We start from the raw sequence: 57,671 nt of genomic DNA, 5'->3' as shown, positions 1-57,671 counted from the left end.
TTTGAAAGTAGCTTAATAAGACCGCACAGCAATACGTCCCACAGTAATTTCCTTGGGTATTTTCTAAATCAATGAGTTGCTCAAAAGTTTGTTTATCTAAAATTTTTGCTTTCATTTAAACAATTGTCGCCCCTAATGTATTTTTGAAATGGTTAAGCGCCCATTGATGACCCACTTGATCAAAGCTTTGCACAGCATCTTTCACAATAAAAATTTTATAGCCAAAATTATAGGCATCTACAGCGGTATGCAATACACAAATATCGGTACATACCCCAGTTAAATAGATTTCAGTAATTTGACGTTCTCTCAAGCGTAAATCTAAATCCGTCCCACAAAAAGCAGAATAATGACGTTTATCAAGCCAATAAAGTGTATCTTTGCTTTTATTTTGCTCATACAAGTCAGCCAATTTACCATATAAGTCGCGACCATGTGTGCCTATCAGATTATGTGGTGGGAATAGTTTGTTTTCTGGATGATAGTGATCTTTTTTATCATGACCATCAATGGCGAAAACCACAAAATCATCATTTTCAATAAAATCTTTCGTAACCTTTACCAACGCTTCTTCAATTTGTTGACCATATTCACCGGTAGTTAATTTACCATCCGTTGCGACAAAATCATACGTATAATCAATCGAAATTAAAGCCTTCATATTTTTCACCTTTTTTCATTTATTTGATTGTATTTAAAAACTCAATTACCATTTCTGCAGAGCGTTTTCCAGCTTCATCAATAAATTCATCAAAACTCATCGTTGCTTGATGGTCTGCTGTATCGCTAATTGCTCGTACAACTAAAAATGGAATATTAAATTGACGAGCAGTTTGGGCAATGGCTGCACCCTCCATCTCACAAGCAAGCGCCTCTGGAAAATGCGATTTAATTTCCGCAATTTTTTCCGGACTATTGACAAAGCTATCTCCAGTTACAATTAAGCCACTACGCACTTGTTGTCCAGTTTTTTCCGCGGCTTTTTTCATTTCATTTATAATATATTTGCTTGCTTCAAAATATAATGGCATGCCGGCTGGTAATTGACCATACTCATAGCCAAATCCTGTGACATCAACATCAAAATACGCTAATTTTTCAGAAAAGACCACATCACCGACTTGCAAGCCTTCACCAATTCCTCCAGCAGAACCAGTATTAATCACCATATTGACGCCATATTGTTGAATCAGTAAACTCGTTGTGACACTGGCAGCCACTTTCCCAATGCCTGAGCGTACCACAATGACATCATGTTTGCCTAAAGTACCCGAAACAAACAAAACTCCTGCGCGTTCCCAGGACATGGGTGCTTCCATTTTTTCCTTTAATATTTTGACTTCTTGGTCCATTGCACCGATAATTCCGATTTTCATTTTCTACCAACTTTCTGAACAAATTATATAAAAAAGATAAAAATAAAAATTAAAACCAACATTAACCCAACGATAATAATTGCTTTCCATAAAAAAGAATTTAAGGCACGAGAAGTTTCTTTTTCTTCTACCCGTGATTTATGAATTTCCTTATTCTTTTTTGCTTCTTTGCGATAATGGCGAGCGATGCGTTGTTCTTCTTGTTCAAATTCTTTTTGTGCTTGTTTGGAAACAATTTTTTGATTACGTTCTAACGCCTGTTGCTCTTGTTCACGCCGTCTTCTTAATTCTGCACGTGTGAGTAAGGGCTTATCTGACATTTCATCGACCTTCCTTAAATTTTAAGTTTTCCCAATATTGGATGGCAAAAATCGTCTTTGCATCACATATTTCTCGATTAAGAATCGCTTGTTTGGCCTCTTCTAATGTTAATTCATACACTTCTAAGACTTCATCTTCATCCATGGCTTTCGGATTTTCTACCTTACTTAAATGTTTGGCATGATAAATATACAACTGTTCATTAGCAAATCCCGGTGAAAGATACATTTGCGCCACTAACTCCCAATCTTTCGCCTGAAGTTGTACCTCTTCTTCTAGTTCACGTTGTCCAGTGGTCAAGGGATGAATATTTTCACCTGGATCTATTTTACCGGCCGGGATCTCTAAAATGACAGATTCAAGCGGTTTTCTAAATTGTTTCACAAAAACCATCTTATCTTCATCAGTTATCGCAATGATTGCTACCCCGCCTGGATGAAAGACAAGTTCTCTTTGTGAATGGGATCCATCAGGTAATTGGACTTCATCGACACATACATCAATAATATTTCCATGAAAAATTTCTTTACGGTGGATTGTTTTTTCTTCAAAATCTTGAAATTCCAGCATTATATACTTCATCCTTTGCTTTTATTTGTTTCTAGTTTACCATAGGACGCAAAAGATTTCTTATATTTTTCATAAATCCATAAAATACTTCCTCAGTTGGATACTTTTCTGGTCAAAAAAATGCTAAAATATAAAAGAAGTGAACGCTTGCCCAATTTTGAAGCAAGCACAGTATATAATCTACACCTTTAAGGGGAGGGTTCTAATGAAAAAAAATCTATTTATATTCGGCGTACTGATTGTGATTGCTTTTTTAGTACTAGGTTATTTTGAGACTTTCTTTTTACTTGCAGCAGCCATTGCCTTTATTATTTTTATGGCTTATTTAGCAATCCAAGCGCTAGAAAATCGGCATAAAGCGAAACCACTATATAAGAGTCTGATTTATGCTATTGCCATTATCGCCTGTGCTACAATTGCTTTTGATCATGAATTCTATTATGATTTACGCTATGATTTTGTAGAAACCGGCATCGAAACAACGATGAAGATTTTTGCACTATTCATTCCCATTTATTTGTATATAGCTTGGCGTAAATATTTTCAAAATAAAGTCGTGCGTCCGAATACTTTGCCACCATTATCCAAAGCCAAAGAACAATATTACCATGAATTAGGCTTAAGTGATAGCGAAATTGAGTTATTCCGTGACACGATGAATCAAGCCAAAATTCAAATTGAGCAATTACAAAAAAATGTGAGAAGCAATTCAAAATTAAAAGCCTTAGATTTGCGTCACGACTATCTTAAAATTTCTAAAGCATTGTTTAAAGAAATCGTCAAAAATCCAACACGCTTATCCGATGCAAGTCTATTTTTATACACACATCTTCCTAACTTGGTCGATTTAACCAATAAATATGTTGAAATCAATAATCATGAAATCAAAAGTCGAGAAGCTTATGATCGTCTAGAAGAAGGAATTCAAGTCATCGAACAATTAACTGAATTGATTCAACGTGATTATCAAGACTTTGTAGCGGATGATTTTGAAGATATGGACATTGAAATCAATATGGCAAAAAAACAAATAGAAAAAGATTCAGATCATCAAACCCTACAATTTTAGCATTGAAAGGCAGGAAACATGATGGACAATTTAACACCAGATACTAATAAAAGTTTGGATGACTTATTAGCCAATCCTTTTTCCGTTGATACCAATGAATTAACTAGTAGTCAACAAAACGAAATCAAACAATTTCAAGAAAAACAAACAGCGCCTCGTTTAATTGATCGTTTAGATGCCAATTATCAAGAGCAAGCCAAACAACTCGCTTCCCAAATTGATGTCAATGATGCTCAGGCGGTCATCATCTACGGTGCTAATGCCCAAAGTAAGTTAAGTGAATTCTCGCAAAGTATGCTAAGTCACGTCCAAGCTAACGACATTGGGCCAATAGGGGATTCTTTAAACGAGTTAATGTATCGCCTACAAGAAGCCAACCCTGATGAATTACGAGCAGGTGAAGGCAATTTCTTCCAAAGAATGTTTGGCAAAGTGAAACAATCAATTTATGAAATTACCGCTAAATACCAAAAAATCGGTGCCCAAATCGATAAAGTCGCTGTCAAATTAGAACACGAAAAAGATGGGCTAATCAAGGATAATCAAATGCTTGAACAAATGTATCAAAAAAATAAAGATTATTTTGATGCTTTAAATATTTACATTGCCGCAGGTGAATTGAAAATCGATGAATTACAAAATCAAATCATTCCTCAAGCAGTGGCTAAAGCTCAAGACTCAGGTGATCAGATGGATGTCCAAATTGTCAATGATTACACCCAATTTTTAGACCGACTTGAAAAACGTACCCATGATTTAAGATTAACGCGCCAAGTCACCATCCAACAAGCGCCACAAATTCGCTTAATTCAAAATACCAATCAAGTCTTGGCTGAAAAGATTCAATCGTCTATCCATACAGCCATTCCGCTTTGGAAAAATCAAGTCGTCATTGCCTTGACCTTATTACGCCAAAAAGATGCTGTGACTGCACAACGTCAAGTATCAGAAACGACCAATGATTTACTGAAGAAAAATGCAGAATTATTAAAAGTATCCGCAATTGAAACCGCCAAAGAAAATGAGCGCGGTATTATTGATATCGAAACCTTACAAAAAACGCAAGATGATTTGATTGAAACTATTCAAGAAACATTGCGTATCCAAAAAGAAGGAAAAGAAAAACGTCAAGCAGCTGAAATTGAACTTGGCGTCATGGAAGAAAATCTCAAACAAAAACTATTGGAAATTACCCATTCTTAGTAGAAAAGGTTCAACACAAAATTTTGCGTTGAACCTTTTTTTATTTATTTAATGTTGAATGTTTATAACCATAACCGAAGTATATGCCTAAACCAATTACCAAACTAATGAAAAAGACAATCCAAGTGGTTAAAGATAGTTGCACCATTAAAAAGATACAAAAGCCCACGGTAATGAGTGGTAAAATAGGCACAAACGGTACTTTAAATTCACCGGGTTTCGGATCACCCGCTACTTGACGTAAGCGAATAATGCCCAATGCCATCATAATCAGATAGCCCAAAGCAACAATATTGGTTAATTCGGCTAAGATTTGTAGTGGAAACATCGTCGCAAAGACAAAGACTACCGCACCTGAAACTAAAGTCGCGCGCACAGGCGTATGGGTTTTGGTATCTACTTTATTCAAAGAGATTGGTAGTAAGCCATCTTTACTAATCGCATAAACCAAACGTGCTAAAGAATACATCATTGAAATCGTCACAGTTAGTAAAGTTAAAATCGCCCCAATAGAAATAATGGAACCAACTAAATCCAAATGTAAAAAGCGCATCGCAAACGCTACTGGATCATTGACACCTAATTTTGTATAAGGGACTAAACCTGTTAAAATAGCTGTGACAATGATATAAAGGACTGTTGAAATGGCAATAGCGCCAATCATCCCTCGTGGCACAGTCTTTTGTGGTTCCACGACTTCTTCTGCAGCCATTGCGATGGCATCAAAACCTAAAAAGGCAAAGAAAACCAAAGCTGCCCCATCAATCACACCTTCCGCTCCAAAAGGTAAATAAGGTTGCCAATTGCTAGGTTTCACAAAAAAGACACCAACTACAATAAACAAAGCGATGATACCAAACTTGATCCATACCATAAAATTATTGAGGGCTAAGGCTTTTTTCGCTTCTTGTAGCACCCAAAAGACGACCAAAATCACGACAAGGCCTGCAATCAAATCGAAATAGGTTCCCTTTTCAAGATTCAAACCAGCAGTCAAGGCTTGTGGTAATTGAAGATGTAGGTAACTTAAAAAGCCTTGAAAATACGCAGACCATCCCGAGGCTACTGAAGCCACAGCCAACATATATTCACATAATAAAAACCATCCCGTAAGCCATGCGATAAACTCTCCAAAAACCACATACATATAGCTATATGCCCCACCGATGACCGGAATACGTGAGGCAAACTCAGCGAAACTAAAACCAGTTAATATCACGATAAAAGCGGCTAATACAAAGGATAAGGTCAAGCCTGGTCCTGCTAAATTCGCCGCAGCTTGTCCTGGCACGACAAATATTCCCGTACCAATGACCGCCCCAATCCCTAGTAAAATTAAATCTTTTAACTTTAACGTCTTGCTTAAATGACTGGATTGCTGAGTATTGATTTGTTTTTTTCTAAATAAATTCATTTTATTTCCTTTACATTCAAAAATTTAACCAACAATACCATTCATTATACACATCATGACATTTCTTTTCATGAGATTTTTATCATTTTTCATTATTTTATTTACGAATTTAGCAATTTTTTCAGAAAAGCCATTTGGGAAAATTAAGTTTTCATTAAGAACAATACGTATATCTTATCATTTTTCCTAAGCATTATTTGAAATTTTCAGAAAATGTAATAAAATGATAGTATTCACAAAAAAGAAAGTTAAAGGAAGTTATTCATGAAAAAAGAAAAACAGGATTTACAACGTGGGCTGAAAAACCGCCATGTCCAACTCATTTCAATCGGAGGCGCCATTGGGACAGGTTTATTCTTAGGCTCAGGTAAATCGATTCAGTTGGCTGGTCCATCGATACTTTTAGCCTACGCCATTATGGGAGGCGTGTGCTTTTTAATTATGCGTGCATTAGGTGAGTTGCTTTTATCTAATACTAGCCACCATTCATTTATTGATTTTATCGCTGAATATCTCGGGGTTAAGGCAGCTTTTGTCACTGGCTGGACATATTGGTTTTGCTGGATTGCGATTGCTATGGCTGACTTAACGGCAATTGGTACATATATGAAATATTGGTTGCCTCATTTACCCAATTGGTTGCCCGAACTGATTGCCTTAACACTGCTCATTGCATTTAACTTAATTGCTGTTTCTTTATTTGGTGAGTTAGAGTTTTGGTTTGCTTTAATCAAAGTCGTTGCTATTTTAGCGCTCATTATCGTCGGGATTTTTATGATTATCACACATTTTCACACCAATCAAGGCGTAGTGAGCATCAGTAATCTTTGGTCACACGGTGGCTTTTTTGCCTCAGGTCCTAAAGGGTTTATCCTCTCTTTTCAAATGGTTGCTTTTGCCTTTGCCGGAGTTGAACTAGTTGGCCTAGTTGCCGGTGAAACCAAAGACCCTGAAAGTGTATTACCAAAGGCGATTAATAATATTCCGGTACGTATCATTTTATTTTATATCGGTGCTTTAGCGGTAATTATGTCGATTTACCCATGGAATTCAATGAATGGTAGCCAGAGTCCATTTGTCCAAGTTTTTTCAGAAATCGGCATTGTCTCCGCAGCTACCATTATTAATATCGTTGTCTTGAGCTCAGCCGCATCCGCTTGTAACTCAGCCATTTATTCAACCGGTCGCATGTTGCGTTCATTATCGGCTGAAGGAAATGCACCACAAGCTTTCCATAAATTAACCAGTCATAAAGTACCAGCTAGAGCGATTTTCTTCTCAGCTGGAGTGATTTTACTCGCAGTTATTCTAAACTACGTGATGCCAAGCGGTGTTTTTGTATTAGTTACAAGTGTCGCAACAACTTGTTTCTTATTTATTTGGAGTATGATTGTTTTAGCCCATTTACGCTACAAGAAAACCATTCAAGGACGAAGTGAGCATCCTTTTAAAATGCCACTATATCCTTTAAGTGACTATTTTGTGCTAGCTTTTATGGCATTTATTGCAGTCGTCTTACTCTTCCAACCTGATACACGACAAGCATTACTTTTTGCGCCAGTCTGGTTTATCTTTTTATTGCTTGTCTATCGTTTCAAATTCGCCAAAAGCATGGTTCATGTCAAACAAACCGAAGAATAAAATACAAGTCAAAGAGGCCGTCTTTAAATCTGAGACGACCTCTTTTATAATTATCCTAAATGAAGATTGGCACTTTCTAAGGCTTGATCAACTACTTGCATCACTGTGAGACTATGGTTTAATTGTTCCAAAGCAAAGGCCAAATCTTTTTGATCAATTACCTCAGTAAATTTCTCAAACTCTTGATACATCCGATGCTTATCCAAATTCGCATTTACGGCTTCTATCTCAGTTTTGCTTCGCCGTTCATAGCGTGGCATTTCATTGGTTGCGCCCAACACTTCAATTGAACCATCTGTCCCTTGAATAACAGAACGAATTTGAGCCGTCGAATCCTTTGCACCAATACAAACCGCTTTAAATGCCCCATAATCTAAAACTAAAATTCCTGAAGTATCGATATCACGTTCAATATTTGCTAAATACTGTACCTTTTCTGGCTTTCCAAACAGACCAACTACAAAATGGATATTATAAATATTAATATCCATCAATGCCCCACCACCTTTTTGTGGATCAAAGGCTGGGAGAATCTTGCCTTCTTTAAAAGCATCATAACGAGAAGAATATTGTGAATAATTACATTCGACAATCTTGATTTTTCCTAATTGAGCTAGGTCCTTTTTAATCTGTAAGAAATTGTTTAAGTACTGGTTGGTAATCGCCTCAAGTAATATCACCCGTTTTTCTGTAGCTATTTGGATTAATTCTTGTAATTGTTGGGCATTGAGTGTAAAGGGTTTTTCGCAGATTACATTTTTGCCCTGTAATAAAGCGGCTTTGGTATATTGATAGTGCAAATGATTGGGTAAAGCAACATATACTGTATCGATTGTTGCATTACCTAAGAGTGTCTCATAATCTGTATATACTTCTTGAACCTGATACTGTGCTTGCATCTCTTTGGCTTTATCTAAACTACGTGGGGTACTTAATAAAGCGACTAATTCCACATCTGTGACTTGTTGAATCATCGGCAAGAATTCTTGAACGATTTTTCCTGTTCCTAAAACGGCTAACTTCATCTCTCTTCATCCTCTCAAACGTTTTCATGTATATTATGGCTCAAATAATTTAAAAAAGCCAACTAGATAAATGAAACGAAACAATTTATTCAAATATTGAACAAAAAACATAGAATCATTGAAAATCAAGTTCAAAAAAGCTGTGAGAAAAATCCCACAGCCTGAAACTTTTTTATTAAGCTAAATCTGCACCATTTGTAGCAATCACTTGTTTATACCAGTCAAATGATTTTTTCTTCATACGTTTGCCGCTACCTTCAATCTTGTCATCTAAATCTACATAGATAAAGCCATAGCGTTTACTCATTTCACCGGTAGACGCTGAGACTAAGTCGATACAGCCCCATGGTGTGTAACCCATCAAGTCGACACCATCTTCTATTGCTTTAGCCATTTGTTCGATATGCGCGCGTAGGTAGTCAATGCGATAATCATCTATAATTTGGCCCTCAGCAGTTATTTCATCAACAGCTCCTAGTCCATTTTCAACGACAAAGACTGGTTTTTGATAACGATTATAAAGTTCATTTAAAGCAATTCGTAAACCAACTGGATCAATTTGCCAACCCCATTCACTCGCTTTTAAGAATGGATTACGCACACCACCTAGTAAGTTACCAGCTACTGTATCAGATTCATCGCCAGTCACCGTCACCGCAGAAGACATGTAGTAACTAAAACCAACATAGTCAACTGGATAAGCTTTTAATAAGTCTAAGTCTTCTTTGGTAATATCAAGATCTTCAAATTTCACCCCGCGGCTATTTAAGAAACGGTTGGTATACCCTGGATATTCTCCCCGTACTTGCACATCCGCACAGTAATAATTGAAGATTTGGTTTTGTTCCATCGTAGCTGCTTGGTTCACTGGATTGGCATCCAAACTATAGGTTGTCGCATAGATAATCATACAACCAATTTTTAAATCTGGATCTAACTCATGACCAATCTTCACAGCTAATGAACTGGCTACAAATTGATTATGCCAAGCTTGAGCAATATTTTTGAAGTCGCCCGCACCATTTGATAAAACCATTCCTTGGCTTAACGCTGGAAAATGAAGCGCTGAATTGATTTCATTAAAGGTCATCCAGTATTTTACTTTACGATGGAAACGTGTTAATACCACTTTGGCATAGCGTTCATAAAAGGCAATTAATTCACGATTTTTCCAACCACCATATTTTTTCGCTAAGTTTAAAGGCATTTCGTAGTGTGAAATTGTGATAACTGGTTCAATGCCATATTTCAAGCATTCATCGATAACTTGATCATAAAATTTTAACCCTGCTTCATTTGGTTCTAATTCATCACCTTGTGGAAAAATACGACTCCAGGCAATAGAGAAGCGATAACATTTAAATCCCATCTCTGCAAAAAGCGCGATGTCTTCTTTAAAATGTTCATAATAGCTAATTCCTTTATGATTTGGGTAGACATATTTTTCTTCATCAATCGTCCAGTCAAATTCTGGGCTACCTAAGACTTCAAAACGAATTTTTCCACCTGGCATCGCATCTGCAACCGATAAGCCTTTGCCATCTGCTAAATAGGCACCTTCTAATTGATTTGCTGCTGTAGCGCCACCCCATAAAAAGTTTTCAGGAAATACTGTTTGACTCATATTTATTACCTACCTTTATTATTTGATTACGACTAGAAAATCTTCACTTGCTAATACTTCTACTTGATTTAAATCTAAAATATCCGCATAATCATTGGTATTTGTCACAATGATTGGGGTAATTAGATTATAACCTTTATTGGAAACGTGTTCAACATCAAATTGTACCAATAAATCGCCTTGTTTTACTTGTTGTCCTTCTTTTACTTTTAATGTGAAACCATCACCATTAAGTTCAACGGTATCCATTCCGATATGCATTAAGATTTCCACACCGTCATTCGTTTTCATTCCAATCGCATGTCCAGTTGGAAAAGCCGTCATAATCACACCATCAGCTGGAGCCAATAATTCTCCTTTAGTCGGCTGAATAGCGATTCCTTTGCCCATCGCCCCTGAAGCAAAGACTGGATCAGGTACTTCAGATAAGGCTACTACTTCACCAGTTAATGGGCTTTTTAATACGACACGTTGGACTTGTGTATCCGTTGTTTGTGCTTTGAAGTCAGTAGTTGTTTTTTCAATCGTCTCAGCTGTTTGCTTTTCTTTATATAAAACTAAGGTCAAAATAAAACCTAAAACAAAAGATACAATTGTGGCAATTACAGCCATCATTACGTTAGATTCGATTTCTGGATTAGGACTAATGAATGTTGGAATAGAAAGTACGCTGGTTAAACCAAAGGCAAAAACTTTTACTTTCGCCCAACCGATGATGGCACCACCAACTGCACCTGAAATACAAGCTGCAATAAATGGCTTTTTCAGTGGTAATGTCACCCCGTAAACCGCTGGCTCAGTAATTCCAAAGAAAGTGGTTAAACCAGAAGAAATCCCCAACGAACGCATTTTGATATCTTTTGTACGTACCGCAACGGCTAAGGCTGCCCCACCTTGTGCAACAATTGCTGGTAATAACATTGGTGCCATTGTGTCAAAACCTAAATTGGATAAGTTAAGCATCATAATCGGTACAAAGCCCCAATGCATACCAAACATGACAAATACTTGCCATAAGCCACCCATTACCGCACCAGCAACTAGTGGACTAAGGTTATAAATACTATTATATACGCCACCTAAAGTATTACCGATAATTGTACCCACTGGACCTAATGCCACAAAGGTTAAAGGAACCATCACTAATAACACAATTAAAGGATAAAAAATAGTGTGTAGTGATTTTGGCACAACTTTTTTAATGATTGGTTCAATTTTACTTTGTACAAAGACAGCTAGTAAAATTGGTAATACTGAAGAAGTATAGCCAGATGGAGATAACACTGCTGGAATGCCTAGAAAATCTAAACCTTTGCCCGCTGAAGCAAGCGAAGTAATATTGGGATAAACTAACGCAAAAGCAATTGTTGCAGCAAGATATTCATTTGCTTTAAACTTTTTAGCTGCTGTATAGGCTAACATCACTGGCAAGAAAGTAAAGAGCCCATCCGCACCAGCATATAATATTTGATACGTCCCACTCGTTGCATCCATCCAATGAAGAGTCGTTGCTAATGCCAAGAAACCTTTGAGTACCCCCGCAGCTGCCATAGCCCCTAAAAACGGAGTAAAAATACTAGAAACAATATCAATTAATACACTTAACACATTTCCTTTTGGCGCGCTGTCTTCTTTTGATTCGCCAAGAGCATTGTTTTCCATAATTTCTTGATATACATCCGCTACATGACTACCGATAACTACTTGATACTGTCCACCACTTTGTACAACTTGAACTACCTCAGGATCGGCTTTTAGCGCTTGGGTATCAGCTTTGCCCTCATCTTTTAACTTAAATCTTAGGCGGGTAGCACAGTGCGTTAAGCTAATAACGTTATCTTTCCCACCTACCGCTTCAAAAACACGTTGTCCTACTGAATTTTTACTCATGATTGAACCTACTTTCTTTTTTTATTAAAAAAACCTAGATTGAAAAAACGGCATACTAAAAAGTATACGCATCATTTTCAATCTAGGTTTTGCCTGACTTACTCAGTAACAATCCTTTGAATATGAATCGTTAAATAGATTTGTTCTGACTCCTCCATTAACGGAAGATGTTGGGTGTGCAAATAATCATTTATTCGCTGTACACATTGAAAAGCTTGTGGATATTTTCCTTGAACCAAAGCATATAAGAATTCATCTGGCTGCTCTTTTAGATTTTCTTGACGAACATAGCGTTGGGCAAAATATTGTAAATGTGTGACCATCCGCTGATAAGCAAGACTTTCTTCATCAAAAGTTTTACCAAAAAAGCGCCGAATCAAGGTAAGGATATCACGAACCAATTTAGTTGCTTGCATAGTTTGCTGCATATTTTGACTATCTTGTTGACTATTGACCAAGTGAAAAGCAATAAAACCAGCTTCTTCTTCAGGTAAAAGAACGCCCAAACGAGTTTGGATAATGACTAAAGCTTGCTTTGCCAAATAATATTCTTCTGGATAGTATTTCTTAGTCTCGAATAGTAAAGGATTCGCTAAGGTGATGCCTGATTTTTGACGCTCAATCGCATAATGCACATGATCAGTCAAATTCAAAAATACGCTTGGCAACAGTTTAATTTTCAGCGAATGTTCAGCCAAATCGACAAATTCACGCACCGCCTCTAATTCTTCAGGCTGGATATCTGTCAGTAACTGCTCAAATTGTTGCAACTCTTGACTATCCTTTAAGACAAATTCTTTTTCAACCTTTGTTCTGTCAAATTGTTGCCCAGCTTTTCTACCAAATGCTAGGCCACGTCCCATACAAACAATTTCTTCGCCAGCTTCATTTTTTGAAAGCACCACATTATTATTAAATACTTGTAAAATTTCCACGAAGCTGACTCCTTAAGTAATTTATTGTACAAAAAAAGCCAGAATCCCCCCATTTACTTAAATGAGAAATTCCGGTTTTGCCTGCCGAACAGTAACAATCCTCTGTACAAAAAGTATATTAGCAGAATCTAAAACCGTTTTCAAGTGTTTTTTTTAAATATTTCAAAAAAAAATAGACGATAAGCCACTACACCTATCGTCTGTTTTTTGAGGATTATACTAAAATTCCGGCAATAATCGCACTTAAGAAGCTAACTAAAGTCGCCGCAAATACAATCTTTAAGCCATGTTTAGCGACTAAGTTTCCTTTTTCTTCATTTAAGCCTTTCATCGCACCACTAATAATCCCGATAGAAGAAAAGTTCGCAAAGGAAACCATAAAGACTGACAGAATCGCTTGTGTATGTTCGCTAAAATGCCAGTTGCCTTGAGAGAGTTCGCTCATCGCTACAAATTCATTGGTTACTAATTTAGTCGCCATTAAACTGCCTGCATCCACTGCTTCATTCCAAGGAATCCCTGTTAAGAAGGCTAATGGCGCAAAGACATAACCTAATAACTCTTGGAAAGTAAAACCAGTGATGCCTTTAAAAATTGCATTAATCATCGCAATCGCTGCCACAAAACCGATCAACATCGCCGCAACAGTAATCGCCACGTGGAAACCATCCAGAATATACTCCCCTAACATCTGGAAGAAAGTTTGATCTTTGTCCTCTTCAGAAGCATTGAATTGATCTTCTTTTTCGCCTAGTTCATATGGATTGATTAAGCTGGCGATAATAAAACCACCAAATAAGTTTAAAACCAATGCACAAATGACATATCTTGGCTCAATCATCGCCATATAAGAACCGACAATCGACATGGAAACAGTAGACATCGCCGATATACTCATCGTCAATAAGCGTTTTTCAGTTAAAAATTTCAATTCTTTTTTATAAGAGATAAATACTTCTGACTGCCCTAAAATTCCGGAAGCTACCCCGTTATAAGACTCCAGCTTACCCATACCATTGATATAGCTAATGGCTAACCCTACATATTTAATGAATAATGGTAAAATCTTAATATAACGTAAAATCCCAATAATGGCTGAGATAAAGACGATTGGCATCAAAACATTTAGGAAAAAAGGTGCACTGCCTTTATTCGCTACTCCGGCAAAGACAAAATTGACCCCACTAGCGGCAAATTCCAATAAATAATCAAATAATTTAGCAAAAGAAGCCACTAAAAAGGTCCCCACAGAAGTTCTTAATAAGAAAAATCCTAAAACAAACTGCAAGACCAACATGATTCCAATCGATTTCCAACGGATTTGACTTTTGTTACTACTTGCCAAATAACTTAATCCAATAACAATAATTAAACCAACGCACGCAATCAATAGCTGCATTTTCCCACCTCTTCATTTCTTTTTTCTTGTATATACATTTGACATACTGTTTTATAGATTAAGTATTTTCCACTATAATTGCAAGCATTGAATAACGATTTTTAGTATATTCTAAATAAGTAGACGCTAACATTTTAATAAAAATAATACGTGGGGATATAAGAAAAAAACTCACCACAACTAGGTGTGATGAGTCCATGACTAATTTTTATTATAAGCTTGTTACAGTTACAACCGTTTCGCCAGCATTCACTGGTTTTGTAGCTACCACTGGATCCACCTGAAAATCAGTAGAATTAGTAATAATGACTGGTGTTTGTGTCGTATAACCTGCTTCTTTAACTACATTTAAGTCAACTTCAAGTAATAATTGTCCCGCTTTAACCGCATCGCCTTGTTTCACATGTGCAGTGAAGCCTTTACCATCTAATTCTACCGTGTCTAAACCAACGTGAATCAAGACCTCTACACCTGTATCACTAACTAAACCAATCGCATGTTTTGTTGGGAATAATAAGCTGACTGTACCATCAAATGGTGCAACTAATTTACCTTCAGAAGGATCAATCACAACCCCTTGTCCCATTGTACCTTGTGCAAATACTGGATCTTTGGCTTCAGCTAATGGTAATAATTGTCCAGTAAATGGTGCTTTAACATCAGTTTTTGTACCTGCAGCCACAACTTTTGCTTCAGTTGCTTTTGGTGTTTCATCTACTTCATCTAAACCAACTGGAATGGTTTGTTCTACACGGTCGATTTTGTTAAAGATGCCTGCTTTACGGAAGAATAAAGTTAACACTATTGGTACAACAATTGCAATCGCCATCGCAATCAAGAAGATTACATAACCTTGCGCACCTGTACCTTTACCAACACCTAAACTATTCTTGATAGCTAAAATCCCCGGTAAACCACCGACACCAATCGCATTGGCACGAACTTTCATAATTGTAATAAACATACCTGCAATACCTGAACCAATCATCGCTGCCACGAATGGATAAACATATTTTAAGTTAATCCCGAACATCGCTGGCTCAGTAACCCCTAACCAAGCTGAAATGACAGATGGTACTGAGATTTGTTCTTCTTTTTTGTTTCCACGGTGAGCAATAACAACCGCTAATACTGCAGCACCTTGCGCGATATTAGATAAACAGATCATTGGCCAAAGGTTAGTTGAACCAAAGTCGGCAATTAATTGAGAGTCAATCGCTAAAGTGGTATGGTGCAAACCAGTGATTACTAATGGCGCATAAACCGCACCGAAAATACCACCGAATAACCAGTTAAGAGGTGATTCTAAACCAGTATTCACAATCCAAGAAATACCTGAACCAATCTTCCAACCAATTGGACCTAAAATAGTATGAGCCGCAATGATTGTTGGTAATAATGAGAAGAATGGTACGAAAATCATTGAAACAGATTCAGGGATACGTTTTCTAAAGAATCTTTCTAAGTAAACAAGTAAGAATCCGGCCATCATCGCTGGAATCACTTGTGCTTGGTAACCAATTTTAGCTACTTGGAAGAAACCAAAATCCCAAGACCAGTTTTTCGCAATTTCAGCAGCAGAAGTACCATTTACAGAATAAGCATTTAACAATTGAGGAGAAACTAAAGTAATCCCTAAGACAATCCCCAAAATTTCAGTAGCACCCATTCGACGAGCAATACTCCAAGTAATACCTACTGGCAAGAAGTGGAAAATCGCTTCACCAGGTAACCACAAGAAACTATTTACCCCATTCCAGAATGGCGATACGGCAACAATTGTTTGATTACCTAAAAAGCCGAATTGCACACCTTCTAAAATATTACGGAAACCTAAAATTAAACCACCTACGATAATTGCTGGTAATAATGGTGTGAAGATTTCAGCTAACATGGTAATCACACGTTGTACTGGATTTTGGTTTTGTTTCGCAGCTGATTTCGCATCTTCTTTAGAAACCCCAGATAGTCCAGATACTGCAATAAAATCATTGTAGAATACAGGAACATCATTACCAATAATTACTTGGAATTGCCCTGCATTCGTAAACATTCCTTTAACCACTGGAATGTTTTCGATTGTTGCTTCGTCTGCTTTTTTTGGATCATTTAAGACAAAACGCATTCTTGTCGCACAGTGGGTAACGGCTGACACGTTTTCTCTACCACCAATGGCAGATAGCAATTCTTTGGCTTCTTTATCATATTTGCCCATAGTTTTTTTCCTCCTTATAAACAACTTGTATAACTATGTTTCTTACATGGTTAATATACTGTATTTGATATTTTTTGTAAACCGTTTACAACTTTGAAAACACGTTTGAAAATTTTCTTAAATTAGAGCATTTTAATCATTCGGTTTCTGTTACCGGTCCCCCAGATATAAATATGTCTTTATTCTACCTACCTGTATGGAAATTCACCAACAAGCTAAAGTATCACTTGCTTATAAATTAATTTTTTTTAATTTTTTATAAATAATATCCATTTTTTTCGTATGATAGAGATGTTAAGTATTTATGATGTACATACAAGTTAGAGGGGTCCTTGATGAAAATATATGAATTAATCTATCAACAATTAGAAAGTGAAATCTTATTGGGAAATTATCCCCCAGAAACCTTTTTACCAAGTGAAAGCCAATTAGCTAAGCACTTTGAAGCCTCACGCGATACGATTCGCAAAGCCTTGCAGCAATTGACCAACCATGGCTATATCAAAAAAGTTCAAGGTAAAGGTTCATTAGTCTTAAGAAGAGAACAGTTACGTTTCCCTGTTTCTGGTCTAACTAGTTATAAAGAGTTACAAAATGCCTATGGTTATGATAGCAGCACCCAAGTCGAAAGTTTAACCAAGCTAATTGTCAAAAAAGAACTAGCTGAAAAAACTGGCTTTGAAGAAAATCATGAAGTTTGGTCCGTCCTAAGAAGCCGTAAAATTGATGGGCAAAAGGTAATTTTAGATTGGGATTTGATTGCGCTAGAATTTGTGAAAGAGCTCGATACTGAAATTGCCAAAGATTCCTTATATGCATATTTTGAAAAACAGCTCGGACTAGAAATCTCTTTTGCTGAAAAAGAAATTACGGTTGATCCTGTTAAAACCTTGGATAAATTATATTTGGATTTAAATGAGCAAGATACCCACATTGTTTCGGTGACAAGTCGCGTCTTCTTAAAAAATATGCGGCAATTTCAATATACAGAAAGCCATCATCGCCTCGACAAGTTTAAATTTCATGATTTTGCTCGTCGCCACCAATTGTAAAAAAGTAGCTTTCTTCTATTGATATATCATAGAAGAAAGCTACTTTTTTATTTTTGAGCATTCATATATAAATCTGTTGCTTGACTCATCGAAAGCTTAAAGGAACAGCGAATACGTTTGATGGCTAAATCTTTATTTGGGCTCTTACGTATGATTTGGGAAATCAGGTGTTCATCTTGCCTCGACATGACTTTAGGCAGTGGTTTGCATCGCGTACTGAAAAACCATAGACCTATACCAACTAATAAACCGATTATGACAAAACCTAGCCACATCACACATCATCCTTTGCTTTTTATTTGATTTTAGCAAAAGAATCTTAAAAATGTATCCGCCTCCAGCATGATTTTTCCATAGATTTTAGGCTTCAAAACCATTTTTATCAGCCACTTGTTTGAACCAATGTCCAGATTTCTTAATTGTTCTTTTCCCATCATTGACCAAATCGACTGAGATAAAGCCATAGCGATTCTTATAGGCATTCAACCATGACCAGTTATCCATGCAAGTCCACATATGATATCCTTTACAATTGGCACCTTCTTGAATGGCTTGATGGACATATTTCAAATGATTTTGCACAAATTCAATGCGATAATCATCCTCAATTTGCCCTTCTTCATTGATAAAGCGTTCTTCACCTTCCACACCCATGCCATTTTCCGAGATATAACACGGAATATTGCCATAATTATCACGAACATTGATTAAGATATCATAAATCCCTTTTTCATATATTTCCCAACCACGGTAAGGATTCATTTTACGACCTGGCATTTCATAGTTATCAAAGAAATCATCAGGCATTGGATGATTCGGATCAACTTTTGATAAATTTTCCTTTGCTTTGATTCGGCGTGGTTGATAATAATTAATGCCTAGAAAATCAATGGTATTCTCTTTGAAAATCGCAGCATCTTCAGTTTTTCTTTCAGGTAGTAAATCTAATTGTTTGACCACTTCAATTAAATCTTGTGGATATTCTCCTTTGATGGCTGGTTCTAAAAATGAACGATTAAAGAAAGCATCGGCCAATTGACTCGCTTTGACATCTGCGGGATTGTTTTCATCACGAGGATAGCTTGGGGTAAGATTTAAAATAATCCCAATTTGACCACCTAGATTCATTTGATGATAAGCTTGAATTGCAAGGGCACTGGCTAAAGCTTCATGATAACCGACTTGAACAGCATGCTTCATATTAACCTCAGCTGGATAATGAAATTGATATAAATACCCACCTTCAACAGGCACAATTGGTTCATTATGGGTAAACCAATATTTCACCCGATCCCCAAACAATTCAAAACAAGTCTTCGCATAATTTACATAAGCCTCTACTGTTTGACGATTTAACCAACCACCTTGTTCTTGTAGTTTCATCGGCATGTCAAAATGATATAAATTGATAAAAGGCTCGATACCATTGGCAATGAGTTCATCAATATAATCATTATAAAATTGTACCGCCTTTTCGTTCACTTTCCCGACACCCTCTGGAATGAGTCGACTCCATTGAATTGAAGTACGAAACGAATTATGTCCGACTTGCTTCATTAATTGAATATCTTCTTTATATTTGGTATACACTTGTGAAGTCTTTTCTGGTCCTACTTGATTAAAAAAGGGTGTTGGATTTTGTTGATACCAATAATCCCAAATATTTTCGCCTTTACCATCTCCGGTTACGCGTCCCTCTGTTTGCGGACCACTAGCGGCTGACCCCCAAAAGAAATCTTGTGGAAATTGATATTTCGTCATTTTCTATCTCTCCTCGTTTCTAGCTTGTTATCTCACCTAATACATATTTTTTCCAAGAATTAAATAAAGGCAAATAGCATCGTTTACTGAGCTTATAGCCGCTTACTTTTTCGTTCATCGCAGCTAATAAATAAAATAGAGATTCGCATATTTCTTGACAAGATTGTTTATTCGGTTCATCTGCCCATACAGACAAGGCTACTCCAATCACCTGATTTTTGTTGTCCTTTTCAATATTTTGGTTATTTGCAAAGGTAAGAGTTTCGAAATTCTCTTGGATCTTTTCATAAGTAGGCAATGTGTAACTAGAGTTATTTCCTAAAACATAGTATAAATAATTATCATTGTGATTGATTACTTCGTATCCTAAAGATAAATATTTTTCGATTGGAGCCATATTTTTATTCCATTTAGTCCAATATGAAATTTGGCAATCACTAGTTAAACTTATTTTTTCCTCACGATTTAACCGATAAAATCCATCATTCCATACACGAACAATAAATCCTAAATTATTCATTTTTTGTATTAATTCATTAACATATAAAATGAATAACTCTATTCCACTCGCTTTATCCCCAAATTTACTTTGAGCTTCTTTTACCAGAGTAGGATAGTCTTCTAGCTTATCAAATTCAATAAACTCATCTGCACCAATATGAAAATATTTGCTTTGTTTAAATAGATTAGCATATTCTTGGTATATACTAAAAACAAATTCTACGGCTTCAGGATTCAATATATCTAAAGCGGTTTTGTCTCTAACTAGTTGATTTTCTTGTAGTTTCATCAATTGATATTCTGGATAATTCTGTAAAACCTTAGCAAGATGACCTGGGCTATCTATGTCAGGAATTATTTCAATATAATATTTTTGCGCATAATCAATGAGTTCTTTGATTTCACTTTGTCTCAAAAAATGATTAGAAACAATTTTTGGATATTTTTTTGATTCAATTCTAAATCCTTCATTCTCAGAAAAATGCAGCTGCAAATGAGTAAAATTGAAAAGAGCCATTACTTGAACCAAACTTTTCAAAATTGGTAATGAATAATATTTTCGTCCAATATCCAACATCAAGCAACGTTCATTCACATTAGGCGAGGAAACCTTTAGACCCTCACCTAATAAACTGTGAATGAGTAATTGCACCATGCTACGAAATAATATACGTTCATTTTTAGCTACAAGTTTTAAGCTATCATCTTGAAGGAAATTGAATTCTTCATCTAATCTAGCATTAATCTCTACATAGATAGATTTATCTGAGTCAATTAATCTATAACCAATTTCACTAAATAACATTTGAACACGATTAATTATCTTTTCTTCCTTTTCACCAACTGCAATAAATTTGATTGAAGTCATTCGTTGTGCCTCCATTCTATCTATATCTCCACAGTTCGAATTTCATATGCTTTCAACTGTTTTTTATTGTCGTCAATAGGTTCTTCTAGTAAATTTAAAGTTTGTTTAGGAACCTTTCCATCTTTAAATATCTCTAATCCAACTTCCTGATTTCCCAAATTATATCCTCTTAAAATCAAAGCATTGTCTTTTGATCTTCGTTTCAATGCGGTGGGTTCAAACATTAATCCTCGAATTTTAATAAATGTGTGACTCGTTTGTAATCTTCCCTCATGAATGCCCGTTTGTTTAGCAATAAAAGGGACCCCTAATTGATGTGCACGATGATAACTTTTTATTCTATCTAATTCATTTGCATGGAGTTCGAATGCATAATTAAAAACATGCTCTCCAATACATTGAGCATCTGGAGTTGGAAAATATCCCCAATCTCCCATTTCTCCCACACACCGTAATAAAGTTAAACAGATTTTATCATCAACTACTTCATATTCATTTAATCCGATATTAGAAATTGTTACTCCATGCTCATTATCGTGAATATTAACAAAAGATTGTTGATGCTGAGGGTTGGTAGGATTTTGCCAATAGTTAGAAACTTTATTAGGGCGAATAACTGTTTCGAATATACTATCTGCTTCATGGGTTTCTGAAATGATATTTGTTGGAAAAACAACTCTCAATCTATGATCTTTTGCAACATTATTTACTTTTGTACTAAAATGGATATTCTTGCTATTTTTAGATATTGAAATTTCTGTTTCAATTACATAAGAAACTTTTTTTTCAGATCTTTGCGCTTTTCTATATCTAAAATCAACAATTTTTTCTTGCTCTTCTTTTAATAACTTATTTGCAGATTCAGGGATTAGCATTTTATTTTTTAATATAATTTTTGCTTCCAATCCATTATCTTCAGCAACAATGACTTCAAACGGAAATTGTGTAGACAATATTGCCTGATCCTCAGATGGCTGCTTAAAAACATATTCATTGCCGATATCTCCAACATCTTCAAAAATTAGTAGATTACTCAAGGTTTTATTGGTTTGTTTATCGGTAATTTGTATACTACCCTGATTTTCAATTTTTAACTTAATAAACTCATTTTCTAGACCAAACCCATTATCTATTACCATTGACTCTTGATTAGATTCATAATCGGCTTTTACAAGTGCGAAACTCTCCCATGAAAATCCAGGCATTTGCTCCATCGCTACAGTTACTGTCACATATTTTTCCATATACGGTTCGCGAAATTTATCCTTTGGTAAATCGTAATTAAATCGTATTTTCTCATCCGATACAATTGCGGCCATTCTTTCGCCAAACTGGTTAATCACGTGATATTTTTTAGATTTCTTTTCTGATAGTTTATTATATCCATCTGTAGGATACAGAGAAGAAAAAGGAATTCTATCTACTTCAACATCAATTTTAGCTAAACCTGCTTTTTCTGTACCTGATGTATTAAAGACTACAAAAGGAAAACTATCTTTTGGAAATACACTAGTATCAATTTCAGAGACTAATTGATTTTTGGCCTCTTCTTCTACATATTTTCCTACTTCATTTGCTTTTTCGAACCGAGGAATCATCTCTCTACAAACTTCATCAACAGAACAACCGCAAATACTATCATGAGGATGATTTTGCATAAATGTTTTCCAAGCATGTGTTAATTGATCGGTTGGATATTTACCTGTAATCTCGTATGCCATCGAAGCCAATGGTTCAGCAATCTTTTCTAGTTGATGACTAACTTTAGTGTTCCATTGTTTTAAATACACTCTTGTAGAAGCTGTATTTGCTAGTGTGAACCATCCATCTGTTTCTTGAGAAGTAAGTTCTCCAAAAACATTCCCCACATTTTTCGGTAATTCTGCTTTTACAGCAGACAGATAATCAGTAAAATTAGAGTGAATAAAATCATAATCAGGATATAATTCATTAGCTAATTTGATTGCTTTTGTAATGTCCTTTTGAACTGGTTGATGATCCACACCATTCATCAAAAGTAAATGATTTGTTGAAGCATATTTTTCAGCATCCATTAATTTCTTATCCCAAAATTTTTTAGCTTTTTCAACACTTGTTGGAATTTCATTACCATTCGAATACCAATTAGCAAAAAGTATTCCTAAAATTTTAGATCCATCTGGACCTATCCAATTCATTTCAGAAAATTGAGAAGAATAGTTTTCATCTGATAAAATTTGATTATCAAACCCTATTGGCCGCACTCCTCTACCAAATGCGGCAGTCGTAATATTTACTTGTTGCATTAATTGCGGTGTTTGTCCCATATTTCCAAAAGTATCAGGAAAATACCCTAGCATTACAGGACTACCCCATTTTTGGCTTTCTTGCATGCCAATTAACATATTGCGAACATTAGACTCTGAACTTGTCAAAAAAGCATCCTGTAGTATATAAAAAGGCCCTATTTTCAATTTACCTTGGCGTATTGCTGACCTTAGCTCTTCTTCTTTTTCTGGTCGAACACTTAAATAGTCATCAATAATGATTGATTGCCCATCAAGATGAAAACTGTTAAATTCAGAATCTGTTTTGAATAACTCCAATAAATCATCAATCAGTTCAATTAATCTCATATGATGTTGCTCATAGGACATATACCATTCTCTATCCCAATGACTATGAGAAATAATATGAACTTTCTTTCTTGTTTTATTCATTTTATGATTACACTTCCTTTATTTCATCACTCTAATATCAAAATAATCCATAACCAGTTCGCAAAACATCATGTTCGCCCATGAGAACCATTCACGAGTATAATTATTCGGATTATTAACATCAAATCCTTCGTGCATAAAATGTGTCCCCGCATCAGTTGCTACCAATAAATCCAAAATTTTTTCTTTTTCTAATTTATCGTTAGTTGTTAAGCCTTCCATTGCAATCGCTATCGGCCAAACATAGTCTTTAGGTGTATGAGACGATCCTATCCCTTTCGCGTATAATCCTTCATAAAAATAAGGGTTCTCTTTACTTAAAATTGTTTTACGAGTTGCTAGATAAATCGGATCATCAAACGTACAATACCCTAAATATGGCGCTGAAAGTAAACTAGGTACATTACTATCATCCTGTAATAGTGTCCCTCCTAATCCATCTACTTCATATGCATAAATGGTTTGCCCTTCTTTATTTTTTATACATCCATAGTCTAAAATTCCTTGATTAATTTCCATTTTCAATTTTTTCGCTTTTGTTGCAATTTCGCTATTAGGAATAATAATAGTAAATATTTCTTCAATGTAACCCAATATAACAACAGCAAACATATTCGATGGAATCAGATAACCATATTGGCAAGCATCATCACTTGGTCGAAATCCTGACCATGTCATTCCCGTAGGATTTACATCAGTACCTTTTCCCTCATTAACTAAAGTATCTTCTTTACGAGTAGTTGTCCGTTGGAATCTGTATGAAGATGAATGATGATCTTGTTCTAAACTAAACACATTCAATATTTTAATGATTCCTTCTTTAAAATCTTCATCAAAATGTGATTCAGATCCCGTATTCTTATACAATAAGTACGCTAATTGAACAGGATAACAAAGAGAATCAACTTCATACTTACGCTCCCAAATCCAGCCGTTCATTTCAGTATCATCACTTTGATGTCCAAAACCATTATCACATTCATTAAAAGCGTTTGCATAAGGATCTAAATTAATATATTTAAATTGTCTTTTTACTAAACCAGATATCATTTCTTCAATTTCTTTATCATGTTTAGCCAAAACTAAATATGGACGAACTTGGGCTGTAGAATCACGCAACCACATAGCTGGAATATCTCCAGTTAAAACGAATGTCGTACCATCATTTTGAGGCTTAACTGTCGTAGTTAATGTATTAGCAAAAGAAGCTTCAAAATTCACTGCCCAATCCACATGTTTTTCTCCACATTTTTCTACGATTTTTTTAATAAGAATCGCAGCACTATTAGGTATATCTTTTTTCATAGAAAATCCTCCTTGTCACTATATATGATATATCTTTTTTGTTAATTTTAACTTATTTTTCCATATATGTCTATCTATTTTTCTATTTACAAGTAAAAAAATATATATTAAACTATATTTGATATATCAAATGTTGGAGGAATAAGATGGAACCCTTATACTTAAAAATATTAAATGATTTGAAAAAAAAGATTTTTGATGGTGAGTTACGTCCTGGGGACCAACTACCAACAGAAAAAGAGCTATCAGAAACATATAAAGTAAGTCGCATCACTTCAAAACGAGCTTTAAGTGAATTAGAAAAAAATGGATTAATCGAGCGCACGAGAGGAAAAGGAAGTTTTGTCAAGAAATTAGAAAACAAAGTAACTAATAAAAAGATTTTGCTAGTATTACCTTTTACTGATGATTTTGCTTTAGGTAATTTATCAGGAAGCATATTATCTGTCACTCAAGAAGCGAATTACGAATTATCAATTGTTACACATAATTATTTAAATGATATTACTATTACTGAATTACAAAATAACTTTGATGGAATCATATACTACGCGAATAATGACAATCAGCATTTAGATTTATTATTCACACTAAACCAGACAAATTTTCCTACAATATTATTAGATAAAGAAATTCCAGATTTAAATCTCCCAACTTTTTTATCTGATAATTTTGCTGGTGGCATAGCAGCTACAAATTACTTCGTTGAACTAGGACATAAAAATATTGCCTATTTATTTGGAAATCATGAACATCCTCAATCTGCTAGACAACGATATTTAGGATATATCCAAAGTATCATAAATAATACTCTTCCTTTCCACACAGCATATAATGAAGATATTTATGACGAAAAAAAATTAATTAAATATATACACAAAAATCATATTACAGCGATTGTTTGTGAAAATGATGTTGTAGCAATTCAATCAATGCGGCATTTAAAAAATAATAAATTATCTATCCCAGATGACTTATCTATTATAGGATTTGATGATATCCAAGCAGCACAACTTGTTGATCCCCAACTAACAACTATTTCACAAGATTTTCATACCATCGGAAAAAAAGCCGGCCAGGCCATACTCCAATGGATTGAAACAAAACAGAAACCAAGTGGTCAAAAAGTCCCAATTCACTTAATAATTAGGGAATCTACTAAGGAGGCAACTAATGATTAATAAAATAGATACTCGACATGGAACTGCTAATCAACAAAGCTTTTCAAATGGTAATTGTCTACCCTATACAGGCGTCCCTTTTGGAATGAACTATTTTTCTATTCAAACAAGTAATGAAAGAGGAAGTTGGTGGTTTCATCCAGAAGAGCATATCTTCCAAGGCTATCGATTAACCCACCAGCCTAGTCCCTGGATGGGCGATTTTTCTCATTTGTTATTAACTCCATTTAGTGGTGAATTAACTGACCCATCAATATTTAAAGTACAAAGCAGTTATCGGCCAGATGAAGCTTTATTCAAACCATTTGAAATCAATATTTCTCAATTAAGATACCAAATAAGTTCAAAATTGGTTCCAAGCATGTATGGTGCTATATTAGAAATAAACTATACACATTCAAAAAATGGTTTACTGCTAACATTACCCGGACTAAAAAAATACAAACAGCTTAATGAACATGAATTGGTGATTAGTATCGTAAATTTTTCTGATTGCGAAGATTTGGATTTCACTTTTTACTTATCCCTACATTTCGATAATCCTTTTCAAAATATCGAATGCTTCACTTCTGATGATGAAAACGACTATCTAATCATCCATTTTGAGAATATAAATCATCAAATATTACATCTGGGAACATCATTTATCTGTTTCGACCAGGCAATATTAAACAGAAAACGTGAGCAACATTTACACATAGATCATTTTCGAAATAGCAGCGTAAATCAATGGAAACAATACTTTGATAAATTTCAAGTAGAATTTTCGGATTCCAATCATGAAAAAACATTCTATCATAATTTATATCGATTATTGTTATTTCCACAAACATTTTATGAAATCAATGATGAAGGAAATAAGATTCACTACGATACAACTAGCAAATCAATTAAATCTGGTATTCTATACACAAACAATGGATTTTGGGATACTTATAAAACAGTCTATCCTTTATTCTCACTTTTTTTAAGAGAAAAATACGAAGAAATACTTGAAGGAATTCTTAATAGCTACAAAGAAGCTGGATTCTTGCCAAAATGGTTGTCCCCTGATGAGAGAGGGTTAATGCCTGGAACTTTAATTGACGCGGTTATTGCAGACGCTGCAGTTAAGGGGATAAAACTAGAATTAATGCCTGATTTTCTAAACGCAATGATTAAATCTGCTACTACTCAAAGTAAAAGTAAAAAATATGGACGCCAAGGTGCGCTAGAATATTTGAAATATGGATATGTACCTAGTAACTTTTCAGAGTCAGTAAATCATACACTTGATTATGCCTATAGTGACTATTGTATTAGCAAAGTTGCTGATGTATTAGGAATGAAGGAAGTTTCACAGTATTATGCGGACCAATCATTAAATTATAAAAATATCTTTGATAAAGAGCACAAGTTTATGCGTGCAAAAGATATTAATGGTCAATTCCGTACAGATTTTTCTCCAATCAGCTGGGGAAAAGATTACGCTGAGGGAAGTGCTTGGCAAAGTAGTTTTGCAGTTTATCAAGATTTTAATGGCTTGATATCTATTTTTGGTGGTAAGGAGGCATTTACGGAAAAGCTTATCAATCTTTGTAATCAAGAACCAATCTTTGATGTTGGCGGCTATGGATACGAAATTCATGAAATGAGCGAAATGGCTGCAGTAGATTTCGGACAACTTGCTATTTCTAACCAGCCTAGTTTCCATTATCCATTCCTATTTAATTATATTGGTAAGCCTGAGATGGCCCAACCATTAATAAAAAATCTTTTAACGCAATGTTTTAATGCTAGTTATCGAGCTTATCCTGGTGATGAAGACAATGGGAGTATGGCTGGGTGGTATATATTCAACGCTCTTGGTTTTTATCCAGTTACTCCTGGAAGTGGAGAATATGTCATTGGTATGCCACTAATAAAAGAAGCACATTTAAAACTTTCAAGTGGAAATATCTTAACTATTCGTACTAATAAGAACAAGCCTCAACATCAGTTCATCCACGAAATATACCTAAAAGACAAACGATATCAAAAATTGTACTTTACACACAATGAATTGATGGAAGGCGGTGAAATATTCTTTGAACTAGGGACAGTCCCCCATCCGAAGAAATATCAAAAATCTGACTTGCCTTTTTCATTATCTAAATAGATACTTCCCGTTTACCTACACTAATTATAATGATATAACGTTAAACACCCCCACCTACTATTCAATACACCTATTTTTGAACAGTAAGTGAGGGTGTTATTTTATCTAATTTTGTATTGATTATCTAAAAACTTTATGTAAAAAGTAATTCATAATTTATTGCTGCACCAATTAAATTCGCATCATTTCCATATTTACATGCTACTACTTGGGGCATAATATCATCTATCTTTTCTATTTTTAATAGTTTTTGAAGTCTTACACTAATATTTTCAATTAATATTGCTTGAGTAGAAACGCCTCCGCCAACAATAATTATTTCAGGATCCAAAATGACCTGTATATTGTACAAAGCCTGAGCAATTCCATCATACATTTGATTTAAATAGTCTTGAGCAACTGCATCGCCAGCATTTGCTAATTCAAATAATTTTTTCCCATCGATTTCAGTTCCTGTAGCTTCCGAATATTCTTCAGCCTTATGGACAGCAGTTGCTAAAAGACTGAGTTTTTTACTTGCATATGGTTTAATTAATCCAAATTCTCCCCCAAATAGATGGCTTCCTTTGTACACCTTCCTATTGATAAATATTGAACCGCCTATTCCTGTGCCAATGACAATAAATATGCTGTTATTTACGTTTTTTCCAACCCCCAAGCTCATTTCAGCAATGCCTGCACAAACAGCATCATTTTCAATTGATACAGGTAGCTGTAAATACTCTTCCAGTTGCTGAAGAATGGGACGATTATGCAAATAACTTATTGCACTTACACCTTCAATACAGCCTTTTTCAACATTCACTGCCCCTGGGGAACTAATCGCAACCCCTTCAACATTATCATACCTACCTACTATTTCTTTCATTTTAGCAATGAATTTTTCAAAACAATCTGGAGTGCTAAAATTTCCCCGAGATACTAATTGATTTTCTTTCCATCCTGCATACTTTATACTTGTACCACCTATATCGAATACGACTATCAATAGAATCACTTCCTTATTATATTTTTATATTGATTCTCTACAACTCAGTATATCCATCCTTATATTCTTCTCGAAACTCTTTAGGTGTTATTCCATTTAATTTTTTGAACATTTTAGAAAAATAGTTTGTATTATTATACCCAATCTCTTCTGAAATCTCATTTATATTAAAATTACTATTTAACAGGAGATACTGAGCCCTTTTTATTCTAATTTGATTTAGATATTGTGAAAAACTGTATCTAATTTCTTTTTTAAATACTTGACCAAGATATACTGCATTAACATGTAATTGATCAGCCACGCTTTTTAAAGTAAGTTCTTCTCGATAATTTTTTTGAATGATTTCAATTACACTTTTTGTAAGCAATGAAAAATGAGTATCCTCACCTTGATAAGCCGCACCGTTCAATAATTCTTCAAGTAAACGTTTCAATTCATAAACAGTATTACTACTACGGATTTTTTCAATAGTTTCTTCATATATTTCTCTACTAATTGTAGGATATTGTCGAAACATATCATTAAAGAGTAAAAATGTAATATATCTTGCATTCTCTGGTGGCACTTGCTGATTAACTACACGTTCAAATATACTATCTAGTTCCTGGGAAATTGTTTTTGTATCCCCTATCATTAGTGACTTATTAAACGAAAGAAACGAAAAGTCATCTCTAACAAGTTCAGAATCAATCCTATTCGAAAAATTTGGCAATAAGTCAGGATAGAAATTTCTTATTTCTTCTAATTGTGAGACTCTTGAATAACTTTCATATAGATTTTCCCAATCAACAATTGTTTCACCAACATATATTTGAATTGATTTTTCATATTTTCTTCTTATATTAGATAAATAGGTATTTAAGGCCGAGACTTTCCCGATAAAGATTATTAGCAGTTGATTATGTTGTTGAATACCTCCAGAAATCATTAACGGCTGTCCAAATTTTTGTGTGAATTCTATTATTGAAAGTAATTCATCTTGATTGCCCTGAATTTTCAATGTCGTAAAAGGACCTTTGCCGCTTATGTGAAAGTCCAATAATAGCCTCTCAAATTCACTCTCATTCAACTCGTCGTTTATCCACCTAATCAATTGGTTTTCACGTATCAAATGTTCTTGATTTTGACGCTGAGCTAATTTATCAAGCTCTTTTTTAATTTTTAAAACTATTTCTGCTAACTCTTCTTTATCTACAGGTTTTAAAAGATAATCTTTCACTCCAAGTCGAATACCTTCTTTAACATAATCAAATTCTTGATATCCGGATAAAAAGATTGACATAAATTTTTTGCCTTGTTGTTGCGCGGTATTTATCATCTCAATTCCTGTCATTTCCGGCATAGTAATATCACTAATCACCAAATCAACATGATTATCAGCCAAATAATCCAGCGCTTCCATTGCTGTTCTAGCAGTCTTTACAAATTCAAAACCTAAATCATTCCAAGGAAGAAGAAATTTTAATCCTTCTAAAATCATATATTCATCATCTACAGCCAAGATTTTATACAAAATATTCTCCTCCTTTAATCACTAATGTTACAGTCGTTCTTACATTTTCAATTGAATGAATATTCATGAAGAAATTTTCATTGAATGTATTTTTTAAACGATCATAGACATTATGCAAACCAATTGAATTTTGATTTTCATCAGCTCTCTGAGTTAATTTTTCACGTATCTCCTTTAATCTTTCTTCTGAAATTCCTTTTCCATTATCAATAATTTGAATAATAATATCCTCATCCACCAACATTGCCTTTACACTAATAGCATTATCATTTCTTGTATAATCTACACCATGTACAAAATAATTTTCAATTAATGGTTGAATAGTGAATTTAGGAACAATTAATTTTTCAAGCTTCTCGTCTAATACAAAATTATACGCAACTCTATCAGGATAACGCATTTGATATAAATATACATATTTTTCACAGAAAAACAGCTCTTTTTTTAAAGTGGTAGTTTTTTCTTGATTCGTATTATTTCTAAGTAAAGCAGAAAATGCATAAACAACATCAGCCAATTCATTCTGTTGTTTACTTAAAGCATACATTCGAATATATTCCAATGTATTATATAAAAAATGTGGATTAATTTGTGCCTGTAATGCTCTCATATGTGCATCTCTTTGTTTTATTTCAAGTTCATAATTTTCTTGGATATACTGATCTAAACTCTCAATCATAAAATTAATTGCTTGTGATAAATCCTCTAGCTCATCCTGAACTTTCGATACATCTATTCTCTCTTTTAAATTTCCTTCAGCAACACTATGTGTAATACCTTCAATCATGGAAACTTGATTAAAATATCGTTTAAATGTATGATTTAGCGTGATTAATAAAATTCCAGCAAGCAATACTCCGAATAATATAATAATCGTAAAAAATTTTACATTTTCTGACCATAGTCTTTTTTTACTTGCAAGTATTACATAACACAAATCTTTACTACTATGACTTTTTAAAACATAGAATTTTTTGCTGATTTCATCTGGTATATTATTTCTACGTAAAAAATGCGCGATTATTTTTTTATATTGTTTATCATTCAAAAAATTTTGAGTTGAAAACATCATTTGATTTGAATTATCAAAAATAAATGCTTCCATTCCGTTCAATTCCATCATATGTTCAAAAGTACCTAAAACAGACTTTTGTGAGAAAACGACTGATAACTCACCTACATGTTCGAATCCAAATGGACTAATTATTGATTTTTTCATAACAAACCCTTGCTCATGTGGAATTTGTCCATATTCTTTTCTACCCATAGGATTTGATTTATCTGCGACTAAATACTTAGAAGATTCTTCAAGTTTTACATAAACTTTATCTAAATCATTAAATGCACTAAAAAAAACAGGAACTGTCTCCGAAATTCTGGTATCTCGTTTATAAGCTAGCCAAGAATCTTGCGTGTATGAAAAATAATCAGATGCAGACATATTTAAATAAGCACGCATATTATCAATAGCAGTATTAGAGCCTGCTAATTCCATATAAATAAAATTTAGCGCATCATTATTTGCTTCAACTGAATTTTGTATACGCTTCTCTAAATCTTCCATATTGGTTACCATCTTACGATAATTTGTATCCGCTGTATATAAACAAAGTCCCACTACCGTTAAAAAGATGACACCCACTAACAAAACAGCATAAATTTGCATGAGACGATTCATTAAGTATTCTCTTTTAAAAATTTGCTTTATAAGCTTCTTCATTCTCTTCCAACTTTCTTGAAATAATCTCACGTTTTTCTTTAGTGGAAAATTCACTCCATATAGCTATTAAAGCAAAAGTAGCAAATAACAGCAACCCTTTAAAATTCCAAGTAATAAAAATAATTGTAATAATCCCAAGAATTATTTTCAAAAATCCAAAAAAGTTAAAGAATACACTAATGAATGACAATTTAAATAAATTAATTGTTGATATATCATATTTACTTTCATATTGAACTAAATATAAATACATCACCATTATCAACAACAAAATAAATACCATTATGATATCTGCTATAAACCAAACTAACCCTTTCATCTGAGTGGATAAAAATAAATTATATACTACTAAAATTGTTAATATTTCCATAATAAAAAAATGCAGATTACTTCTTCTAAAATTATATTTCCAATTTATGTAATAGTTACTTAAGGTCATATTTTGATAATCCAAACCATATTCAGATAATAAGTCCACCATCGTTTGAAAGGATGGTCCAATCCCAAGCAAAATACCTCCCATTAAAGAAAATAATAAAAAAAACATATTCAACTTAATAATAGTCCAAATGAAATAAAATCCTCGTTGTATGCCACTGCTCACCATATATATCACTTCTTTCAGATTATTGCCATAAAAGAGCGTAGAACATGATTCTACGCTCTAAAATTAGCAATACTATTTGCTATTTTCAATAAATTCATCTAATTGTTTTTGAATATCTTTTTGAACATCATCCCATCCAGCTTGTTTTAACTCTTTAACTAGCTCTGGAATTGTTGTTTCAGGATCAATAGAACCAGTATTTAGGTTTGCTTTATATCGATTCATCACATTCATAATATTGGATAACTGAGTTTTAACTTTATCGGTTTTAGCATTGAAACCTAAAATAGGAGAAGTTTTTGCTTTTTCAATACTTTCATCGCGTTCCTGTACTTGTTTTTCAGTAATAGTATCTTGAGTATATAAAATCATATTATTACCAGTATTCCAAGCAGCCATATGTTGATTTGCTTTATATCCTGAAAGTAATTTAACTTGATTATCACCTACTTTTTCCCAAGCCTTACCTTCCACACCATACACAAGCCCATTTAATAATTCTGGATCAGTGTTAAGTAAATTTAGAAATTCTACAGCTTTTTCTTTATTCTTTGAAGTATTCGAAACAACAAAGTTTGCCATTTGTGCTTGGCTTGTCGTTTTAACTTGCTCTGTTAAAGGTCTTGAAGTTAAATCTTGTTGTGCTGCATTACGCAAAATTGTATCACCATAATCCATTGGTCCTTGAGTTTCTTCACGCATGAACCAAGTATTACCTTCTAATGGAAATCCTGTTGTATTTGTCGCTGCATCAGTTGGTATCAAACCTTCTTTATACCATTGATGTAATGTTTTTAGACTTTCTTGAAAATCTTTATCTTCATACTGATTAATAATCACTGGCTTATCATTACTATCTAATCGAACAGCAAATGGATAGTCTTTGCCTAAAGGATAGTCCATATTTGCTGAAGCATTGAAGTTTTGTCCTATAGCAAAAGCAGCAATTTTAGGTTCCTTCTTATGAAATTCGCGTAAAATTTCTGTAGCAGATTGATAAGATCCGTCTACTTTAGAAATATCTAAATTATATTTTTTAACATATTGGTCATTAAAAGTTAATACTTGTTGCCCCCAAGCATTTCCGTAAACTGGAATGGCATATAATTTTCCATCAACTTCATTACCTTTGATGTACATTTCTGGCAACTGATCTAAATAATCTTTAGCGTATTTCTTAGATAACTCTGTTAAGTCTGCAAAAGCACCTTTTTGAGCATTAGCAACATAATGATAAGCGAATGCAATATCATAGCTTTCACCGGAATTAATTATTGTAGGCATCTTTTTATCCCAGTCACCCCATCCAATATACTGGATATCAACAGTTACACCAATTTTATCTTTGATACGCTTATTAGCAATTTTCATTAATTCATCAAAATTTTCTGGTTTATCACCAACTTGATACATCAGTAAAGATTTAGAATCTCCAGTTTTTGTATCCTTTGATGACGACTTATTTTGATTCCCACAAGCAGCTAAACTAATAGCAAGTAAAGTAGCTGCACTAACACCAATAAATTTTTTCCAAGTCTTCATTAGAAAACCTCCTTGTAAAATATATCTATTAAATAGACATTATTTGCCTATTTATTATTATCAATACTCCTACTCTTTAACCCCACCGATGGTTAATCCTCCTACAAAATACTTTTGGAAAAATGGGTAAGTTAATGCAATCGGTAAAGTAGAAACGACAACTATTGCCATTCTAGCCGATTCAGAAGGTAAAGCAGCTAAACCGCCTTGAATTTGAGCACCCATTCCTGCATTTTTGGCTAAAAAGTCTAAATTACTTTGAATCTTCATAAGCAAGTATTGTAACGGAACTAAATCATCATTTTGAATATACAGTAACGCATTGAACCAATCATTCCAGTATCCTAATGCAGCAAATAAGCTAATCGTAGCTATTCCCGGTACAGCCAACGGTAAAACTATCTTCATAAAAATTTTCAATTCACTAGCACCGTCCATCCTGGCAGATTCAATAATACTGTCAGGTACTGTTTTTATGAAAAATGTTCTCATAACTAATATATTAAATGGTCCTAATGCCATCGGTAAAATTAGAGCCCAAATAGTATCTTTCAAGAACAGCATATTACTTACAATTAAGTAGGTAGCTACCATTCCTGGAGTGAATAACATAGTAATTAGCGCGAATATTGTAAAAAATTTTCTAAACGGGAAATTAGAACGAGAAATAACATAGGCATATAATGATGTCATCGTTGAATTAACAACCGTTCCCAAAACAGTCACCAATACCGTAACTCCGAAAGCTTTGAATATCTTTGAACTCATCTGACCAGCAAAAATATAGGAATACGCAGCTGTAGAAAATTCTTTTGGCCAAAATCGATATCCTAGCTCAGCTAAAGAGTGCTCTTCTGTTAGCGATATCATAACTACAAAGAAAAAGGGGAGTACACAAGATAAAGCAAAGAGAGCAATGATAATATTGAAGATCAAATTGGCTGTTGGATTAAAGTTGCGAATTTCAACTTTGGTAACCTTTTCTTTTTTTCGCATCTCAAAACCTCCTTAAAACAGTGCTGAATCAGGTTCAATCCTACGTACAATAAAATTGGTAATCAACAATAATATTGCCCCAACAACTGATTGATATAAACTTGCAGCTGAAGACATCCCTATATCTCCTGTTGCTGTTAACCCATTATAAATATATGTATCTAACACTGAAGTCACCTGATATAATGCTCCATTATTTCTAGGCAAATTATAAAACATCCCAAAATCAGCTCTAAATATACCACCAATATTTAATATCAATAATACCATCATCATCGGAACAATCTGAGGAATTGTAACATTTTTTATTTGTTGCCACTTACTTGCACCATCAACCATTGCAGCTTCGTAATAAGTTGGATCAATCCCCATGACAGACGCATAGTAAATAATGCTGTTATATCCTAAACTCTTCCATACATTCATAATAACAAAAATTAATGGCCACCAAGTTGGATCTGTATACCAATTAATAGCTGTTTTGCCATGATGTACTAACCATGTATTGATTATCCCTTTATCAGGACTTAAAAATGCGTAAAGAAAATATCCAATTACGACCCATGATAAAAAATAGGGTAATAGTGACATTGTATGGTATACCTTAACTAATTTTTTATTTCTCAATTCACTCATAACAATTGCAAATGTAATAGCAAAAAATAAATTAAAGGCTAAAAATACTAAATTATATGCCAATGTATTCCGAGTAATTAACCAGGCATCTTTTGAAGCAAATAAAAATTTAAAGTTTTCAAACCCAATCCATTTACTAGAGATTAAACTATCGATAAAACCGTTTGGTGAAATATGAAAGTCTTTAAATGCAACTATATTTGCAAATACAGGTATATAGAAGAAAAATATAAACCAAACAAAACCTGGAAGTGCCATAAGTATTAATGCTTTATAGCGCCAAACATTCTGCCAAAATCCGACCTTTCTTTTTTTACCCATAAATAAACATCCTCCTCTCAACATCATTCAATTAACTCTACGAATTAAGCATAGCATCATATTGACCTATTATTAATGAACAAACTTAAGAAGTATTGAAACAAACTTTAGATAGTACAAAAAACTGATATTTGATATATTATTGAGATATATCAAATATCAGTTTTAATTGGAAATACTTTCACGTTGCTAGATAGTCTATATCTATCCCACCAAGACGCTTTCATATGGATATTGATAGCGACAAGTTGTTTTTTGATTATTTGACATTAATGAGAAGAGTACGGTCATGATACCCACTCGACCAATATACATTAAACCAATAATTAATAATTTACCAAATTCGGTTAAATCCGGTGTTAAGCCCATCGTCAAACCTACTGTACCAAAGGCAGAGAATACTTCAAAAGCCGCATACTCAATCCCATTTTGACGTGGTAGATGTTCGGTCGCTGATAAAATCATAATCGAGATAACGCATAGACTTAAGGTGATAAAGAATAAAGTCATCGCCCGAAATACTGCGGTTTCTTTAATCGAGCGGCCAGCAAATTCAGCTCGTTGACGCCCCTTTAATAGTGAAATCATCTGAATTAAGACGACCCCGAAAGTTGTTGTTTTCAAACCACCGGCAGTCGATCCAGAGGTACCACCGATATACATCAAGAACATGGTTAAAATCAGCCCTGGATTAGACATCGCCGCATAATCTACAGAATAAAAGCCAGCTGTTCTTGGCGTAACCGACATAAATAAAGTATTCATCAATCGAACCAAGAAATTATCGCTTTGGACTAGGTAACGACCATTATGCTCAGAGAAAAAGAAAATCACGAATCCACCAAGCAGCAATAACCCAGTCATCATCAACGCAATTTTACTATGCATGGACATCCGCTTAGTATGTTTATACTGTAATAAATCACGCCAAACTAAAAATCCTAAGCCCCCAGAAACAATCAAGAAAGAAATGACCAATAAAATATATGGATCATTTTGGAAAGGAACCAAACTATCACCAAATAAATCAAACCCAGCATTACAAAAACTGGAAATCGCATGGAAAAGGGCATACCAAATTCCCTTGATAACACCATATCGCGGTACTAAATCAATCGCTAATAGTACCATTCCCGTTGTCTGAATGGCAATCGAAAACTTTAATACATACAAGGTTAACTTCATCACACCAGACATATCATCTAAGTTTAAAGCTTCTTTCAAAACAATCCGTGTGCTTAGATTAACCTTTTTCTTCGCTAAGGTATAAAAAATAATAGGGAGCATCATAAAGCCCAAACCACCTAGTTCAATTAAAAGCATAATGATGATTTGACCAAAAATACTCCAGTGTTGTGCTGTATTTAATGTCGTCAATCCTGTGACACAGGTCGCCGAAGTTGCGGTAAATACGGCATCTAAAAAATTCGTAAATTGACCACTTTGCGAACTAATCGGCAAGGAAAGCAAAAAGCCCCCTGTCAAAATAATTATCGCAAATCCTAAAGATAAAAATTTGACCGGCCCTAATTTTTGAATATTACTCTTTTTTTCTTTTTTTAACATTTTCGCCCCTTCATTTCAATAGACTATATACTCATTCATATTGTACCGCAATATCATAACCGAGTCATCCTATAAAAGCAACCCTTATTCAAAAATCTGATAGAAAGTAAAAGTTTGATTACGAATATTGAGGTTTTAAGTCAAAATTTCTAAAATAAACAAACTCCCCTGCCAGCAACAGAGGAGTCCATAATTTATTGGTTCATATTTTTAATTTTAATCAAACGCGTGATTTCAGAGCGTTCATTTTCTTCAAGTTTCATGCGAATGCGATAAATGGTTTGCTCTAATTGTGGAATGGTCATGTATTCCAAAGCATTCACCCGACGTCTAGTCTTTTCAATTTCCGTAGACATCAATTGACACGTTTTTTCGATTTCCGTTAACTCTAATAGCTTGGGTAGAATCGCGGTAAAATCATCAATCACCGTATCTAACTCTGCATTGGAATTCAAATAACCATATTCTAAAGGTGAAGAAAGCAAGTCATCATCATAGTCAAAATTCATAACCGGTACTTTGACACTCATGATATTTTTTTCTAACACATCTAGACTCACTTCACTTGCTGGCAACATGAAAAGCTCTTCAATAAAGTTTTCATTAATGGCCGCATCAGCTAACATCAATTGGCGCATCGCTTCTTGTAGTTTTGCCTCGACTTCTTTACGCAATTGGTCATTTTTGCGGATAAGTAAGATAAATTGACGCATCAGTTCATCTTGTTTATCCTTTAATAATTTATGACCACGAGTAGCTGTTTGTAATTGCTTTTTGAGTCGAGTCAGCTCCATTCGCGTTGGATTGACATTTAACTCAGGCATGGATCTCACACCCCTTTAGTAGGTAGATATTCATCCAACATGTCGTCTTTGATCCGTTTTAATTCTGTACGTGGCAACATTGAAAGCAGTTCCCAACCTAAATCTAACGTATCAAAAATAGAACGATTGGTGCTAAATCCTTGGTTCACATATTCTTTTTCAAAACGATCAGCAAATTTTGCATAGATTTTATCCACATCAGATAAAGCTGAATCACCTAATACTACCGCTAATTCCTTGGCTTGTTTTCCTTGGGCATAAGCTGAGAATAGTTGGTTCATCGTAGCTGCGTGGTCTTTACGCGTTTTGCCTTCCCCAGTCCCTTTATCTTTTAGACGTGATAATGAAGGTAATACATCAATTGGTGGTTGAATGCCACGTTTATATAAATCACGTGAAAGGATGATTTGGCCTTCTGTAATGTATCCTGTTAAGTCAGGGATTGGATGGGTCTTGTCTTCTTCTGGCATCGTTAAGATTGGAATTTGGGTCACAGAACCTTTCAAGCCACGAATACGCCCCGCACGTTCATATAAAGTCGCTAAGTTGGTATACAGATAACCAGGATAGCCACGACGACCAGGAACTTCACGACGAGCGGCCGAAATTTCACGTAAGGCTTCACAATAGTTTGTCATATCGGTCATAATAACTAAGACGTGCATGCCTTTTTCATAAGCGAGATATTCTGCTGCAGTTAGGGCCATACGCGGCGTCGCAATCCGTTCAATCGCAGGATCATTGGCTAAATTCATAAAGATTACCGAACGATCAATCGCTCCTGTTTGACGGAAATCTTCCATGAAAAATTCAGCTTCTTCAAAAGTAATCCCAATCCCTGCAAAGACAACGGCAAAGTCATCATCGGTATTTAACACATTGGCTTGACGGGCGATTTGGGCAGCCAACTCTTTATGTGGTAAACCAGATGCTGAGAATACTGGTAATTTTTGACCACGAACCAAAGTATTTAAATGATCGATAGCCGAAATCCCTGTTTGGATAAATTCATCCGGATAGTCACGAGCAACTGGATTAATGACTTCCCCATTAATATCCATCATTTTTTCTGGCAAAATAGCCGGTCCGTTATCTTTTGGACGACCTAAACCATCAAACACACGGCCAATCATGTCTTCAGAAACCCCAAGCTCTAGCGGATGGCCTAAAAAGCGCACCGCAGAGTCTTTTAAATTAATCCCACTTGTTCCTTCAAAGATTTGCACCAAAGCTTTATCTTCTTGTACTTCTAGGACTTGGCCGCGACGTAATTCACCATTTTGCAAGCGAACTTCGATAAGCTCTTCGTATTTGACCCCTTGCACCCGATCGACAGCCATCAAAGGACCGACGACTTCACCGATTGTACGATATTCTTTAATCATTCGTCATTCCTCCTTGAGCCACAATTTGTTGCATGGTTTGCTTAATATCTTGATTAATTGCATCTAATTTTGCTAATTCTTCTTCAGGTACGTATTTACTACGGGCAATGCGGTCTCGTAACTCCACTGTGCCATTCATAATTTCACTTAGATAAGCGCCCAATTCTAAGGCACGTTTTCCTTCTGCGTTAAATGTTAAGATATTGTTTAACATCTTAAATTGTTTTTCTCGAGAAGTAAATGTATCGACGCCATCAAAAGCATTTTGTTGTAGATAATCTTCACGAATTGATTTAGCCACTTGTAAGGTTAAGCGGTCTTTATCTGAAAGTGAATCAATCCCTACCAAACGCACAATTTCTTGTAATTGTGATTCTTCTTGTAATAGACTCATCCCTTCTGTCACTAATTCAGACCAATCAGCTTGTAACTGTTGATCTAAGAATTTACCAACTTCAGTGGAATAAAGTGAGTAACTTTGTAACCAGTTAATGGATGGGAAGTGACGTTGTTGCGCTAATTGCGAATCTAATCCCCAGAATACTTTGACTACACGTAAAGTATTTTGCGTCACGGGTTCAGAAATATCCCCACCTGATGGCGATACCGCTGAAATGGCAGTGATACTACCTTCACGTTGATCGCTACCTAAAGCTATGACACGTCCAGCACGTTCATAATATTCCGCCAAGCGAGAACCAAGGTAAGCTGGATAGCCTTCATCCCCAGGCATTTCTTCTAAACGGCCACTCATTTCACGCAATGCTTCAGCCCAACGAGAAGTCGAGTCAGCCATAATTGCTACATTATATCCCATGTCACGGAAATATTCAGCAATCGTAATTCCAGTGTAGATAGAAGCTTCACGGGCTGCTACGGGCATATTTGAGGTATTGGCAATCAAAATGGTTCTTTCCATTAAGGATTCACCTGTATTTGGATCTATTAATTCTGGAAATTCATTTAATACATCGGTCATTTCGTTTCCGCGTTCCCCACAACCGACATACACCACGATATCCACATCGGCCCATTTGGCGATTTGGTGTTGAACCACGGTCTTCCCTGCACCAAATGGCCCTGGAACTGCCGCAGCCCCACCTTTTGTGACTGGGAAGAAAGTATCGATGACGCGTTGTCCTGTAATCATTGGCGCATCAGGATTTAATTTTTCTTTAACTGGACGCGCTTTACGAACAGGCCATTTTTGAAGCATCGTTAATTCGCGTGGTCCTTGTGCAGTTTCCACTACGTAAATCACTTCATCAATGGTAAATTCTCCGGACTTAATTTCAGTGATTGTTCCTTCTACACCTTTAGGCACCATGATTTTATGAACAACAATTTTCGTTTCGTCCACAGTACCCACAACATCCCCACTCACTACAGTATCTCCTACTGCGACACAAGGATTAAATTGCCATTTTTTCTCATGGTCTAACGCAGGTAATTGCACGCCACGACCTAAGAAATTACTTTTAGTGACTTCCATAAATGTATCTAATGGACGTTGAATGCCATCAAACATTTGTGAAACAATCCCAGGAGCTAACTCAACTGATAAAGCTTCTCCGGTACTTTTTACTACTTCTCCTGGTCCGATACCAGAAGTTTCTTCATATACTTGAATAGAAGCGACATCGCCACGCATTTCAATAATTTCGCCAATAACGCCTAAGTCACCAACATAGCAAATATCTTGAATACTTGCATGTGACATATTTTCAGCCATTACTAACGGACCTGAAACTTTAATGATTTTTCCTTCTTGCAAAATCGCTACCTCCTAATTTTTTATTGATGGTGTTCTTATCTACTCCACGGCGTTCAGCAGCTAGACATTGTGAAATTCGCCCTCCCGCTTGTGAAAATCTCCTTTCATCCGATTTTCTCAGCGGTAGGTAAGCACATAAATTTCTTCGAGGCTTCCCTAGCTGCTTCACGACCTTATTCTGTGTTCTTATAGAATATTTTGTCCGACGGCTTTTTCGACGCGGTCTCGGATATTTTGTTGGCCGATTCCTAAGCTTCCTGAATGGTTTGGAATTAGGACAATCGCTGGTGTCATTACTTCATCGAAACGTGCGATGGTTTCACTAACCTTTTGTGCATATTCTTCTGTAATGTAAATGACACCATAATCTTTATCAGCCATCTCTTCAATCGCTTGACGAATTTCAGCAGCCGTATCTACAAAGCGGACATCAAAACCAAATAATTTGAAAGGTAATACTGAATCTTTATCACCGATAACACCAATTTTATAAGTCATAAGTCAGTCTCATCCTTTCTTTGATTTCTTGATTGGTAAAGCCACTGCGTTTTCCCACAATAATGGTCCGTAAATTCTTCGTTTCAACTTCTTTTGCATTTAAGTAAGCTAAAAGTGGTAAAGGACCAAAAGCAACGGATGTGGCACGGACATAATGATCTGTTAAGAAATTATCCTTGATTTTTTCTAAAAGATGGAAGTTCAGCTTATTGTCACGTAAAGCCTCTTGTAATAACTCACCATAAGTACTATTAAGTAAATAATCTACAAAAGTCGCTTCATCTTCTTTACAAAAACGCAGTAATTCTTCTTTATCAATACTGCCACAGCTTGAAAGCACGCCAGTCATAAACGCCTGGCTACGATTTTGGACAATGCCACGACCGGCTGTGATAATGTTCGTCAAATCAATAAAGCCGATAATTTCATCCAACAGTTCGGGATAACCTAATTGTTCACCGATTTTACGCTGCATCCTTAAAAAGGCGCGATCATAAATGACATCTATCCCTTGAATGACCTTTGATTCTTCGAGATATTCACGTACTTCTAAAATACTAGCCATCAAATCTTCTGGTAATTGCGATACTCCTGTTTTAATGGCGCTCTTTAAAGTATCGATATCGTAAAAGCCATCATAAATACATAGATAATCATAATCTTGATCTAAAACTTGTGCCTTGGTTAAAACTTTCAAATTGTGGAAAGTATAACGCATGGTATATATCCAAATAACCTCTTTTTCAGGTGCTAAATCAATCAGTTCTGAAATTGTATTTTCGATATCATGATTCAAATATTGCTCGAAATGATAGGCAAAATTCTCCCCAAGATAGTCTTGATAAACCGTATTGGATAAAATTTGAGACACTTGTTCTAAATCATCAGCTGCAACCAAGCGTTCAAATGTGTCTTTGGAAAGCAAACTCGACTCACGAATTCGCACCAATGGATTGACCTCATGATAGGTAGGCTTACTCATTGAATCACCTTCCTTTTAATCAAACAACTGCTTAGCTAAGTCAAAACTCATGGTTGTTTGGATATCTTTAATTAAGTTTTCGAAAATAAAATTATATTGAACCCCACCATCATCAATGATAAAGCCTGCTTGTTTATTGATGATTTTATCCGCTAACTGCAGTGAAAAAGGTAATTGCGCATTCAATTTCGCAATAAAATCAGCTGAATAAGCCTTTTTAGAATATTCACCACTGATAAATTGTACCTCATGATTCAAGTCTAAACTTGCTAAGGCTTGTTGCGCAAAATCTTGCATTTGCTCAGGTGACCAAGCTGCCATTTCTTCAGCTGCTTGCACAAATAAATGCTCTAAATAGCGTTGTTTTTCATTTAAGATGGTTTGTCTTGCTTCAACTTCTTGACGGTTATGAAGTTGTTTATATTTTTTATCTAGCATTTGCGCTTGTTTTTTCAGTTGACGTTCTTTGTCTTGTGCTAACAGGTTAAATTTTTGTTGATAGACTTCATCAAGACGTGCCAACTCTTTTTTCTCAAAAGCTTCACGTTCGCTACGTGCTTGACTTTCGATTTGTTCGATAATATTGTCGATGGCACTCATTTTCTCACCTCGCGATTACTTAGTTAGAATCATAATAGAGATAACGAAACCTAAAATTGCATAAGTTTCAACCATCGCTGCGTAGATAATCCCTTTACTCATATGTTCTGGTTTTTTCGCTAAAATTTGGATACTTGCTGCAGAAACTTTACCTTGGGCAATCCCTGAGCTTAAACCAGCAAAAGCAACTGGTAATGAAGCGGCAAGAAGTGTCAAACCTTTTACTAAATCCATGTTAGGAGAAGCTTGTAAGAAAATCATTACCGCGATAACGAAACCATATAAACCTTGTGTACCAGGAAGTAATTGTAGTACTAAAGATTGACCAAACTTTTCTGGTTGTGAAGTCGTTAACGCCGCCGCAGCTTCCCCGGTAAAACCTACCCCTTTAGCTGATCCAATTCCTGAAAAGATTGTTGCAATAGCCATACCAAAGACTGCTGCAATAAATCCACCATTTGCATTAAAAAATTCCATCATTTTTGATTTCCTCCATTGTTTTCATTATTCCATTTAATATTGACATGTTTTTCACTTGATTTGAGTGGCATAAATTTACGTCCGCCACCTTCATAGAATTTACCAAAGTACTCTACATATTGTAAACGTACCCCATGCACATAAGCACCTAGTAAAGATAAGAAAATGTTTAAAGCATGTAAAGCTAACAATAAGGCAATACCTACCGTAAAGCGGACAACTGGCGGTAAGAAGCTAACGATTAAGTTAAACGCTGCTGCAATTGATCCACCAGAGATACCTAAAGCCATTAAACGCGTATAGCTGACTAAATCGCCGACATAGCTACTGATACCATATAAATCATATAGCCCACCCACAAAGCCTAATACTTTAGATTGACTATTAAAGGTTGGAATCAAGACGATTGAAGCAGCTCCTAAAATAGCTAAGAACAGACCAATATAATAGATGGTTTGGCCTAAACCTAACATCTTACCTGCTACGGCTAAAAGTACGCCAACTAAGATTGCTTGCCAGGCAAATCCGTTGGTAATTGCCGCTGCATAATCTTTTTTCTTTATATTTTGATAACCAGCTAAACTCAAACCAACTAAAATTTGAATAAAGCCAAAAATAACTGTTAATAATAAGATTTGAATGACATCATTGGTCGTAGAAAGAATCGGCTGATAAGGTAAACTTTCGCCAAAACAAGAATTATAAATAATCCCCCAAATAATTGTCGGAATACTTAAAATTTGGAAAAAGCGGACAAAGCGTTCGGTCCCACTTGGAAACACCATCACTTTTAAAGCAATCGTCGTTCCGATAAGCATCAATGCACCGTAACCAATATCTGCAACCATCATCCCGAAAAAGACTAAAAAGAACGGAAACATCCATGGTGTTGGGTCAATTTCATTATATTTAGGTAAACTATATAATTCGATGAGCATCTCAAACGGACGAATCAACGGATGGTTTTTCAATTTTGTTGGTACTTCTTGATCTATTTCTTCCGTTGTTGGATCTTCAAAATCAATATAGACTGTATCTGCGCCCAATTTTGCTGCTAATTGTTGTGTTAAGAGATTGACTTCATCTTCGCCAACCCAACCTTGTAAAACCAATAAATGCTTGGTTGTCACTAACTTACTTTGCGCTTCTAAACGACTTTTTTGTGCCAATAAATATTCTTCGGCAATTTGTAACTTATCAATCCATTTGCGCTTTTGTCCAAGGGCTTCTGTTAGTTCTCTTTGCTCTTTTAATAATTGCTTTTTCTCTTGATCGATAGCTTTTAGACTATTTTTTACTGTCCCTTGAATGTCAATCCGTGTTCGAACCACACTAAAGCGACTAAATAAAGCTTTGACCGCAGTCTCATCTGCTTTTAAATAGATACACGCAAAAGAAGCAACCTTGGTATCATCATAAACTAATTCCAGATAAACATTCTTTAAAGTGGATACTTCTTGTTGAAATGCCTCATAGTTTTCACTACCAAGCTGACCAAAATAAACTTGGGTAGTAGCAGAGTCGAGATTTTCAAAATTCAAATCTAAATTCTGCCAACAAAAGAGCTCGTCTTCTTTATCTGACAAATGACGTAGCTGTTGTTCGACGGTTTCCCATCTTTGCTTTAAATCAAAAATTTCACGTAATTGTTGCGTAATGACTTCTTCTTTATGCAGTTGGTCCAAATCATACAAAGATAGATTTTGACGTTTTAATAATTGATTTTTAACCTTGATGCTGCCATAATGGTTCACAAAATCGATGGCTTCATTAATTTTTTGAATTTTTTGTTGGTAATCAAGCAAATCTTGGCTAATATCTTTAGGAGACACGCCGTCAAAAAACTTATGAACCCATTCGTTTGATACATTTTGAACAAATACATCGCGCACTTGTACTTGCTGTAAATCTTGCAAGACTTTCAGCAATTCTTCTTGCCATTTACTTTGAGCAATCAGGGTTACTTTTTTCATTCTAGTGACTGCCATAGGTTACCATCACCTTTTCAATCACTTGCGCAACTGCCTTTTGTGCATTTCCTTGATAACTTGCCTCTAAATGCTGCTTAGTCGTAGCTACTTCTTCGGCTAATTTTTGCGCTTCTCGTGTCAAACTCTCTTGCTTTTGGGCTTCTGTTTTTTCAATAAAAGTCTTCACTTCAGCTTTATTTTGCGACAATTGAGCTTCATATTTATGTTGAAGTTCTAGTTCATAGTCTTTCATCTTTTGTCGTAAAGCCTGCATTTGCGCTTCATTTTTCGACTCCGTTGCTTTAATTTTATCAAGCACTTCTTGCAATTGATTCACATCCTTTCAAATTTGGCTAGATACGCTATACTTGTATCCGCCAATTTTAAGCACCATTAAATCTCTATTAAACAAAAAAATTGACCATTTCTACAAGAAGTCAGTCCTTCTCACCCCTTGAAGAACGCGATCCTTGAAGCATATGCTCAACCATTTCGTAATATTCGATTTACATTGGATAGTATAGCAAAACTTACTGAAAAAGAAAAGGAAAAAATGAAAACACTATACCAAACGAAGTACTTGAAAACTTATAAAAACTCTGCATTTTAATTACCTAAAAATATTTCTTCTATTATATTTATTTGTCTATAGAATTATTTATCGTTCGCTGAATTTATTAATTTTTCTTAAACATTTCTGAAAACACAATCATTCTCTTTTCAATCGTGAAAACCGCGCTGTTCACCCAAATTATTAATATAACAAGAAAACTTGAAAAAATAATGCAAGGCTTTGTTATATTATACAACTTGAATAGTTATATCTAAATACTTTTCATTAAAATCACACTATTTTTTAAAATTCGCTTTAAAGAATTAGTTGACCTAATATCAATCTAAAATCGCCATTCGTGAAAAGTTTAATTTTATTTTTGATTGAGGTTAGATTCATAATATTGCTTGCAAGTTGATAACGTAATCGCTAAAATGAAGAATAAAGGAGGGGATATTTTTGGATGATTTAGATTACAAGATTTTGAATATCCTACAAAGAAATGGTCGTATTACCGTCAAGCAAATCGCTGAAGAGTGTTTTATTTCCTCTCCGTCGGTCTCTGTACGACTTCAAAACCTAGAAAATAATAACTATATTAAAAACTACCAGGCAATGGTTAATTATCAAAAATTAGGTTATTCTATCAAAGCGTATGTGAACTGTGCCGTTAACGCGAAAGACAAGGATGCTTTTTACCAATATATTGAAGCAATTCCCAATGTCGTAGAATGTGATTGTATTACTGGAGATTATTCTATGCTACTAAAGGTATATTTTCCAAATACGGTTGACCTAGATAATTTTATTAATGCTTTGCAGAGATTTGGTGATACTAAGACACACATCGTCTTTTCTACCAATGTCGGCCCTCGTGGCGTTCAATTTCAAACCAATGCCTAACAAAAAGCTTCATCTCCTCGCTTAGGAAATGAAGCTTTTTTGTCTATTCAATATTTTCTTGATTTTGCCACTTTTTAGAAAAGAACTGGGCATTATTTAAATGGTAATTGGTTGGTTGATAAGGTTGCGCTAAAAATGGTGCAATTGCCTCATCTGCTCTTAACCACCCGCGCCAGCCTAGATGAATCGTATCAGCCATAAAGAAACGCACATTGGCATCCTTAGAAAAATCCGCAATATCCGTAAATCCTTGACTTTGCAATTGATACTTGATTTTTTTTGCAAAACGCTGCAACATCTCTTGGGAAAGACCAGTATAATCACTCCACTTTTGATTTACCGGTGGAATGATAAATAAAACTTGCGTATGAGATTGGGCAAATTGATTCAATACCAATTGAAAATCTGCATACTCTGGTGATTGACAGTAGTTCCATTTACGTTGAGAATTCTTCAACCCCTTGAGACCAAGTTCTAAGCGGGATTTATAAAAAACATTATCAATTTCAAAACGATTATTATTGGTGTGTTTTTGACCAATTTTTTCCGCTAAAGAATCTAAAGTTTGGTAATTATATTCACTCGGTAATTTTTTAGCAAAGTAATTGATTTTCTTTTCCTTTGATAACATACCGATTTGCGTAAAAAGATGATCCTCTTTTTGTAATAATTGATAATTATATTCTAAGTAATGACGTTGTTTACGCGACAATTGATTCGATCCATTAGCTATCTCACTTAAGATAGCACTCATTTTTGCATTGTCCTTGATGCGACTGAAACCAAGTAATCTTCGTGCATAATAACGGTCAGAATCACGCACTTGATCAATCGAAAGCAACCAATGATATAGTTCAAGTTCAGAAAAATAAGCATTGAACTCTAAATCTTCCATCCCCTTTTTCGTAAACCATTGCGGTGAAATAATGAAGACTGCTTTTTTATTTGTTAATTCCTTACTTAAAGAATTACTAATCGCAAATTGACTTAAAGACTGGGTACCTGGAGCCCCTAATAAAAATGGACGGTAGGAACGATGATATTTTTCAGCCAACACACTTGGATGAAATGGACTTAGACGACTCAACTCAGAAGAACCAAAAAACGGAACATACTCTCCTGAAGCAATAGCCGGATTTTTAATCGCCATACCTCCAAATACGTTACTAGCCATACTCGTAGATGCTTGTTGCCAGACTTTTGGTTTTTCAATAGTTTTCTTTGAAGGCCAACAAAAAATCAGACCTAAAATAATAAGTGCGACCAATAAAGGTGCAAAATGACTTAGTATCTTTTTTGACATTATTGTATACCAACGTTAGATAAATAACGTAATTCCTTTCTTAAAATCAAAGTACAATTCATTCTTCTCATCCAAAATAACGCGAAAAGAGATAAACTGCAAGCCATTTTAAGTGTTTTTTGAAAATTTCAATAAAAAATCAGTCTTAAGGATGAGACTTCGACCACTGCTTGATAAAGGAAATCATTTCTAAAATAATTGGTTGTGCAAGATGTTCTCTTTCAACTAAATAAAAATGATGCAAATATTCTTCTGATAAAGTTTGGTAAGGTAAATCTTTTGCCGCACGTTTCGATAAAATAGTCTGACCAAAGCCTAATTTGAGCATTTCTACAATTAGTTCATTATTTTGGATTTCGATGATTTTACTATCGATATTATTTTCCTCCATAAAACGCTTCGTATAATGATAAACACCGGAAGTCCCCTCTCTTAGTAACCACGGTTGATCTTTTTGACCGACATAGACTAACTCATCTTGCATCAAAGCCGTTCGTTTCACCGATCCTGTAGCCAGTGGCTTTTCAATAAATCCAAATTCAATTTCATGGCTTTGAATGGCTGTAAAAACTTCATAGGAATTAAGCATCTGAACAGAGAATTGCACTTGCGGAAATTTTTGTTCTAAATCAATTAATAATTGCGGTAAAACATAAATCGCAAAAGTATGAGAAGCAGCCAATTTACAACGGATTTTCTTGGTATCTTTGTGATGCATCTTATATTTGATTTCTTGCCAGTCTTCTAATAAATTCAATGTATCTTTATATAGCGTATCAGCTTGGGGAGTGGCCATCACTTCTTGGCGACCATTTCGAATAAAGAGTGTTGCTTGTAAATCCGCTTCTAATTGTTTGATTTGATTAGATACAGCAGGTTGTGAGATAAATAATTTCTCGCTTGCTTTTGAGAAGTTACGCGTTTCATAGACAATTTTAAACGTCTCTAATAATTTAAACATTCGTAATCCCTTCCATAAATATTTTTTATACTTACTATAATAGCATTATTCACAGTAATTAGAAAAGTTCTTGTATAATAAAAAGTGTAACAGAATATAAGAAATCGACAAGTACCCAAAATACAATCAAGTACAATCCTTCCCATTTTTCATTCTTTCAAAAAGGGCTTGTTTGATTTCTATTATTCTAAAAATACAGCACTCATTTTTTAACAACAATATTTGTAAAAGGAGGAGATTTTTTGGTTGAAAAAATGAAGCCAATCTTACCTGGTTTAGGACTTTCAGTGGCCGTAGCAGCTATCAGTAAAGCTTTAGCCCTCTTGTTTCCTGAATTAGGTGGAGCAACAATCGCGATTTTATTAGGGATCGTTTTAGGAAACACCATCTTTAGACAAGAATATTTAGCAAAAGGAACCCAATTTTCTGAAAGCAGGCTATTAGAATATTCTATCGTGCTTTTAGGATTTACAGTAACTTTTCAAACAATTGGCCAAATGGGTATCAAAGGAATCGTCTTTATCCTTATCCTAATGAGTATTACCATTGTGGGTACTTATTTGCTTGGAAAAAAACTCGGCTTTAACGATGAGATGAGTTTGATGATGAGCGGAGGAAATGCAGTCTGTGGTTCATCAGCTATCGGAGCCATCGCACCAAGTATCGATGCCAAAGATGAAGAAAAAGGTCAAATTATCACTTTAGTTAACCTACTCGGTACAGTGATGATGCTTACCTTACCTTTTTTAGGGATAGCTTTATTTGGCGATCAAGTTTTAACTAAAAGTGCCCTACTTGGTGGGATTTTACAATCAGTCGGACAAGTTGTAGCAGGTGCTTCCTTAGATAGTCCAGCAGTAGTCCAATTTTCGATGCTCTTTAAGATTATGCGTATCATTATGTTAGTTGTGGTAGTACTAAGTTTTGAGAAATTTATCTTAACGAAAAAAGCCCATCTGAAAGGTGCCAATGCAAGTAAAAAGAAATTACCTATTCCCTGGTATGTCTTAGGCTTTTTAATTGCTTGTATTTTAAATAGTACCTTTGATTTACCACAATTCTTTGATCATGGTGCACATTTTGCTAGCACTTGGTTTGAAACAACTGCCTTAGCCGCTATTGGTTTGAGATTAGACTTCAAAAAATTCTTAAAAGAAGGACCACGTTTCCTACTTTATGGTTTAGGAGTTGGTACTTTGCAAACTATCGCAGCGGTTAGTCTGATTTACTTACTGCATATTTAAGCAAACGAACGATTCAGTTATTACTGGGTCGTTTTTTTGTTTTGTAAATGTTTCTTTATTTCTAAAAAAACAGCTGAAATAGAACCGTTCCCGTGATTAATGAATCTACTTTAGTTATGAAACCCCTTGTGAATTGAAATCGAAAAAAAATAGTTATATAATTAACTTAGAATCATTTTAATTAAGGAGGAGACATTTATGCCGACTACCTATGCACACTTGAGATTTGGGAAAGAAGTATTACCTTTACTACCTAAGGATTTACAAGCAGAAATAAAGCAATACTTGCCATTATTTTTAACTGGCCAACATGGACCAGACATTCTGTTTTATTACCGTCCTTACCATAAAAATGCGTTAAGTGCTTATGGCAGCGAATTGCATAATGAAACAGGTCGTCAAGTATTCCAGAGATTCCGCCGTTACTTAAAGATGCAACCAGGTGATAATACTGCCTTAAAAGTCTATATTTTAGGATTTTTATGTCATTATTGCTTGGATAAATACTGTCATCCATATGTCTATAAAGTCCAAGATACTGGCTTTTCACATGCAGAAATCGAAGCTGAATTTGACCGTATGTTATTAATTAAAGACGGATTTGATCCACTTAGCCATCGTTTGAGTAGCCATATCTGCACAGATGATGAAGATGTGGCGGTCATTAGCAAGTGCTTCCCTCAATTTAGTCAAGCACAAATCAAAGAAGCCTTAGTAACCATGCGAGCTTTTCTAGACGTTATTGTCGCACCGGGTAATTTCAAACGCGGCTTAGTGAAGGGAATCTTTTTAATTAGTGGAAATTACGCTACAAGAAGCAAGCTAATTATTAATAAACAACCAAATCCAAAACTAGCTGCTTCAAATGAAGAATTATACCGCCGTTACAAGATGGCTGTGGCTAATGCAGTGGATATGTTAACTGATTTTAATTGCCAACTCTCAAAACCAAATATGACTTTTAATAGCGATTATGCACCGACATTTGAAAGAGAATAGGGGAAAATATGCAAAAACTATTAAAACAGAAAGTCACTAAGAATGAACGTGACTGGATATTATATGATGTGGGAAATTCTGGTTATAGCTTGATGTTGGCTACGATTTTACCGATTTATTTCAATCATCTCGCCCAACAAGAACACTTATCTTCGGCTCAGTACTTAGCTTATTGGGGTTATGCTACAAGCTTGATTACACTTTTTGTTGGGTTTATTGGTCCGATTTTTGGAAGTATTGCTGACTTTCAAGGGATGAAGAAAAAACTCTTCATACTGTTTTTGACTATTGGAATTGTAGGTTGTTACGCCTTAAATTTAGCGCATAGTTGGTGGCTCCTTTTAATCGTATATGTTATTAGTAAATTAGGATATTCTTCTAGTTTGATTTTCTATGATGCGATGCTGACTGATATTACCACCAAAGAGCGCTATGATAATATTTCTTCCTTGGGTTATGCTTGGGGCTATATTGGAAGTATTGTTCCGTTTGTGCTAAGTATTGGTCTAGTTTTAGGTCGTAATGCTTTTCATCTCAGCCTTACTGCAGCAATGATTTTAGCATTTAGTATTACAGCGACTTGGTGGTTAATCAATAGTCTGCCCTTACTGAAAGTTTATGAGCAAAAATACTATATTCCTAAACAAACAGCAGTCCTTAAAAATACCTTTAGCCGTTTGAAGAAAACCTTAAAAGCCATTTATCATCAAAAACATATTTTTTATTACTTGATTTCCTTTTGCCTATACATTGATGGCGTCAATACCATTATTAGTATGGCTACGGCTTATGGTAAAGCATTAGGACTGGGTGATACCGACTTGCTCCTTGCCTTATTGGTAACTCAGTTGGTTGCCTTTCCTGCTACGATTGTCTTTGCGAGAATTACCAAGCACTTCAAGACATCTACATTAATCTATGTTTGTCTATTTGCTTATGTTGGCATTACCCTCTTTGCCGTTACCTTGGTTTATCCAATCCAATTTTGGATGTTAGCAATCTTTGTTGGCTTATTCCAAGGGGGGATTCAAGGATTATCCCGATCTTATTTTGCTGGGATGATTCCAGCGAGCCAATCAGGTGAATATTTTGGTATTTTGGATGTTTGTGGAAAAGGAGCAGCCTTCTTAGGAACTTTCCTTGTCAGCAGCGTCACCCAAATTACCAACCGTGAACAAATGGGACTGGGCGTATTGATTATCATCTTTATCGCCGGACTTTACTTCTTCCATAAATCAGTAAAATTAAAAGCATAAAATAAGACTACGAAGACAAATGATGTTTTCGTAGCCTTTTTACTTATTTCAATTCATCTAAGAGACGTTTTTGTCCGGTTAATTGTTGTAATTCAGTGATATCTTGCGTCACTTCTAAACAACCTAAGTATTTACCTTGTTCATCATGAAGCGCATAATAGCGAATTGAGATTTTCATCCCACGCATATCAATCCAAAAATCAGCTTGCGTACGTGCCCCTGATCTGAAATCATCTAAAATTTGTTGGACAATATGCATGCTCTTTGGCGGATGACAGTTCACCACTTCTCGTCCAATAACTGATTTCGTTCTTGGGAAAATACGATGTGGGCCTTCTGAGTAAAAGCGGACCTTCTCATCAGCATCCACAAAGGTTAAATCGACAGGCAGATGAGAGAAAATCGCGATTAATTGTTCTAATTGTAAGTTTCCTGTTGGCAGATCAATGGTTTGCGTTAAATCTCCACTAAAATTATCTGTCTTTTCTTGAGTAGCAACCGAGCTCACAGGATAATCGGGTAAACTTGCGGCAATTGCTTCAGTTGTTTCTTTCGCTTGGGCAATAGCTGCTAGACGTTGTACCTCATTTTCCTTTTCTTTTTCAAAGGAAGCAGCACTCGGTACCCATTTTAACGGTTCAGGAATAAAGCTAAAACCAATATCATGACTATCTTTAGCGATTTGTTGCCAGTCTGCCAAGCTAAAGACATCTAGCGTCATCGGAATCATGATTTCTTCTTCTTTAAAAATCATTTCTTCTATTTCGTTTTTCAAAGCGGCCCATTTTTCAGATAACGGATTATACGCTACTTTAGGAGAAGCCAATAATTCAGCAAACTCTTTAATCATCGCACGAATTTGATCATCTACGCCCCACATGACTTTAGGTGGCGCAGTAATGCCATATTTTTCCATAAAGGCAAAAATCAACGTTTCCTTGCGCGTATAGTGTTTATCAATATTTTTTAAATCTGCAACTGCTCTTTGTAGACGTTCAAGTTGCGACCAGTCTTGTTTAGCCATTTTCGCTAAAATGCCATCAATTTCATCTGTTAGCAAAGATTGCAAGACTTGATTTTCTAATTTTAAAGTATGTACCGGATGTCCTACTTGCCCATGCTCTTCATTTGAACGATGAATCTCATTGATGGAACCTTTAAAGACGGCCGCATGAATATTACATAGTCGCTGAATTTCGCTTGGATCAAGTCCTGATTGAATCAAGGCTTTTTCGGCAGCCGTTATTTCGGTCACATCCACACCATCGAAGGCTTCATTGAACATCGCCTTCGCTTCTTCAAAACTGCCCCCATTATGTAAAGTAGATAAGATTTCTACAATTTTTTCTTGTCTTTGTTTTCTTGTTTGATCCATTTACTTACCTCCCACAACTGTAAACCCAACATTTTCAAAGGCCTGAATAATTTGTTCTAAAGGAATTTTCTTTAATTTCGCCCCTTTAGGAATCGTCATATATCTCCCAGCCGTTTGTAGCATACCAGGTGCCTTAATTTCCTTAAACCCTAATCGAAACATAATATCCAAAATTTCTGGATAACTTTGAACCAATTGATATAAGGTCAAATTTAAATCAAGTTCTTTCACCAAACCACCTCACAATTGATAATCATTCTCATAAACTATTCTACGCTATTTTGCCATTATTTTCACTAAAAAATTTATAGAAAAATCAAAAACATCTTTTCATTGAAACGATAGATTTATTTGTTCATTCTACTTGACATGAGAATAGAATTAGAATATACTGTTCTACAAATTAAATATTTCTCATTTTAAACCGTTGATGCGGAGATAAAGGTAATCATGCTTCTACAGAGAGTCTACGTTGCTGAGAGTTAGGCGAAAAACAAGTTATCAAATGGACCGCGGAGGGGGTAGTCAAAGAAAGCTTGCTTTTGAGTATACTACCACGTGATGGCTTACGTAAGTAGTCGAAGATATGTTGGTATCTTGCTGAGGGTATGGAGTTTTCCATGAATCAAGGTGGCACCGCGGATTAGTCGATTCGTCCTTGACAGTCATTTATTATGCTGTCGAGGACTTTTTTATTTCCTACGACAATCTAAGGAGGCCTTTTTATGTATCCAATTTATCCGGATTTGTCTTTTTTACAAAATCAAGCAAATACAAAAGACTACACACATTATCCACTGACACTAGAATTGCTAGCAGATATCAAAACACCGCTAGAAGTCTTAAAACTATTCAAAGAGCAAAACAAACCTTGCTTTTTACTAGAGTCCGTCATCTCTAAAGAACAATGGGGGCGCTATACTTTTCTAGGCTTTGATCCAGTTTTAGAAATCACTGGCTTAGACGGTCAAATCTATGAAAATGGTCAAGCAATTAAAAGTACTACCCCTCAAAAATATTTACGCAAGCTTGTAGCTCAATACCGCGTACCTAAACTAACCAATCTACCGCCCTTTATCGGTGGGTTAGTCGGCTATTTTGGCTACGACTATTTCAAATATGCCGAAACAAAATTAAAATTAGATGCTAAAAACCCTGAAGCATTAAATGATTTCAACTTGATGCTTTTTACCAAAGTGGTCTGCTTTGATCATAGTCAACAAAAAATCTATCTAATCGCTAATGTGCCGCTAACTGATTTGACGGCACAGTATCAAAAAATCTGTCAAGAATTACAAGATTTGGCTGAACTTTTGACTAATCAACATGCAAAACGTAAATTTACGGGTGAATTATTAGCCCCTTTACAACCTCGGTTTACCAAGGAGCGTTTTACCCAAATGATTCAAAAAGCGAAAAACTATATTTACGAAGGAGACATCTTTCAAGTCGTGCTTTCTAATTGTCTAAGCGCGCCCTTTCAAGGAAGTTTACTGGATACTTATCGCCAATTAAGGCTGCTAAACCCTTCGCCTTATCTCTTTTATGTGCAAACAAGTGACTTAGAAGTAATTGGTGCCTCCCCTGAAACCTTAGTCAAATTAGAAAATGAAACATTATATACCTATCCCTTAGCCGGAACTAGACCCCGGGGCAAGACCTTACAAGAAGATTTGGCCTTAGAAAACGAGCTCTTACAAGATGAAAAAGAACTGGCCGAGCACAATATATTGGTGGATTTAGGACGCAATGATTTAGGCAAAGTTTGTCAGTTTGGCACGGTTGAAGTCGAAAAATATTTAAATATCGAACGCTTCTCACACGTCATGCATATCGGTTCAACCATTCGCGGAATTATCCAAAATGATAAAGATGCGCTAGATACCGTAGATGCGATTTTACCCGCTGGAACATTATCTGGTGCACCGAAATTTCGAGCATGTGAAATTATCAATGAATTAGAAGATGTCAAACGCGGTATTTACGGTGGCGCAATTGGTTATATCGATTTTAGTGGGAATCTTGATTTATGTATTGCCATTCGCATTATTTATCAAAAAAACCAAAAAATCTTTATTCAAAGTGGTGCTGGAATTGTGGCTGATTCAAATGCCGATAAAGAATATCAAGAATGTATCAATAAAGCCAAAGCCACTGTTAAAGCTTTAGAACTTGCAGGAGGAAATTCAAATGATCTTACTCATTGATAACTATGATAGTTTCGCCTATAACCTCTATCAAATGGTTGGCGAAATTGCCAAAGAAATTAAAGTCATTCGCAATGATACCTATAGCGTGGCACAAATCGCACAGCTCAACCCGCAAGCCATCATCCTTTCACCTGGATCTGGTCGACCGGAATATGCTGGAGTTTGCCAAGAAGTGATTACTCGCCTAGGACACAAAATTCCGATTTTAGGAGTTTGCTTAGGACATCAGGCAATCTGTCAAGTTTTTGGTGCCACGATTACCCATGCACCACAATT

General features: G+C 35.2%; 49 protein-coding genes and 1 other annotated feature (2 of these 50 cut by a window edge). Of the genes, 12 read left to right on the top strand and 37 right to left on the bottom strand.

What is annotated here, in order from left to right:
• The 5 genes in view from I567_RS04325 to I567_RS04305 are tightly spaced (at most 23 nt apart) and all read right to left on the bottom strand, a layout consistent with a single transcriptional unit that may run on beyond the window.
• On the bottom strand, positions 1-115 hold the beginning of the coding sequence (locus I567_RS04325; protein ID WP_016251030.1) for a C39 family peptidase. The gene continues 419 nt to the left of window position 1, outside the view; only the first 115 of its 534 coding nucleotides appear in the window; it begins with the start codon at positions 113-115; its stop codon lies off the left edge, out of view.
• A complete protein-coding gene (locus I567_RS04320; RefSeq protein ID WP_016251029.1) occupies positions 116-661 on the bottom strand; it encodes a cysteine hydrolase family protein in 546 nt (181 codons plus the stop codon).
• Between the two features lie 19 nt (positions 662-680).
• The gene (locus I567_RS04315) at positions 681-1,376 is read right to left on the bottom strand and encodes a 5'-methylthioadenosine/adenosylhomocysteine nucleosidase (RefSeq protein ID WP_016251028.1); all 696 of its coding nucleotides are present in this window, start codon (positions 1,374-1,376) and stop codon (positions 681-683) included.
• A gap of 23 nt (positions 1,377-1,399) precedes the next feature.
• Positions 1,400-1,696, bottom strand: coding sequence for a cell wall synthase accessory phosphoprotein MacP (macP, locus tag I567_RS04310; protein WP_016251027.1), 297 nt, complete (start codon positions 1,694-1,696; stop codon positions 1,400-1,402).
• A 1-nt stretch (position 1,697) separates the two neighbouring features.
• Positions 1,698-2,267, bottom strand: a complete 570-nt coding sequence (locus tag I567_RS04305) for an NUDIX hydrolase (protein ID WP_016251026.1) — start codon at positions 2,265-2,267, stop codon at positions 1,698-1,700.
• Positions 2,268-2,472: 205 nt separating this feature from the next.
• On the opposite strand from I567_RS04305, the gene I567_RS04300 reads away from it, so the two are divergent.
• Positions 2,473-3,336 (top strand): 5-bromo-4-chloroindolyl phosphate hydrolysis family protein, encoded by an 864-nt coding sequence (locus I567_RS04300; protein WP_016251025.1) that lies wholly within the window; start codon positions 2,473-2,475, stop codon positions 3,334-3,336.
• Positions 3,337-3,357: 21 nt separating this feature from the next.
• Positions 3,358-4,539, top strand: coding sequence for a toxic anion resistance protein (locus I567_RS04295; RefSeq protein WP_016251024.1), 1,182 nt, complete (start codon positions 3,358-3,360; stop codon positions 4,537-4,539).
• Positions 4,540-4,579: 40 nt separating this feature from the next.
• Here I567_RS04295 and I567_RS04290 read toward each other — a convergent pair whose 3' ends face one another.
• On the bottom strand, positions 4,580-5,953 hold the full coding sequence (locus I567_RS04290; protein ID WP_016251023.1) for an APC family permease: 1,374 nt from the start codon (positions 5,951-5,953) through the stop codon (positions 4,580-4,582).
• Positions 5,954-6,217: 264 nt separating this feature from the next.
• Between I567_RS04290 and I567_RS04285 the strand changes: the two genes are divergently transcribed.
• A complete protein-coding gene (locus I567_RS04285; RefSeq protein ID WP_016251022.1) occupies positions 6,218-7,594 on the top strand; it encodes an amino acid permease in 1,377 nt (458 codons plus the stop codon).
• Positions 7,595-7,644: 50 nt separating this feature from the next.
• Here I567_RS04285 and I567_RS04280 read toward each other — a convergent pair whose 3' ends face one another.
• The 6 genes from I567_RS04280 to treP all read right to left on the bottom strand — a co-directional run bounded on the left by I567_RS04280 (position 7,645) and on the right by treP (position 16,682).
• Entirely contained in the window at positions 7,645-8,619 is a 975-nt protein-coding gene (locus I567_RS04280) for a Gfo/Idh/MocA family protein (RefSeq protein ID WP_016251021.1), read from the bottom strand.
• 175 nt (positions 8,620-8,794) lie between these two features.
• Positions 8,795-10,243, bottom strand: a complete 1,449-nt coding sequence (locus tag I567_RS04275; protein WP_016251020.1) for a glycoside hydrolase family 1 protein — start codon at positions 10,241-10,243, stop codon at positions 8,795-8,797.
• A gap of 18 nt (positions 10,244-10,261) precedes the next feature.
• Positions 10,262-12,133: a beta-glucoside-specific PTS transporter subunit IIABC gene (locus I567_RS04270; RefSeq protein ID WP_016251019.1), complete on the bottom strand. Its 1,872-nt coding sequence runs from the start codon at positions 12,131-12,133 to the stop codon at positions 10,262-10,264.
• Positions 12,134-12,231: 98 nt separating this feature from the next.
• Entirely contained in the window at positions 12,232-13,068 is an 837-nt protein-coding gene (licT, locus tag I567_RS04265) for a BglG family transcription antiterminator LicT (RefSeq protein WP_016251018.1), read from the bottom strand.
• Between the two features lie 214 nt (positions 13,069-13,282).
• Positions 13,283-14,467 carry a NupC/NupG family nucleoside CNT transporter gene (locus I567_RS04260; protein ID WP_016251017.1) on the bottom strand — a complete coding sequence of 395 codons (1,185 nt, stop codon included), beginning with the start codon at positions 14,465-14,467 and terminating at the stop codon, positions 13,283-13,285.
• Between the two features lie 211 nt (positions 14,468-14,678).
• Complete coding sequence (gene treP / locus I567_RS04255; protein WP_016251016.1) at positions 14,679-16,682, bottom strand: PTS system trehalose-specific EIIBC component; 2,004 nt, start codon at positions 16,680-16,682, stop codon at positions 14,679-14,681.
• A gap of 335 nt (positions 16,683-17,017) precedes the next feature.
• On the opposite strand from treP, the gene treR reads away from it, so the two are divergent.
• Complete coding sequence (gene treR / locus I567_RS04250; protein WP_016251015.1) at positions 17,018-17,734, top strand: trehalose operon repressor; 717 nt, start codon at positions 17,018-17,020, stop codon at positions 17,732-17,734.
• Between the two features lie 360 nt (positions 17,735-18,094).
• Here treR and I567_RS04240 read toward each other — a convergent pair whose 3' ends face one another.
• The 4 genes from I567_RS04240 to I567_RS04225 are packed head-to-tail and all read right to left on the bottom strand — an operon-like array spanning position 18,095 to position 24,868.
• Positions 18,095-19,495 carry a glycoside hydrolase family 1 protein gene (locus tag I567_RS04240; protein ID WP_016251013.1) on the bottom strand — a complete coding sequence of 467 codons (1,401 nt, stop codon included), beginning with the start codon at positions 19,493-19,495 and terminating at the stop codon, positions 18,095-18,097.
• A gap of 19 nt (positions 19,496-19,514) precedes the next feature.
• Complete coding sequence (locus tag I567_RS04235) at positions 19,515-20,864, bottom strand: family 20 glycosylhydrolase (RefSeq protein ID WP_016251012.1); 1,350 nt, start codon at positions 20,862-20,864, stop codon at positions 19,515-19,517.
• A gap of 20 nt (positions 20,865-20,884) precedes the next feature.
• Positions 20,885-23,563 (bottom strand): alpha-mannosidase, encoded by a 2,679-nt coding sequence (locus I567_RS04230; RefSeq protein WP_016251011.1) that lies wholly within the window; start codon positions 23,561-23,563, stop codon positions 20,885-20,887.
• Between the two features lie 18 nt (positions 23,564-23,581).
• Positions 23,582-24,868 (bottom strand): glycoside hydrolase family 125 protein, encoded by a 1,287-nt coding sequence (locus I567_RS04225; RefSeq protein WP_016251010.1) that lies wholly within the window; start codon positions 24,866-24,868, stop codon positions 23,582-23,584.
• A 146-nt stretch (positions 24,869-25,014) separates the two neighbouring features.
• Between I567_RS04225 and I567_RS04220 the strand changes: the two genes are divergently transcribed.
• Positions 25,015-26,049 carry a GntR family transcriptional regulator gene (locus I567_RS04220; protein WP_016251009.1) on the top strand — a complete coding sequence of 345 codons (1,035 nt, stop codon included), beginning with the start codon at positions 25,015-25,017 and terminating at the stop codon, positions 26,047-26,049.
• Positions 26,042-28,186 (top strand): GH92 family glycosyl hydrolase, encoded by a 2,145-nt coding sequence (locus tag I567_RS04215; protein WP_016251008.1) that lies wholly within the window; start codon positions 26,042-26,044, stop codon positions 28,184-28,186. The genes I567_RS04220 and I567_RS04215 overlap by 8 nt, the downstream gene beginning before the upstream one ends.
• 133 nt (positions 28,187-28,319) lie before the next feature.
• Here the strand turns inward: I567_RS04215 and I567_RS04210 are convergent, their stop codons facing one another.
• The 17 genes from I567_RS04210 to I567_RS04130 all read right to left on the bottom strand — a co-directional run bounded on the left by I567_RS04210 (position 28,320) and on the right by I567_RS04130 (position 46,910).
• Positions 28,320-29,174: an ROK family protein gene (locus I567_RS04210; protein WP_016251007.1), complete on the bottom strand. Its 855-nt coding sequence runs from the start codon at positions 29,172-29,174 to the stop codon at positions 28,320-28,322.
• Positions 29,175-29,211: 37 nt separating this feature from the next.
• A complete protein-coding gene (locus I567_RS04205; protein ID WP_016251006.1) occupies positions 29,212-30,690 on the bottom strand; it encodes a response regulator transcription factor in 1,479 nt (492 codons plus the stop codon).
• Positions 30,683-32,368: a sensor histidine kinase gene (locus I567_RS04200; RefSeq protein WP_016251005.1), complete on the bottom strand. Its 1,686-nt coding sequence runs from the start codon at positions 32,366-32,368 to the stop codon at positions 30,683-30,685. The genes I567_RS04205 and I567_RS04200 overlap by 8 nt, the downstream gene beginning before the upstream one ends.
• A 13-nt stretch (positions 32,369-32,381) precedes the next feature.
• A complete protein-coding gene (locus I567_RS04195; RefSeq protein WP_016251004.1) occupies positions 32,382-33,017 on the bottom strand; it encodes a YesL family protein in 636 nt (211 codons plus the stop codon).
• A 72-nt stretch (positions 33,018-33,089) separates the two neighbouring features.
• Positions 33,090-34,559 (bottom strand): ABC transporter substrate-binding protein, encoded by a 1,470-nt coding sequence (locus tag I567_RS04190; RefSeq protein ID WP_016251003.1) that lies wholly within the window; start codon positions 34,557-34,559, stop codon positions 33,090-33,092.
• Positions 34,560-34,628: 69 nt separating this feature from the next.
• A complete protein-coding gene (locus tag I567_RS04185) occupies positions 34,629-35,555 on the bottom strand; it encodes a carbohydrate ABC transporter permease (protein ID WP_016251002.1) in 927 nt (308 codons plus the stop codon).
• Positions 35,556-35,567: 12 nt separating this feature from the next.
• Positions 35,568-36,512 (bottom strand): ABC transporter permease, encoded by a 945-nt coding sequence (locus I567_RS04180; RefSeq protein WP_016251001.1) that lies wholly within the window; start codon positions 36,510-36,512, stop codon positions 35,568-35,570.
• Between the two features lie 204 nt (positions 36,513-36,716).
• On the bottom strand, positions 36,717-38,078 hold the full coding sequence (locus I567_RS04175; protein ID WP_016251000.1) for a TrkH family potassium uptake protein: 1,362 nt from the start codon (positions 38,076-38,078) through the stop codon (positions 36,717-36,719).
• A 194-nt stretch (positions 38,079-38,272) separates the two neighbouring features.
• A complete protein-coding gene (locus I567_RS04170; protein WP_016250999.1) occupies positions 38,273-38,902 on the bottom strand; it encodes a V-type ATP synthase subunit D in 630 nt (209 codons plus the stop codon).
• Positions 38,903-38,907: 5 nt separating this feature from the next.
• A complete protein-coding gene (locus I567_RS04165) occupies positions 38,908-40,287 on the bottom strand; it encodes a V-type ATP synthase subunit B (RefSeq protein ID WP_016250998.1) in 1,380 nt (459 codons plus the stop codon).
• Positions 40,280-42,061 (bottom strand): V-type ATP synthase subunit A, encoded by a 1,782-nt coding sequence (locus I567_RS04160; protein ID WP_016250997.1) that lies wholly within the window; start codon positions 42,059-42,061, stop codon positions 40,280-40,282. Before I567_RS04160 ends, I567_RS04165 begins: the two co-directional genes overlap by 8 nt.
• 186 nt (positions 42,062-42,247) lie before the next feature.
• Entirely contained in the window at positions 42,248-42,559 is a 312-nt protein-coding gene (locus I567_RS04155; RefSeq protein ID WP_016250996.1) for a V-type ATP synthase subunit F, read from the bottom strand.
• Positions 42,549-43,541, bottom strand: coding sequence for a V-type ATPase subunit (locus I567_RS04150; RefSeq protein WP_016250995.1), 993 nt, complete (start codon positions 43,539-43,541; stop codon positions 42,549-42,551). Before I567_RS04150 ends, I567_RS04155 begins: the two co-directional genes overlap by 11 nt.
• Positions 43,542-43,556: 15 nt before the next feature.
• Positions 43,557-44,141 (bottom strand): hypothetical protein, encoded by a 585-nt coding sequence (locus I567_RS04145; protein WP_016250994.1) that lies wholly within the window; start codon positions 44,139-44,141, stop codon positions 43,557-43,559.
• A gap of 15 nt (positions 44,142-44,156) precedes the next feature.
• Complete coding sequence (locus I567_RS04140) at positions 44,157-44,621, bottom strand: V-type ATP synthase subunit K (RefSeq protein WP_016250993.1); 465 nt, start codon at positions 44,619-44,621, stop codon at positions 44,157-44,159.
• A complete protein-coding gene (locus I567_RS04135) occupies positions 44,618-46,609 on the bottom strand; it encodes a V-type ATP synthase subunit I (protein ID WP_016250992.1) in 1,992 nt (663 codons plus the stop codon). The genes I567_RS04140 and I567_RS04135 overlap by 4 nt, the downstream gene beginning before the upstream one ends.
• Entirely contained in the window at positions 46,596-46,910 is a 315-nt protein-coding gene (locus I567_RS04130) for a hypothetical protein (RefSeq protein WP_231940244.1), read from the bottom strand. The genes I567_RS04135 and I567_RS04130 overlap by 14 nt, the downstream gene beginning before the upstream one ends.
• Positions 46,911-47,603: 693 nt before the next feature.
• Here I567_RS04130 and I567_RS04125 point away from each other — a divergent pair.
• Complete coding sequence (locus I567_RS04125) at positions 47,604-48,047, top strand: Lrp/AsnC family transcriptional regulator (protein ID WP_016250990.1); 444 nt, start codon at positions 47,604-47,606, stop codon at positions 48,045-48,047.
• Between the two features lie 43 nt (positions 48,048-48,090).
• Here I567_RS04125 and dltD read toward each other — a convergent pair whose 3' ends face one another.
• Positions 48,091-49,350: a D-alanyl-lipoteichoic acid biosynthesis protein DltD gene (gene dltD / locus I567_RS04120; protein ID WP_016250989.1), complete on the bottom strand. Its 1,260-nt coding sequence runs from the start codon at positions 49,348-49,350 to the stop codon at positions 48,091-48,093.
• A gap of 145 nt (positions 49,351-49,495) precedes the next feature.
• Positions 49,496-50,311 carry a LysR family transcriptional regulator gene (locus I567_RS04115; RefSeq protein WP_016250988.1) on the bottom strand — a complete coding sequence of 272 codons (816 nt, stop codon included), beginning with the start codon at positions 50,309-50,311 and terminating at the stop codon, positions 49,496-49,498.
• A gap of 242 nt (positions 50,312-50,553) precedes the next feature.
• Here I567_RS04115 and I567_RS04110 point away from each other — a divergent pair, with 242 nt between their 5' ends.
• From I567_RS04110 to I567_RS04100, 3 genes are all read left to right on the top strand, one after another.
• Entirely contained in the window at positions 50,554-51,555 is a 1,002-nt protein-coding gene (locus I567_RS04110) for a YeiH family protein (RefSeq protein WP_016250987.1), read from the top strand.
• 198 nt (positions 51,556-51,753) lie between these two features.
• Complete coding sequence (locus tag I567_RS04105) at positions 51,754-52,554, top strand: zinc dependent phospholipase C family protein (RefSeq protein WP_016250986.1); 801 nt, start codon at positions 51,754-51,756, stop codon at positions 52,552-52,554.
• 8 nt (positions 52,555-52,562) lie between these two features.
• On the top strand, positions 52,563-53,810 hold the full coding sequence (locus tag I567_RS04100; RefSeq protein WP_016250985.1) for an MFS transporter: 1,248 nt from the start codon (positions 52,563-52,565) through the stop codon (positions 53,808-53,810).
• A gap of 43 nt (positions 53,811-53,853) precedes the next feature.
• Here the strand turns inward: I567_RS04100 and I567_RS04095 are convergent, their stop codons facing one another.
• Positions 53,854-55,185 (bottom strand): DUF438 domain-containing protein, encoded by a 1,332-nt coding sequence (locus I567_RS04095; protein ID WP_016250984.1) that lies wholly within the window; start codon positions 55,183-55,185, stop codon positions 53,854-53,856.
• The gene (locus I567_RS04090; RefSeq protein ID WP_016250983.1) at positions 55,186-55,416 is read right to left on the bottom strand and encodes a DUF1858 domain-containing protein; all 231 of its coding nucleotides are present in this window, start codon (positions 55,414-55,416) and stop codon (positions 55,186-55,188) included.
• 187 nt (positions 55,417-55,603) lie between these two features.
• Positions 55,604-55,848 (top strand) — a binding site (T-box leader).
• A 62-nt stretch (positions 55,849-55,910) separates the two neighbouring features.
• Between I567_RS04090 and trpE the strand changes: the two genes are divergently transcribed.
• Both trpE and I567_RS04080 read left to right on the top strand, forming a co-directional pair.
• Positions 55,911-57,392, top strand: coding sequence for an anthranilate synthase component I (gene trpE, locus I567_RS04085; protein WP_016250982.1), 1,482 nt, complete (start codon positions 55,911-55,913; stop codon positions 57,390-57,392).
• Positions 57,376-57,671, top strand: the start of a protein-coding gene (locus I567_RS04080) for an anthranilate synthase component II (protein ID WP_016250981.1). It continues 313 nt past the right edge of the window; only the first 296 of its 609 coding nucleotides appear in the window; it begins with the start codon at positions 57,376-57,378; its stop codon lies beyond the right edge, outside the window. Before trpE ends, I567_RS04080 begins: the two co-directional genes overlap by 17 nt.

This window comes from Enterococcus cecorum DSM 20682 = ATCC 43198 (genome assembly GCF_000407565.1).
Lineage (GTDB): Bacteria > Bacillota > Bacilli > Lactobacillales > Enterococcaceae > Enterococcus_E > Enterococcus_E cecorum.
Note: the sequence above shows the minus strand (reverse complement) of the source record. Positions and strands in the feature narration are given on the sequence as shown.

Excerpts from the sequence above, each read along its gene's own strand:
- macP (WP_016251027.1), bottom strand. The coding sequence starts at position 1,696 with ATGTCAGATAAGCCCTTACTCACACGTGCAGAATTAAGAAGACGGCGT.
- I567_RS04150 (WP_016250995.1), bottom strand. The coding sequence starts at position 43,541 with ATGAGTAAGCCTACCTATCATGAGGTCAATCCATTGGTGCGAATTCGT.
- I567_RS04195 (WP_016251004.1), bottom strand. The coding sequence starts at position 33,017 with ATGGTGAGCAGTGGCATACAACGAGGATTTTATTTCATTTGGACTATT.
- I567_RS04180 (WP_016251001.1), bottom strand. The coding sequence starts at position 36,512 with ATGGGTAAAAAAAGAAAGGTCGGATTTTGGCAGAATGTTTGGCGCTAT.
- I567_RS04285 (WP_016251022.1), top strand. The coding sequence starts at position 6,218 with ATGAAAAAAGAAAAACAGGATTTACAACGTGGGCTGAAAAACCGCCAT.
- I567_RS04305 (WP_016251026.1), bottom strand. The coding sequence starts at position 2,267 with ATGCTGGAATTTCAAGATTTTGAAGAAAAAACAATCCACCGTAAAGAA.
- I567_RS04100 (WP_016250985.1), top strand. The coding sequence starts at position 52,563 with ATGCAAAAACTATTAAAACAGAAAGTCACTAAGAATGAACGTGACTGG.
- I567_RS04115 (WP_016250988.1), bottom strand. The coding sequence starts at position 50,311 with ATGTTTAAATTATTAGAGACGTTTAAAATTGTCTATGAAACGCGTAAC.
- I567_RS04295 (WP_016251024.1), top strand. The coding sequence starts at position 3,358 with ATGGACAATTTAACACCAGATACTAATAAAAGTTTGGATGACTTATTA.
- I567_RS04155 (WP_016250996.1), bottom strand. The coding sequence starts at position 42,559 with ATGACTTATAAAATTGGTGTTATCGGTGATAAAGATTCAGTATTACCT.
- I567_RS04290 (WP_016251023.1), bottom strand. The coding sequence starts at position 5,953 with ATGAATTTATTTAGAAAAAAACAAATCAATACTCAGCAATCCAGTCAT.
- I567_RS04240 (WP_016251013.1), bottom strand. The coding sequence starts at position 19,495 with ATGACGAAATATCAATTTCCACAAGATTTCTTTTGGGGGTCAGCCGCT.
- I567_RS04095 (WP_016250984.1), bottom strand. The coding sequence starts at position 55,185 with ATGGATCAAACAAGAAAACAAAGACAAGAAAAAATTGTAGAAATCTTA.
- trpE (WP_016250982.1), top strand. The coding sequence starts at position 55,911 with ATGTATCCAATTTATCCGGATTTGTCTTTTTTACAAAATCAAGCAAAT.
- I567_RS04220 (WP_016251009.1), top strand. The coding sequence starts at position 25,015 with ATGGAACCCTTATACTTAAAAATATTAAATGATTTGAAAAAAAAGATT.
- I567_RS04230 (WP_016251011.1), bottom strand. The coding sequence starts at position 23,563 with ATGAATAAAACAAGAAAGAAAGTTCATATTATTTCTCATAGTCATTGG.
- I567_RS04300 (WP_016251025.1), top strand. The coding sequence starts at position 2,473 with ATGAAAAAAAATCTATTTATATTCGGCGTACTGATTGTGATTGCTTTT.
- I567_RS04225 (WP_016251010.1), bottom strand. The coding sequence starts at position 24,868 with ATGAAAAAAGATATACCTAATAGTGCTGCGATTCTTATTAAAAAAATC.
- I567_RS04145 (WP_016250994.1), bottom strand. The coding sequence starts at position 44,141 with ATGAGTGCCATCGACAATATTATCGAACAAATCGAAAGTCAAGCACGT.
- I567_RS04170 (WP_016250999.1), bottom strand. The coding sequence starts at position 38,902 with ATGCCTGAGTTAAATGTCAATCCAACGCGAATGGAGCTGACTCGACTC.
- I567_RS04200 (WP_016251005.1), bottom strand. The coding sequence starts at position 32,368 with ATGAATCGTCTCATGCAAATTTATGCTGTTTTGTTAGTGGGTGTCATC.
- I567_RS04135 (WP_016250992.1), bottom strand. The coding sequence starts at position 46,609 with ATGGCAGTCACTAGAATGAAAAAAGTAACCCTGATTGCTCAAAGTAAA.
- I567_RS04175 (WP_016251000.1), bottom strand. The coding sequence starts at position 38,078 with ATGTTAAAAAAAGAAAAAAAGAGTAATATTCAAAAATTAGGGCCGGTC.
- treR (WP_016251015.1), top strand. The coding sequence starts at position 17,018 with ATGAAAATATATGAATTAATCTATCAACAATTAGAAAGTGAAATCTTA.
- I567_RS04190 (WP_016251003.1), bottom strand. The coding sequence starts at position 34,559 with ATGAAGACTTGGAAAAAATTTATTGGTGTTAGTGCAGCTACTTTACTT.
- I567_RS04280 (WP_016251021.1), bottom strand. The coding sequence starts at position 8,619 with ATGAAGTTAGCCGTTTTAGGAACAGGAAAAATCGTTCAAGAATTCTTG.
- I567_RS04140 (WP_016250993.1), bottom strand. The coding sequence starts at position 44,621 with ATGATGGAATTTTTTAATGCAAATGGTGGATTTATTGCAGCAGTCTTT.
- I567_RS04105 (WP_016250986.1), top strand. The coding sequence starts at position 51,754 with ATGCCGACTACCTATGCACACTTGAGATTTGGGAAAGAAGTATTACCT.
- I567_RS04235 (WP_016251012.1), bottom strand. The coding sequence starts at position 20,864 with ATGACTTCAATCAAATTTATTGCAGTTGGTGAAAAGGAAGAAAAGATA.
- treP (WP_016251016.1), bottom strand. The coding sequence starts at position 16,682 with ATGGGCAAATATGATAAAGAAGCCAAAGAATTGCTATCTGCCATTGGT.
- I567_RS04215 (WP_016251008.1), top strand. The coding sequence starts at position 26,042 with ATGATTAATAAAATAGATACTCGACATGGAACTGCTAATCAACAAAGC.
- I567_RS04185 (WP_016251002.1), bottom strand. The coding sequence starts at position 35,555 with ATGCGAAAAAAAGAAAAGGTTACCAAAGTTGAAATTCGCAACTTTAAT.
- I567_RS04315 (WP_016251028.1), bottom strand. The coding sequence starts at position 1,376 with ATGAAAATCGGAATTATCGGTGCAATGGACCAAGAAGTCAAAATATTA.
- I567_RS04320 (WP_016251029.1), bottom strand. The coding sequence starts at position 661 with ATGAAGGCTTTAATTTCGATTGATTATACGTATGATTTTGTCGCAACG.
- I567_RS04270 (WP_016251019.1), bottom strand. The coding sequence starts at position 12,133 with ATGAGTAAAAATTCAGTAGGACAACGTGTTTTTGAAGCGGTAGGTGGG.
- I567_RS04260 (WP_016251017.1), bottom strand. The coding sequence starts at position 14,467 with ATGCAGCTATTGATTGCGTGCGTTGGTTTAATTATTGTTATTGGATTA.
- I567_RS04165 (WP_016250998.1), bottom strand. The coding sequence starts at position 40,287 with ATGATTAAAGAATATCGTACAATCGGTGAAGTCGTCGGTCCTTTGATG.
- I567_RS04275 (WP_016251020.1), bottom strand. The coding sequence starts at position 10,243 with ATGAGTCAAACAGTATTTCCTGAAAACTTTTTATGGGGTGGCGCTACA.
- dltD (WP_016250989.1), bottom strand. The coding sequence starts at position 49,350 with ATGTCAAAAAAGATACTAAGTCATTTTGCACCTTTATTGGTCGCACTT.